Genomic DNA, 57671 nt, shown 5'->3' with positions numbered 1-57671 from the left:
GGTGGGTGCCGCGACATCCCCATCGCGCCGTTACATGAGGTGAGTTGTGAGCACCCCCACGCCAACCGATCCGAATGCGCCTCGTGAGCCGGGAACTCCTGATCCGATGCGGGATCCTAGGAATCCTGATCGCCCGAATCCTGAGCTGCCGGGCAACGACAATCCCGACTTGCCACCCGTTGATCCAGAGAGAGGACCTCCAATCCCGGATCATCCAGACAAAGACAGCGCAAGTTGAACACGATTCCGAAGCGCTTGCCAACTGATGCCTAGAAGGTCGAACAATGTCTGAATCCAAGAAGTCTGCTGCCAAATCACCTACCGCAACAACGTCCAGAACGCCTACCCAAAGGCAGGCTACGAAGCGTGGCGAGGATGGAGACGCCCAGCGGACGGCGACGAGGCAGCGCAATCTTCAGAGTCTGGCAAAAAAGCTCGATGCCGTCGCCGGCAAGCCAGAAAAGCCTGCGCCGGTCCAGGCAGGAACGCGCAAGCAACCAGCTCGTATGCCCGCCCAGAGCATCCGCAAGCCAGGTGCCGAAAGCGAGCTTGATCTGGCCCCACGCTACATGGCGCCCGACTATGAGGGCAGCGGCAAGTTGCGGGGTCTGCGGGCGATCATCACCGGTGCTGACTCGGGCATAGGGAGAGCAGTAGCGGTTCTTTTTGCGCGAGAGGGCGCCGATGTCGCCGTCTTGTATCTCAGCGAGCATGACGATGCGAAGCTCACCTGCAGCAAGGTAGAGAAGGAGGGCACGCGAAGCCTTGCGATCAGCGGTGACGTGCGTGATCCTTCCTTCTGCAACAAGGCAGTGAAGAAAGTCGTCAAGACGTTCGGTGGCGTTGACATCCTCGTCAACAATGCCGCGTTCCAGCTGCATTGCCATCGCCTGGAAGATCTCCTGGATGAACATCTGCAGGAAACGCTGCAGACCAACATCGCCGGCTACATCCAGATGGCGCGGGCGGTGCTGCCGTACCTGGAGGAAGGTGGCAGCATCATCAATACCGGCTCGGAAACCGGTATCTTCGGCAGCCCATCGCTGATCGACTACTCCACGACAAAGGGTGCGATCCATGCCTTCACGAAGGCGCTGGCGACTCAGCTTCTGCCGCGCGGAATCCGTGTGAACTGCGTTGCGCCAGGCCCGGTGTGGACGCCACTCAACCCCGCGGACAAGGCAGCGGATGATGTTGCTCAATTCGGCGCTGACAGTGACATGAAGCGACCCGCCCAGCCTGAGGAGCTGTCACCGGCATACGTGTTCCTGGCCTCTCCGATCACCGCGAGTTATATCAATGGCATCGTTCTGCCCGTAATGGGCGGGCCGCATGGCTGAACCATGCAGTTGCAGCTTGTCGATGATATCGATTCCGCTGGGAAATCTGAGCCAACGCAGCTGCACTGCGTGGCCCAGCCCTTCGCGCACAACCGGGAGCACCGACGCTCATGCAGATTCAGCAGTACGAAGAGCAGCTTCGAGTTGCCATGCTGCAAAGCGATGTAGCTGCACTGGACGAACTGATTGACGATGATCTGCTGTTCGTCGGACCTGGAGGCGGAATCCACACGAAGGAAGATGATCTCCAGCTGCATCGTTCGGGTGCGCCGCGGATGTCCCAAGCCGACTGGTTGGCTGTCGAGGTGCGCAATCATGGTGCGGCCTGCATCACTGTCCTGACTGCGCAGCTTTCTGGCACATTCCCGGCCGAACTCTTCTCAGGGATGTTCCGCTATTTCCGCACGTGGGCTGAACGTGAGGGCGCCTGGCGTGTGGAACCGGGAAGCGTGTCGGTGATTGCTGCAGAAGACCTTCAACACGTGACCCCTGATGGTCCATATCCTGTGTTGGTCAAGGATGATTCTCGGTGCAGCGCACACGTGGATTCGCCCGGAATCGAATATTTAAGTATGGCGGATCGCCCTGCCGCCATTTCAGCAACGGAGAGGGATCGTCCGCATGCATTGCTATAGTTCCCCAGGGAGGCGTGTGAAGCCTGTCGTTGCACTCTGTCACAGCAGTATTCGGCCCGCTTGATGTCCAATAGCGTCAATGTTTGACGCTTGGAGTGCGGCATGTTGCACGAACTATGGAGGGCCCCTTACGTCGATCTCGATCACTATCTGGGGCGCTGGTACGAGATCTTCAGAAAGCCATCGGGGCCGGATGACAGTAGACTGAGGGATGTGTCTGTGGAGTACAGTCAGGGCAGCGACGGTCGGCTTGATCTGGTCAGCAGCCTTGCTGAGGGACCGTCTGGCAGTCATACGTTTCGCGGAACAGCGGAGATCCTTGATGGCGCCAACTCGCGTTGGGAAATCTCCTACCCAAACATGCCGCACGGGTTTCCATTTCTGGTCGGTGACGTCTACATAATCAAGGTAGACGTCGACTACAGAACAGCGATGATTGGGGGCCCAAATCGGCGTGGATTGGCGCTGCTGCATAGAGCCCCCGTTTTGGATTCAGCAGAGATTGCCCAGTCGCTGAGAATCGCTGTAGCCCAGGGGTTTGACACATCCGACCTGGTTTGGCCGATCCACTCCGGCCGTTAGGGTTCTCGCTAGTCTGCCCAAACTTTATGCGTCATAGACTCTGGGTTGGCGCTGGTGCTCACGCTCCAACTACGTGCGATCTGGTCAGTAATGTGTTCCAGCGTTTCACAGCTCAGTACGCCGACGCAATGCCAGACCAGCCAAATTGGCGCTGCGGCAACCTGCCGCTTCAACGAGAGAACGTCATGACCAATCAGCGCGACCAGAACCAGAACCAAAACCAACAACAGAATTTTGGGCAGCAGAGTCCAGGCAATAATCAGAAACAGCCGGGACAGCATGATCAAGATCAGCAGAAGAAGAAGGCACCCGGTCAAGGTAACGATGAGGAGGAATAAGTTGCCTCAGTCTGTGCTAGTGCTTGAGCCCGGCCGGTATCGCCGGGCTCTTTATTACGAGCGCAACGCGAAACTGGTGGAGCGATACATCTATGAAATACAAGCAGTGGGTTCCGAAGCGAATCTCATTTCCCGTGAAAGAATACAACTACCCAGATGTCTGGGGCTCAACAGCTCCTTCACCTCTATCCTCGGAGAGAACATTGCCGTTCGCTCCACGTGCCTGCCGATGTCTGGTCAATTGACAGCGTGGAGAACGCGTGAAGCGAACAGGCTGCATCGCGACGCTAATTTCCGCGTCTTGCCGCACTATCTGTTTCCCAGCTTGCACGCTCATGTGGTCAGACGGGCACCTCCTTGTGACTGGCCACATGAGGTGCCGGTTGGACCAACCTTGATTCTGCTTTGCAAAGAGCAGTAACGGAGAAGAAAGCGGGATCTGTCGCGGCGGTATCAGCACTATTTCTGCCTAACTGCTTCGCTGCTTCGTCGGGAACAACCCCTCCACAGCGCGTGTGCCACGGGTATCCACGGCAAGCGACGCACGGATCAGCGCCAATCCCTTCTCCTTGCGGTCGCGGCTGATCGCTCCCACTGCGTCATTGGGCACCCAAAGATCGAACTCGCGCATGTTCGCATCCAGTGCTGTAGCAAAGATGCACGAATCCAATGAAATGCCGGTCAGCACCAAGCGGCGCACGCCAAGTTTGGTCAGCAGCACGCTCAATGGCGTGCACAGGAAGGCCGAGTGCTTTGGTTTGAGGACATAGTAGTGGCTTTCCCCCGGCGCCAGCGCCAGGGCGATCTTCGCCGAAGAGCCGCCAGCCAGGTTGCACTGCGCCAGCAGGTCGCGGAACTCCCCCTGCCAGTGCGCGAAGTTATCGTTGATGTAGATCACCGGTTCGGCGGCGGCGTCAAACCGGCGTCGCAGGCGGGCAATGGCCGGCACGCAGGCGAATGCCGATTTGGCCAAGGCCACGCCACCGTCGAAATCGAAGAGATTCATCATATCGATGATCAGAAGCGCGGCTTTGTCATCGTCCGCACTGCGGGTTCGTTGCTTGCGTCGTTTCATCTTTCAAGTATCTCCCATCGTCGTCATCACGCCGTCAATCTCCACCACGTTTTTTTTTCTTGTGAGCGGGGTTGGCACCAGCTCCGACGGAGGAGGGCAGCGGGCCATCCATGATCAACGCTGCATACATCAATGTCGTAAGCGGATGAGGGTATGCAGAGGCTGAGATGCGAGGCGTTAACCGTCGCAGAGAGAAGCTTACCCACGAGCAAACCTGCTCCGGTCGAGGATAAGCCAATGCGCAGAGCAAACATGAGCGGATTCGCAATGATGCTGGTGATACCCATGTGCTTCACCGCCGCTGCGGCGAGCGCGGAGAACCCACCAACCGCACGCGACAAAGCACAGGTTGAACACGCAACCCCTACCGATTCACAGCAGCCGGGCAGTGACACGTGGATAACTACCAAGGTGAAAGCCGACCTACTGAGTACCAGCAATGTGCCGGGAATGGAGATCAAGGTTGAAACCGTCAATGGGGTAGTGATGCTGAGCGGCATGGTCAGCAGTTCAGCGGAAAAAGAGCGCGCGGTCGCGACGACCCGCGGTATTGAAGGGGTAAAGCGGGTCGATGCAAGTGGACTTACCGTGTCGGCCCGCAAGTAAGCGGAAAGAAAGCCTGTCTACGCAAGACAACAGCACGGACACCTTGGTTTTCCGCGGCGCCCAAGAAAAATCCCCTCGGTGAGGGGCTTTTCTTCTCAGCCGACTGTGAGAGCCCAAGGTATCTCAGAGCCAGTGAATTTGTAACGAAAGCCATCGCGATCGACCTGTCGAGCGAGGTTGCCATCAGCGTCAACGAGCACGTTGATCTGGATTGCCTGGGCCTCTCGATGACCCCGAGAGCCGATAATGCTGGATGCTGTCTCCATTGAATCAAAAGTAACTGGACGTCGCTCTTGTCCAGGACCTTCCAAGTAGAGCTTCAGACCTTTCACGTTGGGATTCTCCTATGGATCCCCGTTGCCCCCGCACTTCCGTTCTAGGCGTTCTGTCGTTACGAGAATGTTTGATATTCCCGAGACCCTCTACGTGGATGCGGTCTAAATGTGATCGAGTTGGCGTTAAGACATCCGTTTGCGGGTGATCACCACTGCGCTGCGGCGAACACAAACATTGAACGCGCTGGCCGCGGCTCGCCAGACACCCGGGTCAATTCGTATACCAAGCGATCTGCGGCTTGTTGGTGTCACTTTTTCTGTGAGCGTACTGCTCCTTGAGTTTCTCTTAACATTGCCATCGCTATAAAAGCCGGCGCTGGGGCAGGGGAACACAAACGGGAGACTTCGAAGTGCAGGGCATCAAACTCTATCTTGGAGGGCCAGGTCAGGAACGGCGTTCGGTCAGAGTCATCTCGACAGAGCACAGAAGCCTGAGGGTGGTTAGAGAGATTCCAGTCCGCTGAGCGGCTACCAGCGTCGACGTGGACGTCGAGATGAGCACGCTGGTGGATGAGGAAGGAAACATAGCCCGGCAGATTGACCGAGAAGGCTTCAGGTACCGGTTTGAAGGCTCTGAGATGAAGTGGTCACTGGTGGTGGGCTGAAACAAAAGGGCCCCTTGATATGGGGCCCAGCTTCCGTGGGAACTCCATCAAGGAGTGAGCACGACTTTGCGGCAGTTGTCCTGGCGCTCGTTGAACAACTCATAGCCGCGTGCAGCATCTGCAAGCTTCAACCGATGAGAAATGATCACTTCTGGATTCAGTCGATCATTGCCTATCGCCTCAAGGAGTTCTGGCATCAAGCCCTGCACATGGGTTTGGCCCATCTTGAAGGTAAGTCCTTTGTCGAAAGCATCGCCAATCAGGAACCCGTGGATGAAACCGGCGTAGACCCCCGGGACGCTGACTGTTCCCCCGCGGCGGGTTGCGGCGATGCATTGACGCAGCACCTTCCCGCTCGAGCCTTCCAGCTTCAACGTGGTGAGCACGGTTTCGGTTGTGCTGCCTTTGGCTTCAAAACCCACTGCGTCAATGCTGGCGTCCACACCGCGTCCATGGGTTGCCTCAATGATGACCGCGGCTGGGTCATCGTCGTAATCGAAGTTGATTGGAAGAACACCGTACATATCGCGCGCGAACTCCAAACGATAGGGGTTGTGGTCAACCATGTAGATGGTTTCCGCACCCAGCATCCGTGCGCAGGCCGCGGCCATGCAGCCGACGGGGCCGGCCCCAAAGATCGCCAGCGTCGAGCCTGGCTTGATACCTGCGTTCAGAACGGCCTGGTAGCCAGTCGGCAGAATATCGGAGAGAAACAGCACCTGCTCATCGCTCAACACATCAGGTATCACCAGCGGGCCGACGTTGGCTTTCGGCACGCGCACCAGCTCCGCCTGTCCGCCGGCTATGCCACCGTACATATGGCTGTAACCGAACAAGGCTGCAGGTGGCCTCAGCTCTTTTCTGTTGATCGTCGCGCCGGGACCGCTATTGGTCGTTTCGCATGCCGCGTACTCATTCAGCAGGCAATGAAAACACTGGCCGCACGCAATGACGAAGGGCACCACCACCCTGTCGCCCGGCTTCACTTTCTGAACCTGGGGGCCGACGTCCTCGACAATTCCCATGAATTCGTGCCCGAGGATATCGCCATCCTTCATCCCGGGGATCTTGCCGCGGAAAATGTGCAGATCTGACCCGCAGATGGCGGTGGCGGTGACACGCAGAATGATGTCGTCAGACGCCACTATCTCGGGGTCCGGCACCGTATCCACGCTTACCTTGTTCGCGCCCTGATAAGTGAGTGCTTTCATGATCATCTCGATTGCCGTGTGTAAACGGAAACTGCGCTTGGTCCAGTCAATCCGTCGTGAGTGGAATTGCCATCCGGCTCACATGTGTTTCACCACAGATGGCTATGTTTGAGTGCCGTCCAGATGAGTTGCTCTCATGGCCAGCCAAAAAAAACCATCGTTGCAAAATGCTCCTGAAAAATCCGCCGCGCGCTCGGACAGTGGCCCAAGGGGGGAGCACTCCCGCACGCCGGTGCGCGACATTGATGGGGTGCCTGCGCAGATAAATGAGTGGTCAGCCGCGCGTGGACACAATGCACAGAAGGTTGCTGAACATGGGCGCAGACGCGCGACGTCGCCACCTGAGGGAGAGCACTTTGCAGCGCCGTCGACCCTTGCCGGCGCGAGCACTGTCAGCGAAGCGAACACAAATGAGAAAACCGGGCTTGCCGCAGCGCCGGGGCAGGATTCTGGCAGCAGCCCGCTGTCGCGGGTACGCAACGATGCAATGGATCAACAGCTCACCACGAACCAGGGGGTGCCGATCTCCGACAACCAGAATAGCCTCAAGGCTGGAGAACGCGGACCAGCGCTGCTGAAGGACTTCATCCTTCGTGAGAAGATCACCCACTTCGACCACGAGCGCATTCCCGAACGTATCGTGCACGCGCGCGGCTCTGGTGCGCACGGCTACTTTGAAGCTTATGAGGACCTGTCTTCGCTGACCCGCGCTGCACCCTTTCAGGTGGCGGGAAAGCAGACGCCTGTGTTCGTACGCTTCTCAACCGTAGCCGGCGAGCGCGGTTCCAAGGACACGGCGCGCGATGTCCGAGGGTTCGCCGTCAAGTTCTACACCGAAGATGGAAATTGGGACCTGGTGGGGAACAACATGCCGGTGTTCTTCATCCAGGACGCAATCAAGTTTCCCGATCTTGTACACGCGGTGAAGCCCGAGCCACACCACGCGATGCCGCAAGCAGCATCCGCCCACGATACGTACTGGGACTTCGTATCGCTCATGCCGGAATCAACGCATATGCTGATGTGGCAGATGTCGGATCGAGCCATTCCGCGCAGCTACCGGATGATGCAGGGCTTCGGTGTCCATACTTTCAGGCTGGTGAATGCGCGCGGCAAGTCCGTTTTCTGTAAGTTCCATTGGACACCAAAGCTTGGAACCCATTCGTTGGTCTGGGATGAAGCGGTGAAGATCTCGGGTGCAGACCCGGACTTCCATCGCCGCGACCTGTGGGAGGCAATCGAAGCTGGCGAGTATCCGGAATACGAACTGGGTGTTCAGGTCTTCACCGAAGAAGAAGCGGACGGCTTCAGCTTCGACGTACTGGACGCCACTAAGATCGTGCCGGAGGAGTTGGTGCCCGTGCGGCCGATCGGACGCATGGTGCTGGACCGAAACCCGGACAATTTCTTCGCAGAAACCGAGCAGGTCGCGTTCTGTACAGCGCATGTCATTCCGGGCATAGATTTCAGCAACGATCCGCTGCTGGCCGGACGCATTCATTCGTATGTGGATACGCAGATAAGCAGGTTGGGCGGTCCAAACTTCCATGAGATTCCCGTCAATGCGCCCCTGGTACCGGTGCACAACAACCAGCGGGATGGCATGCACCGCCAGGCAGTGCATCGCGGCAGGGTGTCCTACGAACCGAACTCGCTGGCCGGGGGCTGCCCATTCCAGGCCGGAACCGCAGGTTTTGTGTCTTTCGCTGAGCCGACTGCAGGCGACGAGGTCCGCGCCAAACCTGAGAAGTTCGCTGAGCACTTCGCCCAGGCCACGCTGTTCTATGAAAGCCAAACCGAGGCGGAGCAACGCCATATTGCCGAGGCATTCCGCTTCGAGTTGAGCAAGGTCACGGTCCCGGCGGTTCGCGAACGCGTAGTCTCCATGCTGCGAAACGCATCCGAGACGCTGGCAAAGCAGGTGGCGAAGGGGCTGGGTATGCGGCTCCCGGCACGCATGCCGCGTGCATTCAAAGGCAAGGTGCAAGCCGAGGTAGTCAACTCTCCGGCGTTGTCGTTACTGGCAAGGCCGGGTGAGCGCGGCGTCCGCACGCGCCGCATTGCAATCCTGGTGGCCGATGGAAGCCGGCAGGCCGACATCACGGCGTTGGCTGGAGCACTTGTCGCGCAGGGCGCCATGGTGCGTCTGGTGGGGCCGCATCTTGGGCTGCTGGACAGTGAGGAGGGTGGTGTGATCGATGCCGATGCGTCGCTTGAAAACGAACCTGGGGTGTTGTTCGATGCACTGGTCGTTGTGTCCGGAGCCGATGCGGTGAATGCGCTAGCGCGAGACGTGCGGGCCTTGGAACATGTGCGCGACGCCTATCGGCATGGCAAACCGTTGCTTTTCATTGGTGGTGCCAGGGCCGTGCTGGATGCCGCAGGACTTGTGTTGCTAGATCACGATCCCCTGTTGCTCTTGGCCGATGCGGCAGACGATGCAGTGATTACGGCCTTTGTCTCGGCCATTGCAGCGCACCGCAATCCGGCCCGCGAGCCCTCTTTGGTTACGCCATGAGCCGAATGGAAAGCCGCCATCATCTGTCCTGTGAATCTGATGCGCACTTTCCTCACACGTGTGCGCTTCCTCCATATGCAACAGGCGGGACCATGGAGCGGTACGCGGCATCCCGCTTGCGGCGATGGAGAAACGTCATGGGCCAGAACCCACGCGAGAACGAACAGAACCGTACCGATCAGAACCAGAATGATCAGAACCGGAACAACCAGAACCGCGATGATCAGAACCAGAACGAGCAAAACCGCAACGATCAGAATCAGGATCAGAAGCGCAACGAACAAAACCAGAACGAGCAGAATCGAGATCAGGAACAGAAGCGCTGATTGACGACAAAACAAAAGAAGGCCCCGCATCGCGGGGCCTTCCTTTTTAAGACTTCAAGCCTGGACGAGTCAGCCTTGCTTCTTCCTGGGCGGCGGCGGACGTTCGTAGTCCTCGGGCTTGGCGGTGTGTTCCGCATCAGGGATGTCGCGGTCTTTCCACAGCGCCTTGTCGTTACGCAGTTTGTCAGGCGTGTGGGCCTTGTCTTGGTCGCTCGCATTGCCGGTTGGATTGAACGGAAGCTTGGCCATCTCGTTGCTCCTTCGGAAGTATCAGGTCAAACCCTCTCAGGGTGAGGGAGCTGGTGCCCGGCCGTCATCGGTCGAGGTCACGCTTCCGTCCTTTTTCAATGCGCGCGCCAGAGCAAGATGTCGCGCCACATGCTCTCGTGTCTGCTGTAGATGTGCCTTGGCCTGCGGGCCGGCAGCGCTGGGGATCAGCTTCTCGTCCAGCATTGCCAATGCTTCGGCATGTCCGTCGATCATCGCGTCCTCGTATGCTTTTCGATAGGCATCCCCGTTGTTGGCAGCCATTTGCTGCAGCTGGGCCTGGCCCTTGGCTGCCTGATCCTTCGCTTCGGCGCTGTTCGCGTCAGGATTCAATGCGTTGGTCTGCTCCTTGTTGCGGGTGTGTTCGTCTATCATCAGCTGCGCATAGTCCGCCACGTCGCCGGTAACTTTTTTCTCCTGCGCCTGTCGGCCAGCGGCGATCTCGTGATCATTGATGGCATTCAATACGCCAAGCGCAGAACGCTCATCGGCACTTTGGTTGCGCATTTCGCCCGCGGCGCCGGAATCGCCCGGCGCCACGATGCCAGCCGGAGATTCGGTCCGCGGCGTTGTGGGGTCCGGTGACACAACACCGGGAGTCGTTGCCGCTGCAGTGTCGGAGTCGGCTGGAACACCTGGTTCATCCCGGCAGCCGGCCAGCGATAGGGCGCTCGCCAAGGCGAGCGCAGTCATCAGGATACGGTTGTTCATTGGTAGCTCCTTTGCTTGAGTGCCAGCGCGGAGGCGTTGGTGCACACGCAATGGATTGGTACGGCATTCAACCCATGACGTGTCGCCATCTTTTCGCAGGTAATGTTGCGTATCGGTAGATCCGCGTGAGCAGTTGATGACCCGTCATATCTTTGCGCTGTCTCATACCGATGCGCTGCATCCGGGGGCAGACGCTCACGGTGCGTATGTCGCGCCGAGCTCAAGGAGTGCCGTCGGAGGCGGGTTCTTCTTTCGCCGCTGCAAGGGAAATCAGAAGGCGCGACCGTAGCTTCGCCCAGTTGGCGCCCCACCGCATGCCTGCGTTGGCGGAGCCTACCGCAACGATCGGCTGTTCTCGCTCTGGATCCTGCAAGAACACATGCACGATCCAGCCTCGGTTCCGCTTGCATATCTCAAGTACTTTGACCGAGTTCAAGCACAGAAATTTTCTTTCCGGCTCTTCCACCCAACGAAACTGCGGCGGAAGCCGGCTCGGCAAGGCCCTGCTCATGTAGACCTCCATGCCATCACTCCGACCGTCCCGTACGCCTGCGCAGCCCGCGGGCGTCTGCGATGGAGCGATTCTCTCGCCCAGGTTGTTTCGATCTTCACCTTGCAACGCTCGTCGTGACGCGCGCTTGCGCGAGATTTGTTGCGAAGAGTGGCAGTTGCTGATTGTCGGAGTGGGGGATGCCTTCGTAGTGAGGGAAGGAACTCCATTAACGACGTTAGGGACAGAAAGAACGTAGCAGGAGTGTTCTTCACTGGACTTGAGCAGACCCTAGGCCAGCAGGCGTTACGTGCTCGTCAGCTCCACTGCCAAGGCGTTGATTCCTGCCACACATTGCACTGGAAACAATAGCTCCGCTGTGGACCATGAGCAGACTAAGGCTGCTTTCACGCGGGGGGAACGTCTGCCAGTTGATAGTCGGTTCAGATTCAAAGAGCATATCGTCATGCGCAGTTATCTCGCCGGGCGGCGGATTCTGGTGGTGGAAGATGAGTACCTCTTGGGTGATTGCCTGCGTGAGCTGCTCGAATGCGAAGGGGCACAGGTACTGGGGCCGGTCGGCAACCTTGAGGACGCGGACGCTCTGCTGGACAGCTGTGCGCTGCCCGATGCCGCCATCCTGGATATCAATCTAGGCGGGCAGAAAGTCTACCCACTGGCTGATCGCCTGAGCAAAGGGCATGTGCCATTGATGTTCGCTTCCGGCTACGACCGGGAGTTGGTGCCGCCGCGCTACGCCGACAGCCTGCAATGCACCAAACCGTTTGGCGTGGAGCAGGTGAGGGCAATGCTGACGGCACTTCTGGACACTGATGGCAATGTCCATTGACGTCGAAAGCGGCGATGCAAGTGCTGGCCTTCCACCGGTTGTATCGGCCGACCTTGCTGGCTGGGTATGGCAGATAGAGGATGATTCCATCATCTGGGCGGATCGTCGGTTCAACATCTGCGGCTATCGTCCCAGCGTCATTGCACCGACAATGCAGGCTTTAATTGCCCGCGTTCATGAACTGGACCATGAAGCGCTGCGGACCGTGCTGCTGCGAGCCGACGACGAGTACGACGAATTCAGCTGTCGGTTCCGCTATTGGTTGCCAGACGGCCAGCAGCGCTGCCTGCTCCTGAAGCGTTTTTTCCATTCGCAGCCCGCTAATGAACCGCAGCGGGTTGTCGGCACCATTCACGACATCACGGATCACATCGACACAAGCCGCGCCCTGCAGGAAAGCACTGCACGTTTCGCCCAGTTCAGCAATGCATCCTCCGATGTGCTGTGGATCCGTAACGCCGAGACGGTGGATCTGGAGTACCTGAGCCATGCTTTTGAACGTCTCTATGGGTTCGAATGCGGTGCAATGCTTGCCAATCCAACGCTGGAAAGCTGGACCAACCTCATTCTTCCCGAAGACTGACACAAAGTTCACGACGCGCTTGAACGTGTGTGTGCAGGTCAGCGGATGGTGATCGAGTACCGCATTCGCAGGGGGGACGGTGCAGTGCGCTGGATGCGAAATACCAAGTTTCCGCTGCTTGATCCAGAAGGTCATGTGGTGCGCATCGGTGGTATCGGTCATGACTGCACCGAAGAGATAGAGGCCGCCGGACGTGCCCAGGTGCTGATGGCCGAGCTGCAACACCGCACCCGTAACCTGATGGCGTTCATTCGCGCCGTGGCTGATCGCACGCTCAGAGAGTGTGGGACGCTGGACGAGTTCCGTCAGTCTTACGGCAATCGGATAGAAGCTATCGCGCGTGTTCAGTCGCTGCTTTCCGGCCTTGACGATGGTGGCAAGGTCGCCTTTGACAGACTCCTCCACCAGGAATTGCAGGCACACGGCGCCCAGCGCGGTTCCGTGGTACTGGAAGGGCCTACGGGGGTGGGGCTGCGCTCGGCCACGCTGCAGACGTTCGCTTTGGCGCTTCACGAATTGGCAACCAATGCCGCCAAGTACGGTGCGCTGGGTTCGGATGCTGGCAAACTCACGGTGCGGTGGCACGTGCACCGCTGGGAAGATGGTACGCCCGCGTTGAAGATGACCTGGACCGAAGAGTTCTACGACGAGGTCGAGTTGCTTGCCGAACGCGAGGGCAGTTATGGGCGAGAGCTCATCGAACGGGCGCTGCCTTATCAGCTCAAGGCGAGAACATCCTACCAGCTGACCAGAAAAGGCGTCGAATGCGTGGTGGAAGTGCCGTTGCCAAAACCTGGGATGCTGCAGCCTGGATGAATCCACTGCTGGTGTTTGCGGTCCGGGTCTCGTGCCCGCAATGCATCCGCGCGCGCCAGCGCATGACCGCCAAACTCGAGCAGGTGCTCACCCTTCGGTTGCACCAACGCTGCATCAGCCAAACGAGGGCTTGGCGGTCATAAGGTAGAAAACGACCAGGAACGAGATCAGGGCCGGTACGCCCAGCGCTGCCCAGGCTCCCATGTAACGGTCATAGGATAGCGGCAGCTGCTGCCCGGACGCTGCCGCAGCCAGCGCTACATCACGCAGCTTCATCTGCAACCAGACCACGGTAAGCCAGCAGAGTGCGGCAATGGCGAACAACACCAGCGACCAGTAAAGCCAGGGGGTTGTCAGGGCAACGCCCATGCGATGAGCCAGATACAGCCCGGAAAGCGGCTGGAAGACAATTGTGGTTGCGGTGAACAACCAGTCTGCGATCACCACCAGACGTGCGACTGGGGCAACCACCCGAGCGTCGCGCTGGCGGCTGATGAACAACAGGTAGAACGCAGTACCCACACCGGTGCCAAAAAGCAGCGTCGAGGAAAGAATGTGCAGGTACTTAACGAACACGATGTCCATGCGGACTCTCCAGCCAGAGCAGCAAAGTGGTCAATGCCAGCATAGGCAGGTTCTTGATCATGGGGCCGTAGGGGTGCGCCCAGAACTCTGGCAGCCAAAGGCTGATGATCAGGCTGTAGACCAATATCAACCCGATCTGCAGCAGGTATACACCACGTCGCCAGCGACGTATCCACATGGCCAGCGCCAGCGCCGCGTCGAGCAGTGCGGCCGCGTACAACGCCAGCGGTGCCAGTGGCAACGGGACCTGCGCGCGCACCAGCAACTCGATGCTGGCGGCCTGAGGGTAGGCGAACGCGGACACCCACGCGGTCGCCAGCCAGGTCAGTGACACGCTCAGGCGCAGCAACGGCAACATGTTGGACAGCACCGCCAGCTGATACGCCTGCTGACGACGTGCGGGTTCGACGAAATGTTCCGGTCGGCGCAATGGTCTACCCAATAGGTCTGCCCAGGGTGCCGCATCGGCTGTATTCGGATGTGCAAGCATCCTCAGTGCGTCCGCATTGATGCTGTTTCCTGGCCACTTCTGCAGGCACCGTGCCAGCAGCAGTGCAACGCGCATGGGAACACGCGACATATGCAGGGGCTTCTCCGGTTCTGGAGAAAGCAGTCGCAGATAGGCGCTCATGCTCAATGCAAGCGGACCGACAGCAGCAATGACCGGGGGCGGATCTGGGTGCTTCAGAAGCGCGACCACGCCATCGACCAGATCGTCCAGATGAATAGGCTGCACGTCGGCGGTTGCTGCTGGCCAGGGCAACCACGGCAGCACCGCCAAACGGTGAAACAGCTGACTGCTCCTGCCCAACGGGGCATACACCAGCGAGGGCCTCACCACCACCGAAGTCCCCGCAAAAGCCTTCGCACAGCGATCACCACGGGCCTTGCTTCGCCAATAGCGCGTTTCCGCATGGAGATCCGCACCTAGTGCCGAGATCTGTATGATGCGGCTGACCCCAGCCCGTGCTGCAAGTTCAAACAGAATGCACGGGCCTTTCACATGGATCTCGTCGAAACTCTGCCTGCTGGTTTCATCGAAGATGCCGACAGCATTCACCACGACATCAACGTCGGCCAACGACTCGGCAAACGACGCTTCCGGGCGGCGGGTGAAATCAAACTGGACGAAACGCGTGCCCGGCTGATGGCGTGAAGCTTCGGCTTCGTCCCTCACTCCCAGGATGACCTCATGGCCATATCGTTCAAGCCGCTCCGCCAGTGCTTTGCCGATCAACCCGGTCCCACCGGTGAGCAGGACACGCAACGGAGCGCCCTGAAGGTGCTGCTCACGCGTGCGTTCTGCTCCGGCAGTTGCGCCAGCATGGTGTCCAGCCTCCTGGTGTCGTGGTTCAGCCACTGCCGCAGCAATGCCGCGGCTGCCGGTACCAATGCCACCAGCCAATGGATCTGGCCGCGACAGGCGCACCGTCGTACTGGTTGGAGTGTTCGCCACACCGTTACTGGCTATCTGATCCATCATGCGTCCTCGGTGTTCTGGGCAACGGCGTATGAAACGCTCCGCTGCGGTCGACGGTCACCCCAGCCAGTTGTCGCCCTGGCTGCGGCAACAGCTGTCACAGCGTATCTGGTCGATTACAACGTGGTTCCTTCGCGGTTGACGCCGGGCTTCGAGCGCCGGCTTCAACCCATGGACATGTTTTGCATCTACGCAGCGTTCGGTGTGGGCTTGGCGTTGCCATGGCTGCTGCCCCGCGACCGCCCGAAACTGAGTCATAGGCACTAGGAAGGTGTCTGCTTTCTGGCAAGCCCGTTCAGCGCCGGGCCCTCCAGGAGTTCACCGGTAGGACCGAAACGGCTGCCATGGCATGGGCAATCCCAACTGTTGGCATCACCGTTCCATTGCACGATGCACTTCAGGTGCGGGCAGACTGGCGACATGGCGTGCAGCATGCCGGTTTCATCGCGGTACAACGCACAGCGGCCCTCTCCCTTGCCCACGACACGCCCACTGCCTGGGGCGATCTCCGATCCATCGTCTACTTCCGCCTTCAAGCGGTCTCCAAGCAGGTGTTTGATGACCGTGGCATTGGTCCTGGCCCAGCCACCGGCAGACTTGAGCGGGGTGATCCGTAGCGGGCTGAGCAGGTGCGCCAGATCATCAGGCTGTCGGCCTTCGATGCCCTGAACGATCAGCTCGGCCGCGAGCGCGCCCCAAGTCAGTCCATCGGCCTGGAAGCCGGTTGCAACCCACACATTCTCGTGGGCGCTGCTGCCTATGTAGGGCAGGCCATCGGCAGGTTTGAACTGCTGGGCGGACCAGCTTGCAGCGACCGGTCCATTCACTACGAAACGCTCCTGGGCATACTTGAGCAGGCGGCCAGCAGGGTCCTGCGTGGGCGACCATTCACCGGTACGGTGCTTCTCGCCGACGACCACCAACAGCGGTGCCTGCTGTTCCGGGACGGACCGCAGCGACCGGCCGCTGTCGGTCACCCAGTGAATACCGATGGGTAGCGGTGTCTGGACTGGGACGGCGATTCCATATTCGCGGTACACCTCCATTTCTGCCTGCAGCAGGTTGAAACCGGCTGGTGAATGGGTGGCCAGTACAATGTGATTGGCATGCACCTTGCCTGTCGCGGTTCTCACGCAGCTCGCAGCAGCGTCGATGTCGATTACCTGCGTTTGCTCGAACAACGCAGCATGTCGGGACAAGAGGCCAAGCAGCGCCCGGCACAGCCGGTAAGGATCCAGCTGCGCCTGTCCTTCGACGCTGAAAGAATCGGTCAAGGGGAAGGGGAGCTGTCCCGGCGAGGGATGCGGACTCAAGCCGGCAACGCGATAAGCAGCCAGCTCGCGCGCGTAACGCTGCCGTTCGGCCGGCGCATTGCTCTCGATACTCCACTGCAGTGGGGTGCGTACGAACCCACAGTCGATCCCGTACTCCGTCACCAATGCGTCCACCCCGGCAATGGCATGCATTCGGGAGGCGGTCACTTCACGCAGGACGTCTTCGCCCCACTTGGCAAGGAGGGTCGCCATCTCGGACGTTGACCCATACAGGTTACCGGTCGAAGCGCCAGTGTTCTTCTGCCCAGCCAATCCTGCTTCAAGCACCACGACACGATAACCCGCGTTGCACAGTCGCCATGCCGTCAACAGACCGGTGATGCCGGCGCCGACAACGACCACGTCGGAAGTGATATCGCCGAGCAAAACCCGTGAATCGTCGATGGAAGGATAGGAGGCCATCCAAATGCTGGTCATGGTCGACTCGAAGCTTGAGCTTTCGCCAATACTCGCCGTGATGCCATTCGCAGACCGTGGATTTGTGTGAACACTTGGTGGTGACACGGAGCCACAGGAGTGCTGGAGTTCACGTCTCCTCACACTTCTTTATCGGCAGAGTGGCTACATCCTGCAACCTTCAGTTGCAGCGGTACTTGGCTATACCGCAGACAGCGGACCGGCCTTCGATGCCTTACAGCATTTTGGAAAGGAGAGCTAAATGGAAAGCAGTCGGGCCGCTCCCGAGTTTTTTGCCCGTTTATTCCGCTCGAACGCACCGCCGCGTGAGTTGAGCCTAGGGGATGTTGCTGGCTGCGTTGTAACGCAGAACGACCTGTTGTGGGTGGATTTGCTGGCACCGAACGTACAGACGTTGGATGAACTGTGGCGTTCCTGCAAGCTGCCGGAGCTAGCGCGACTATTGCTCGAATCAGGTAGTAGGCCACTTGTGGAGCGCGAAGGGAAGCACTTCTGGGCGCGTACCGTCACGGTCACGCCAGCGCAGGGCGATGAGCTGGTAAGCGGTGCTGTACTTGTCTGCGTGGCGGGCGCCAATCAAGTGATCACCTATCACACCGAAGAGATTGAGTTCCTGGCCGCGCTGCGGGAAAGCGCCCACGGTGCGGTTATTGGCGGGCTGTCGTCTGAGAGCTTCGTGGCAACATTGCTTGACCACCAGCTATCCGGATATTTCCAGGCGGTCAGTGACTTCGAATGCGCGGTCGAGCACTTGGAATCAGACATGTCCACCAACGACATCGAAGCCAATATCGTCGAGCTGCAACGGCTGCGGCGCTGGGCGTCCAGATTGCGCCGGATGTTGGCCCCGCACCGTTCGGTTTTCGGTGCGTTGTCGCGCCCGGATTTCCGGCCTTCGGAAAGTAGAGAGGCAGAGCGTCACTTCGGCGCGCTGGATACGCGCTTCGAGCGGGCCATGGACATGATAGAGAACGCGCGTGAGTTGGTTATCGGTAGCTTCGAGCTGTTCAGTGGTCAAGTCGCGTTGCGCACCAATGGGGCGATGCGAGTGCTTACGTTCGTGACCGTGATAGCTGGGGTGCTGGCTACGTTCGTCGGCGCCTTGGGCATGAACTTTGAGGCCAGCCTATTCCAGACACGTGATGCAGGGTTTTGGTCGATTGTTGGTGGGCTCTTGCTCTTCTCCGGAGCAATGACATGGCTCGGTTGGCGACGTCGATGGTTCTAGGGTGTAACGGGTAAGAGCGATACAAGAGACGGAGCAAAGCAATGGGCAAGCAGGCACAGATGGGGTTCTTCAGGCGCAACGGGCTTTCGCTGGTACTTCTACTGTTGTTTCTCGCGTTCCTGGCGGGGCAGGTGTTGACTGGCTTCCGCGCCAGCAATGAGGAGCGTGCGGAGCAGGGGTTGGCAGCGGAAACGATGACTGCCTACCTCGGCAGTGGTCATTTCATTTCGGCAACCTTCGAAAACTGGGAGAGCGAATTCCTGCAGATGGGGATGTATGTGCTACTTACTGTTGGCTTACGACAGCGTGGGTCTGCAGAGTCGCGACCGTTGGACCCGGCTGACGAGGACGACGATATAGAAGCTGGCCCTACGCCCTGGCCCGTCAAGGCAGGGGGAATCTGGCGATGTCTCTATGCAAACTCGCTGGCACTGGCTTACCTGATGCTGTTCTTGCTCGCATTCGCCGGCCACGCATATGGAAGCTGGTTGCACGAAAATGAACAGCGTGGCGCAGAAGGAGAGCAGCTACTTTCGTTGGCGCAGCATCTGGGGGGCGCGCAGTTCTGGTTCGAGTCCATGCAGAATTGGCAGAGCGAGTTCCTGGCCGTACTGTCGATTGTAGTTCTGAGCATCTTCCTGCGGCAGGACAAATCCCCTGAATCCAAACCGCTTGCCGCACCGCACTCTCAGACGGGCACCTGAGTGCCGGCTCGTGTCAATTGCGCAATCAAGCCGCGGCGTTAGTCTCCAGCCACGCAACCAAGGCCTCCAAGGGCATAGGCCGGGCGATGTAGTAGCCTTGAACACAATCAACGCCATGCGTACTCAGCCACTCGAGCTCGGAAACGTTCTCGACGCCTTCGGCAACAATACTGAGTCCCAAACCATGCCCCAACGCGACCAGTGCATTGCAAATGGACGCATTGCGCGGGTCGTTGTGTACGTTCTGTACGAAGCTCCTGTCGATCTTGAGGTGATCCAGCGGTAGGTCCCGCAGATAGCTCATGCTAGAGAAACCGGTGCCAAAGTCGTCTATCGAAACGCAGACACCATCCTTGCGGAGCTCCTCCATCGTGGCCTGCGCCATTTCCGGACGCTGCAGCATGGCGCTTTCGGTCAGCTCCACATGCAGTGCGCCTCGAGGCAGTTGGTACCGTTTATGGGCGTCGCGCAGCATGCTTGACACCGCGCCTGCCATGAACTGCACTGCGGAGACATTGATGGCGATTGCGATATCGTGGCCATACGAAGCAAGCGACCTGCTCGCGCGTGCCGCTGCATCAACAACCCATTCGCCAAGAGGAGCTATAAGACCGGATTCCTCGCACAGTGGAATGAAGGTAGCCGGCGAAACATAGCCGTCCTTGGTGCGCCAACGCAGCAGGGCCTCGGCTACGATGATGTTTCCGTCGGATATGCGTTTTATGGGTTGGAAGAAGAGCTCGAACTCCTCGCGTGCTAACGCGGTACGTAGCCTGTGTACGGTGTCCAGTCTCTCCGCAACGCGCTCGGTCATGCGCGTCGAGTAATGCATGGTCGGCAAGTTTTGCACCCGTGCCTCGAAAGCCGCCAATACAGCGTGACCGGCTACTTGTTCAGCTCGTTCGTTTAGTTGCTGGAACGCAATGCCGATCCAGCCCTCCATGCGATGCACGCCGGTGTCAGATTCGATGGAATCGGTAAAGGTTGCGACTAACGCGTCTACTAGGTCGCTCCAATTCTCGCCCTGCGTTACCGCCAGCACGAAAGCATCTGATGGCGCATAAGCCAAGTGGCCGTAGCCTTCAGATATCTGTTGCAGGCGATGGGCCACGCTGTGGATAAGGGCGTCGCGGGTCCTTCGCCCGAAGGTAGATGACATTAGCTCCAAATCACGCAGCTGGATGTGGATTATGGCGTAGGGCCTGCTACAGCCATTCCCGCTGTGGTCTGCATCTACACGTTCCAGCAGCGTACGCAGGTGCAGCAGTCCTGTACTTTCTTCGTGTGAGGCCCGCCATTTTAGGTCTGCTTCATAGGCAACGCGCTCACTTACATCTTCAGCCAGCACCAGCCGCGCATCACGTCCATTAAAGCGAATACTACTGCTGTGGACGCGAACGTGTATACGACGGCGATCGCGAGTCATGTGTAGCCAGATAGGCGTAGCGTCACGAGGTTCGGACGGATCATCGACTGAGTCCTGCACCGCAGCTGCCTCCCCGGATGGCCGAATCTGGAGAATAGTCATTTCTAGAAATTCGGCGCTCGTGTATCCGTAGCGCTGGACCGCTGCCGCATTCACTGCCAGAAAACGCAGCGACTGAACGTCGAAAACCCAGAAAGGAAGCGGATTGCGCTCAAAGAGCTCGCGGAACTGTGATTCGGCTCGCTCTAATTCATTCTGCTGCAGTCGGCGCTCCGTTATGTCCACGATGGTGCCAGTCATGCACTGCTGCGCCTCCTTGTCCAGAACAGGTGCCCCTCGCGCGCTGATCCAACGCTGCTGTCCATCAGGAAGCACGATTCGGTACTCAGCCCGGAAGGGACTTCCATTTTCCAGCGCTTGTGCAAACGTTCGTTCCACCCACGGCCGGTCATCCTGATGCATGCGGTGAAAGAAATCCGTCAGCGGGATCAGACCTTCTTTGCGCGGAAAGCCGAACAATTCAGCTGCATGCGCTGAGGCCTGAACTTGGTCGCTGGCTATATCCATCGCCCATACTCCTGCGCGTGATGCTTCTTGGGCCTTGCCGAGCCAATCAGCATGGCGTTGCAGTGCAACATGGACGTCGCGACGAGCCGCCTCAGAGACAGCCATCCTCCGCATCAGATAGAGCATGCCCACCCAGTACAACAGCAAGAGTGATGTCAGGAACGCGGTATAGTTTCCCCATGGCTTAGTCGCCTCTTTCTTGGAGAGGGCGGCGACGACGACAAACGGATACCCGTTAGATGACGCTAGGTTGACCAGGTGGGTACCGTTATCGATGGCGTGTAGCTGCGACGGCCCGCCCGCCGCATCATCGAGTAGGTGCTCAGTGTTTGCACCTCGGTGAGCGAGGACCACCCCGGCGCTCGTCATGATTGTGATGCCGCCGCCCCTGCCAACATCGACGTCTTCTAGCATTGCGCGTAGCTCTGAAGTTCGCAGCCCCGCCACCAGCCAGTTGCCTTGCGGAGTGCGAAGTACTAGCTGTACCACCGGCTGCGAACGCGCTTGGTTTAAAAGTGCACCTATACCCAGCCGGCCTGGCGGAAGTGACGATCGCAATATAGACGGAAAACCTGTCGGCGCGTTCACACCTCTGTGAAGCGGATGTCCGTCTTCGTCAAACAGATCGATGTCCTGGAGCTCACTGTTGCGAGAAATGACACCGCGTATGGTTGCGGGTAGATCCCAGAGGGGCGGTTCAGCCGCATAGCTGTCTGCCTCCGCTGCCATACCGTTCAGGGCTCTTTCGAGGTTACGTATCTCGTAGCGGAGTACGCGGTCCACGCCTTGAGCCACTGCCGCACTTTGAGTCTGTGCCGCTTGCAGACGCGCCGAGCGGTCGAAGAGGATTGTTGATATCAAGCCTGCGCTGAGCGCCAGACCGAGCACGGTTCCTATCCATCGAACGATCCGCGTGGACCCAGGCTTTGTTCTTGGAGCTACTGTCATCAATCCCTCCGATCCATCTGCTGAGTCGACGCACGCCCATGCGCAGAGTGCGCCGCTGCGAAGGATACCGTTGCAGCCATGCAGTGGGTTGGTCGGCAATCACATTTCAATTTACCGTCTAATGCAACCTGCATCCTGCCGAAATTCGGCGCCCGCGGGGCTAGAAAAAAGCCGGGACCCGGCTTCCGCCATAAACACACGTTCTACATGTGTTGACGCTCGCCTGAGTATTTGTACTGGACAAGAGATGTAGACGGAGTTGCTGTTAGCGAGCTATGCCTCACCTACCAAGGCGTCCACTGCGGCGGCGCGCCCTCTTTGAATCAATCCTTCTAACTCGCCAAAGAGCGTTCACCTCTCGACCACGATCTTTCACTGATGGGGAATGAAGCCTAGACCTAGGTTCCACCGCGTCGGTCGGCATAGGCAACGAATATGGACAGTGAGAGAGAGTACGTTGATTGGGAGTTAGAGGAGTTGGAGCGACTCGCCACAATACAGAGACGGCGTCCGCCCGCTGCGCAGGACTTTGCCCCGCTATTGGCCAGAGCGGCCTTACTTCTTGATGGATTGGAGGGTTCTATTAAGGATTACGTGCAGCAGAGACTGGGCCATCTGTGCATGGCTACAGCATCCACGTCGTTCCTCAAGGCGACATGCACTCTTAGCCACGTGTTCACGAAGGTTTGAGTTGCCTTCGCATCTCGCGACCACCTCACAACGCCGAATCAGGAGAATCGTCGCTGCGGCATACAGCCGCCAAGGAGAACGATCATGGGTAACCAGAATCAGAACCAGCAGAACCAGCAGAATCAGCAGAATCAGCAGAATCAGCAGAATCAGCAGAATCAGCAAAATCAGAACCGCAACGACCAGGAGCGCAATGATCAGGAGCGCAACGATCAGGAGCGCAACGATCAGGAGCGCAACGAACGTCGTGAGCGCTAATGCTTAGCGTTAGTTTGGGCCCCCGAAAGGGGGCCCTTTTCATTTGTAAATACGAGGACTCTTATGTCATCCGCCAGCGTTGAAGATCTCTATCTCCACGTCACACTCACTTCGCTGGTCGCAGACGGGCCACGTGTTGCTTGGGTGGCCACGTGTGTTCAACGAGCTCAGGATAATTCCAGTACCTGCGTTTGGACGTGGAGCCAAGAAGACGGCGTGGAGCGGGTTGCCGAAGACGGGAGTTCACCCCAAGTCAGCCCCGATGGGCGACAGGTTGCCTTCATCGCTATGAGAGATCAGCCTGAGATATGCGTTTGGCATGGGCGTGGTGGTCAGCTCCAGCGTGTTTCTACTGCGAAGGAAGAGGTGACCTCCATTCTGCAATGGGGGGCGGCTGGGAAACAGCTCCTGGTCATCAGTAAACCCCGTGCCGGCGTTGGGGGTGACGAGCCTTATCGAGTTGGTGAACTCCCCTACAAGCAAGACGGCACCGGTGTGGTTGTTGAGCATGAGGCAAGTCTTGGATGGCTCAATATTGATGATGGCACGGTAGAGTCGATCGACGCCCAGGGACTGGAAGTGCTGGAGGCGCGCTGGTGTGCGACAGCGGGTAGGTTAGCTTTCGTTACTCGAAGTCGAGGCCATCAACGACACTGTATGCAGCTGTGGATAAAGGAAGGCAATGAGGATCCGTTTCGCACGGCGGAGGACCATGTCTCGTTCTCTGGCCTGCAATGGTCTCCTGACGGCCAGCGCCTGGCCTTTTCAGGGTCCAAAATCGAGGGAGATTCTATCGGTCTGCTTTGCCTGTGGGAATTTCAGGGGGGGGGGAGTTGAAACGCAAGAGAACGTTGAGCTAGCTATTCCGAGTGCAATCGCATGGGACGGAACGGGCCGGCTAATCGTGAACCAGGCTCATCGCGGCCTTCAGCGGATAATTGGTATCGGACTCAACGGGGATATCGAGCTGATAGTGGCTGAACCGATGAGCCACTGCTTAGCCATGGCGGCCGGAGCGGCGAACCTGGCGGCTGTGGTTTGCTCGCCAGTTGCTGGCCCAGAGATATTCATAGCCGACAAGCAGGGCAGATCGTTGACTCAGGTGAGCGACTTCAACGCATGGAGAAAGGACAGGCCTGAGCTCCGTTGTTTAGAACGGTGGTTCCGGGTGGCTGATAGAAACGGTGGCTTCGAGGATGTCCAGGGATGGGTTCTTAGTGCTCCCGGCGAAGGTCCCCGCCCGTTGTTGTTGGACATGCATGGCGGGCCCCATAGCATTGCCTCCTTTGAGTTCGAACGCTTGATTCACTGGCCTGTACTGGCAGAGAAGGGCTGGGCCATTTTGGCGCTCAATGCGGTGGGCTCGAACAGTTACGGCTTGGAGTTCGCGCATCGCCTCTGTGGCCATTGGGGAGAGCTCGACTATCCCCAGTGGGAGGAAGTGAGGAGAAAGCTGCGCGTGGAAGGCATTGCATCTGACATCGCGGCCTGCTTTGGCCACTCGTACGGCGGCTTCTTGTCGGCTTGGGCGCTAGGCCACGATGCAGGTTTGTCGTGTGGCGTAGTGTCTGGTGGGGTCATAAATCTTATTTCGCACACCGGAACGTCAGACACCGGCTACTACGTTGGACCCTATGCGATGGGCGGGGAACTCAGTGAATGCGCCCAGCGCTATTGGGGACTATCGCCACTGGCTGCTGCCAACGGTATCCATGCTCCGACACTGATACTGCAGGGCGATGCCGACGAGCGGTGCCCACGTGGCCAAGGCGAAGAGCTTCTTGCAGAGCTACTTCGTAGAGGTGGCGTCAAGGCTGAGATGCTCGTATTCCCAAGTGGTTCACATCATCTCTCCTCTACCGGCCGCCCAAGCCACCGAGTGCGCTACTACTCTGCGTTGGTCGACTGGCTCGAAGATGCTAGAACTGCCGTGAACAACGCTACTCGGGCGGGCCAATAGGCCCGCCCGGCAAGTTTCACTCCTGTGCGGCGGCCTTATTGCCGCCTTGCTTTGCCAGCAACGTCAGCTTCTCGTCAGTGGCTTTTTCCTCGTCTAACGTTTCGAGGAGGAGCGGAAGGGCATCTTTATAGCCGAGCTGTTTCGCCAGGGCGGCGATTGTGCCGTAAGACGCGATTTCATAGTGCTCTACCTTCTGGGCACCACCAATGAGGGCGGCATCTCGTACCGGGCCTTCCTCAATGCTGTCGATGGCGTCCTTTCCTTCCTCCACAAGGCCTTCCATCGCTGCGCATTTAATGCGCTTCAGGCGAATACCGAGAAGCTCGACTACTTGGTCGATACGCTCGATCTGCCCTTGCGTCTCTTCCAGATGGGTTTCAAACGCGGCGGCCAAGTCTGGACTGAAAGCAGCGCGAGCTAGACGGGGCAGGGCCTTGGTCAGCTGCTTCTCTGCACTGTAGATATCGGACAGTTCGTGGATGAAAAGGTCTTCTGCAGTCTTGATAGGCATATGCCTTCTCCTTCATCGGGAGGGGTAAATTTAGTGGGCTCCCAGTGGGCTGGCGTGAAAGAATGCTCATTAGATGTGAATTTCTGTGGGGCCATTTGCTATATCTGTACAAGGGGACCACAGCAATAAGCGCGCCTGCGTATTTGAGGTGAAAGAATGCTCTGTAGCCGTCACAGCGCATTTCGGACAGGTGAAAGCTAATGGCGGAGTGGCCCTACGGAGAGAGCACCTGTGCAAGCGGAACTGTGGCGAGCGCCCTACGTAGATTTGGATCTATATATCGGGCGCTGGTACGAAATCTGCCGTAAACCGCTGAGTGCTGATGACAAAGGCCTCCGAGATGTGCTTGTGGACCAATCACGCGGTGCGGATGGCTCAATTGATTTGCTGAGTTCCTTCGATCATCCAGTGCTGGGGAATCGAACCTTTCACGGGGTAGCCACGCCGCAAGATTCTTCAGGTTCACTTCTAGAAATTTCCTATCCGGAGACATTGCATTGGGTGCCTTTCCTTTCCGGAAGGGTATCCGTGGTCAAGGTTGACGTTGATTACCGGACCGCCTTGATTGGCGAGCCGCTACGCCAAGGCCTGGTGCTTCTGCATCGAAGTCCAGTAATGGAGCCATCGGACGCGCGCAAGTGGCTGCGAATTGCTGAGTGCCAGGGCTTTGACACAGGGAACCTCGTGTGGCCGATCCATTCGGGGTGTGAAGGGCCGCTATGAATGCTACAGGTCCAGCCTACGGCAGCGCCAAGCTGACTCCTCTCGATGAGGCGTCGCCGCTTTGGACGGTAGGTCATTCCACACGCACTTGGGAGGCTTTTCGGGAAGTCCTAAGAGTCCACGAGATCACCACCGTGGTTGACGTCAGGCGGTTCCCTGGCTCCCGCAAGTTTCCTTGGTTCGGTAGCGACGCGATGAGCACACAATTGCCCCTAGACGGCATTGGCTACCACTGGGTTCCTCAGCTAGGGGGACGACGATCAGTGCAGCCAGAGTCGCCGAATGGCGCGTGGAAAAGCGCTTCGTTTCAGGGGTACGCGGATCACATGGCCAGCGCAGAGTTTGCGGACGGACTTGAACAAGCGCTGACTGCAGCAGCGGAAAGCCGTACAGCGTTGATGTGTGCAGAGCTGCTGTGGTGGCGCTGCCATCGGCGATTGATTTCGGACCTCTTGGTACACCGGGGTCACCAGGTGCTGCATATCCAGACCGAACGAGTGGCAGAACCGCACCAGCTCAATCTAATGGCCCAAGCGGCAGGCGAGGGCCTCATATATCCGCCTTTGCAACTCGGTTTGCTTTAGGCCTTCAGAGCAAGCCCGCCTCTCTCCGCTCGGACTTCACACAAATGCTTGACTGAGCTGAGGGCGGTGGTCATGAGCCGCCCCCTCTACTGGGGAGCGGAACCGGACCCGGTACGCCGGGATTTCTATCTATACAGCAGCGACCAAATGACGGGGGAGCGCTGGAATTGGTATCGTAAACCCTCTACGTCCACCTGCGTTGCTATCTGCTCAAACTTTGAAGCACGTCGGAAGCGGGGGACGAACCTTACTGCATCCCTGAAGCGCTTTTAAGCCGTGGGATGGGAAAGTACAGTCCTCAGCAGCTGCGGGTTGCCGCCCTCCTCAGAAGTAGCTGCGCATGACGGGTGAGCAACGCTCACCACTGCCCACCAGTCGGTTCCCGCTGGTGGGCTTTTTTTATTGATTAATCGCGACGTGGTTCGGCTATACGAAAAGTGGTCGGCGGGTGGCATCGGCCTGTCGCACCGAGTCTCGCAGCATCTCCTTGGCCATTTTGATGCACGAATCACCAGTGCGCTTTTGCGCTCCAACCTGCAGCTCTTGATAAACTTGCTACAAGCCGGTCTTCTTTCCATGGGCTTTGTAGGCGGCGTGATGGTTGCGGGGGCCTTCATAGTTAGGATGCCCTAACGGAACGTGCTTCCTGCGCAGAACGAGTTTTCGCCGTGTACCGGATTCGAAGTTGGTTTGGTTTTTCTGATGTGAGTAACTGAGTGAGTAACGATTACGGCGTCCTGCTTTAAAGTCTTTTGGATTCAGGCAGATGGGATCGCTTTTCGATTGATGGTGGGCCCACCAAAAGAATCAGTGGCTTGCAGAGATGCAGGCCATTTTTCGTTTCCGCGATTCCGAATCGGTGCCTGCACGGTACCTGCTTCGATCGGGCACCGGATTGTTCTAGACCTTATGCCGACCAACTTTTCGGGGAACACCGGCTAAGCTGGGCTTTCGTAACGGAGGCTGTTGGCAATGTCGATATGCACGGTTCCAGGTCGTCGCTGCTTCATCGCGCAGTCCGCCACGTTGGGGATTCTTGCGACGTTGCCTTCAATCCGAGCATTGGCTGCGTCGTGTAAAAGCACCGCCAGCAGTTCCTGGGTCCCTGACGATACCTTCCTCGGCGAACTGCCGCGGATCATGCAGGCCTTTGCGGTCCCTGGCGTGGGCATCGCCGTGGTTGAAGGTGGTGCCCTGGCATGGAGTCGAGGCTTTGGCTTGGCTGATGTACAGACTGGCAGAGCTGTCGATGCGCGCACGGTGTTTGAGGACGCCTCGCTCAGCAAACCGGTGTTTGCCTATCTGGTGATGCAGCTGGTGGGGCAGGGGCGGATCGAGCTGGATATACCGCTTGTTCGCTATCGGCGCCCTGATTACCTTGGCGATCATCCATGGGTGGCGCTCATCACCGCGCGCGACGTATTGCGGCATACGACGGGGCTGCCCGATTGGCGCAAATCGCCCGCGACCGAGAAACTGGTGCCGATGGTGAAGCCCGGCACACGCATCAATTATTCCGGCGAGGCATTCGTCTGGTTGCAGCTGGTCGTTGAAGCGATCACCGGGCAGAGCCTGGACGAATCGATGCAGGCCTCTCTGTTCGGTCCTGCCGGGATGAAAGACAGCAGCTATACCTGGAATGCGGATCTGGCCGCGCGCTCCGTGTTTGGTCATCGCGCACACGATCGTGTCGATGGGGGCGTGCCGCCGCAGGTGCTGCGCGAACAATGGAGTGCAGCCCAGCGCGTCGCCGAGCGCTGGGGCAAGCCGCTGTCTGCATGGAAGTATGAAGACGCCGAGCGCGCGTTACCGGAAGTGCAGGCCTTGTCGCCGCCAGGCTTGGTGACCTGGGCGGGTGACATCCTCGCCAATGCCGCCGCCAGCCTGCGCACGACCGTGCAGGACTATGCGACCTTCCTGAGCTTGATGATGGCGGGCCGGCAAGCTGCGGCATGGGAGATCAGTGAGAGTGCGCGACAAGCCATGCTGGCACCGCAGATCAGCTTGCCGGGGCGATGGACCGAGAAAGGTTTGGGTTGGAATACCGAACAGACCCGTGATGGGCCGATGTTCTACCACTCCGGCAGCAACAGCGGCATCTTCAAGAACTTCGCCATTGGCGATGCGCAGCGGGGGCGGGGCATCGTGGTGTTGACCAATGGCGGCAGCGGTTCATTCGTGCACCAGCGGGTGGTGCGTGCTGCGACCGGATACGATCTGCTTTCGTACGATCTTTGATTGAGTGCGGGTATCCGTTGCCCATGCATCCGCAGCATTGTTTCCATTTGTGATGGACTCGCTGCCAGTGGACTTGGGCCGCGCGTGTTGTCGTTGCCGCACGGCCGTTCACTGCTCGAAAACGCCATCGCCGGCCTGCTCGGCAATGGGTCGGACCTCCTGCACCAGGCTCAGCAAGGTCTTTCCCGGCTCCTCATTCATCACTTCATGCGCGGACTGTTCAAACCAGATCAGTTTCTTCTGCGGCGCATCCACGCTGGCGAACCATTCGGCTGCCAGTTCGGAGGACACGTTGTAATCGTGCCGGCCCAGGAACAGGAACAACGGTGTCTTGAGCTGGCGGGTGCTGCTCATGTCGAGGGTCAGCACATCCGCGAGCAGATGCTGCATGGAAAAATCGTTGCCCTTCCAGGCCGCGGCTATATCTGCGTCGGCATATTCGGGTGACAACGCAAAGGCTGCGGCCTCGGCATCGCCGCCGCGACGGTTGTGGACCATGCCGCCGTAGTGGTTCAACCAATGTCGCTGTTTGAACAGTGCATCCAATGCAACCGGGGTATTGCCCTGGGCATATGGCGCTATTGCCTGCAGGTCAGCGATGGCCTGAGCGTTGTGGTCTTGTTGCGCCTGTTGCATCGTCCATGCCCAGCCGCGCCGCTCGCTCTCGGGCGCGTTGGATATCTGGCCCATGCCGATATAGGCATGCAGCCATTGCGGGCGTTGTTTGGCCACTTCCAGGCCCAAATAGCTGCCCCAGGATTGGCCGAGCACGAAAATCTTCTGCTTGCCGAATTCGTGGCGCAGCCACGCCACCATTTCCAGTGAATCGGCAACCATGCGTTCGCGGGTCATGGTGGGGGCCAACTGCACTGGATCGTTGCTCGCAAAGGTCTTGCCCGCACCGCGCTGGTCCCACTGCACGACGGTGAAGTACTCCTCCCAGCCGCGCTGGAAGTACCAGCTGGTGGGCATGGCGACCCAACCCGGCCCACCATGCAGCATCAGCAGAACCGGGTTGCGCGCATCGTTGCCGCGGATCGATACCCATTGATCGATCCCGCCGATGCGGACCATCTCCAGGCGCTCGATGCCGTTGTCGGCTACCACGCGGCGCATGTCTGCCACGATGGCGGTGGCCTGCGCCCGGTTACGTGGCGCGGGAGCTTCAGGCACGGCGGCGATTGCGCCAGGGCAGGCGCCAGCAACAATGCAGAGTAGAAACAGCGGCAGCAACTTCATTGGCTTCCCAGCTTCGGTGTCAATTGCAGGAATGAAGCATGCCATGTGCGCTCCGCAACGACATCTCGGACAGGTTTGCAGCATTGGCCGCAGCTGTCGCATATCTTTACCGTGGTCGCAGGCCACTCACCTCAGTCCTGCGAATCGGATTCGATCTCCAATACCGCACCCAGTCTCTCGGCCAGGGCCTGCGCTGCGTCCAGTACCCGCGCCAGGCTCTCATCATTGATGGTTTCCACCTGGATCAGATGCGAGCCCGGGCCTTCGTTGTCGCTGAGGCCCGCCGAGCTGCTGTCTTCGTCGTCGGCATCGAATGCGGGTTCGGTGATGTCCTCGGCTGAATCCACATCGTCCATGCCCTTGAGCATGTCGAGCAAGGCCTGGGTAACACCTTCGTCGGCGGTAAGGCGGAGTTCGAGGTTTGCCATGTGCAGCTCCTTTGGGGGGGGGGAATGTGTTATTCGCCGTCAGCCTGGAAGCCAACCTTTCTATGGCTGCCATCGCAGAAGGGCTTGTTGTTGGAATGGCCGCAGCGGCACAACCAGGTCTCGGTGACCCGGTCGATGGTGCGGCCGGTGCCGCTGACGACTTCAAGGTTGCCGATGACGTGCAGCGGGCCGTTTTTGGTCGGGTTGACCTGCAGCGGGCCATCACGTTGCGGCAAGGTTTCGGACTTCTTTTCCGCCGGTTCGCCGCTGGCGGTAAAGCCACAGTCGACATGGCGGTGGTCGCAGAAGGGCTTGTTGTGTGACTCGCCGCAACGGCACAGGGTTGCGCGCATGCCTTCGTCGCTGCCGGCGATCAACAGCGGTGCGTTGAAGGCGAGCGGGCCGTTCTCGCGCACATGCACCAGGTTCACCACCGGTGCGGGTTCGGCGTGGCTGCCGTCGTTGTATTCGTAGCGGATGGCGCCGGATGGGCAGTTGCGCGCGATCAGCGCCACTTCCTCCGGAGGCACGGCGTCGGGGTGGATCCATTCGCCCACCACATTGGGCACGAAAACGTCCGGGTGGCGGAGCACGCAGTTGCGTGAGTGGATGCAGCGTTCACCATCGAAATGGATGGTGACGGTCTTGCCGCGTACGGTTTCGGTTGCCATGGGCTGCCTCCGCTTCGGAAAGCGCAGTGTCGCGCGGAAGACGTTAAGGCGGGGCGTATACAGCTATGTTTTTTGTAGGAGCGGCGTGAGCCGCGTAGCCGGGGGGCAAGGAGATTGCCATTGGACCTTGGCTTGAGAGGGTACGAGCTTCGCGGCTTACGCCGCTCCCACAAGTCTGTTTGTTATTTGCGTACGGCCAGCACGCCATCCAGGGCCAGCTCCGCCTTGAAGCCGGCTTTCTGCAGGCGTGTGGCGACTTCGCGGGGTACATCGCGGCCACTGGTGAGCTTGTTCGGCGCGCCGGTGTAATGGAACAGGCGGCCGCCTTTGCGCAGCACGCGCGCCAGTTGATCGTAGAACACCTGCGAGTACAGCTCGCCGGCAATGCCGAAGCGCGGCGGGTCGTGTAGCACGGCGTCCATCGAGGCATCGGCGATGCTTTCGATTTCCTTGGAGACATCGCCCTGCTTGAGCTGCAGGCGGCCGCCTGCGGCGGCGCTGTCAGGGTCCGGCGACCACGGGTTGAGGGTACGCAGCCACAGCACCTCCGGGCTCTTCTCGAAAGAGCGGATGCCGGCCACGCCTTCGTCCAGGCAGGAGGCGGCGAAATAGCCCATGCCGCCGCAGGTGTCCAGGATCTGCTTGCCGCGCGGCTCCACCAGTGCCACCTTGCGGCGGGCGTCGTCCAGTGGCGAGATCTGCGCGCTGACCAGCATCTTGATGCCGTCGATCTCGAACGTGGGGATTCCCCAGTCGGTAGGTACCAATTTGTACAGGCCGCTGCCGAAGCGCGAGGCAGCGCTGAACTCCTCGCCATCCCAGTAGTAGATGGTGCGGTCCTTGAGCTTGGCCGGCCACAGGTAGTGCTGGCCGCGGAACTGAAAGCTGTCGCTGCCAATGCCAACGGTTTGCTGGCTGCGGCCCAGGTCGAGCGAGGTGCTGATTTCGCTGCTGCCCTTCTTCAGGGCGCTGTGCAGCTGCTCGAGCAAAGGGCGGGTGAGCAGGGGGCCGGTGTAGTGGGGCATGGGGGCTGCAGGTGGTGCGAGGGTGGGAATGCTACCGCAGCTGGGTTTTGGGGGTTGAGTTGTGCGCGAAGAGCACCCCTCCCCAGCCCTCCCCTTTGCTCCGCAAAAGGGAGGGGGCCAAAAGCTCCCTCCCTTTGCCGAAGGCAAGGGGAGGGCCGGGGAGGGGTAGCCTTGGACGTTTGCGCCTTGCTGGAAATCCAACTCCACCCGCGCCGGTCAACGATCAACAGGCATAATTCGCGCCCCTCCCCTCGATTGCGCCTGCGCTGCCGCCCCTGCGGGCCAGCACCGGCGATCCGCCCGTATGTCCTTTCTGCATTCTGAACTGGCGCAGTGGCGCGCCAATCCCCTGCGCGAAATGCTGGCCGGTGCCGTGGCCACCTTTGCCTTGATCCCGGAAGTCATCGCGTTCTCGTTCGTGGCCGGGGTGGACCCGCAGGTCGGCCTGTTCGCCTCCTTCGTGCTGAGCATCGTGATCGCGGTGTTCGGTGGCCGGCCGGCGATGATCACCGCCGCCGCCGGTTCGGTGGCACTGGTGGCGGCGCCCTTGGTCAGTGCGCATGGCCTGCCGTATCTGTTCGCAGCCGGCCTGCTGGCCGGCGTGATCCAGATCGTGTTTGGGGTGCTCCGCCTGGGGGTGTTGATGCGCTTTGTCAGCAGCTCGGTGCGTACCGGCTTCGTCAATGCGCTGGCCATCCTGATCTTCTCCGCGCAGTTGCCGCAGTTGAACGGCGCCACCACCGCCACCTGGGCGATGCTGGCGCTGGGCCTGCTGGTGATCTACGGGTTGCCGCGCCTGCCCCTGCCCGGCGTGCGCGCGATTCCCTCGCCGCTGATCTGCATCTTCGTGTTGAGCCTGCTGGCGTGGTGGCTGAAGTTGGAGCTGCCCACCGTAGATGATCTTGGCAAGTTGCCACAGGCCTTGCCGCAGTGGATGGGCCTGCCCGCGCTGCCGTTTGACCTGGATACCTTGCGGATCATCGCCATGCCGGCGCTGGCCATCGCGATGGTCGGCCTGCTGGAATCGATGATGACCGCGCGGGTAGTGGACGAACTCACCGACACGCCCAGTTCCAAGAACCGCGAATGCACCGGCCTTGGCGTGGCCAATATCGCCGCCAGCCTGTTCGGCGGCATTGCCGGCTGCGGCATGATCGGGCAGACCGTGGGCAACGTGAAATACGGCGGCCGTGGCCGACTCTCCACCTTGTTTGCAGGCGTGTTCCTGCTGGTGCTGATGGTGCTGCTGAAGCCCTGGGTAGGGCAGGTGCCGGTGATCGCACTGGTGGCGATCATGGTGATGGTCAGCGTGTCCACCTTCGACTGGCGCAGCCTGGGCGCGCTGGTGCGGCATCCGCGCCTGTCCGGCGTGGTGATGCTGGCGACGGTGGCGGTGACCTTGGGCACGCACAATCTGGCCGCCGGTGTTGGCATCGGCGTGCTGTTGAGTGGGGTGTTCTTCGCGCTGAAGGTGGCGCGGTTGCTGCAGGTGGAGCCGCATGAACAGGCCGACGGCAGCCTGCGCTATGTGGTGCGCGGGCAGGTGTTCTTTGCCTCTGCGGATGCCTTCATCGATGCCTTCGATCCGCGTGTGGCCGAGGGGCGTGCGGTGGTGATTGATCTGTCCGGCGCGCAGTTGTGGGACATCACCGCCGTGGCTGCGTTGGAGAAGGTGGTCAGCCGTTATCGCCATCACGGCGTGAAGCCGCGCGTGCTGGGCCTGGATCGTCAGGGCCGGGCATTGCTGCGGCGGGTGTTGCGCGAGGGCGAGCTGGCAGTGGAAGACCCGGCGTTGTAGGAGCGGCGTGAGCCGCGAAGCCGGTGGAGGTGCCGATCGCCGGGGAAGCTGCAATTGCTGGCATTGCTTCGGCCGATGGTCCGGTAGTTTCGCGGCTTACGCCGCTCCCACAAGGGAGGGCGCACTGGTGTTGTTGTAGGAGCGGCATCAGCCGCGAAGCTGATGTAGGTGCCGATCGCCGGGGAAGCTGCAATTGCAGGCTTTGCTTCTGCGGATGGTCCGGTAGCTTCGCGGCTTACGCCGCTCCCACAAGGGAGTGGCGCGCCGATGCTGTTGTAGGAGCGGCGTCAGCCGCGAAGCTGATGCAGCAACCGATTGCCGGACAATCTGCAATTGTAGGCTTTGCTTCTGTGGACGGTCCGGTAGCTTCGCGGCTTACGCCGCTCCTACAAGGGCGCTTACATCACGTCCCAGGCGTAGCCGCCGCGCTCCAGCACCGAGGCGGCCAGTGATTCGACGATCTCGTCCTCGTTGCGCTCCAGTCCACGCACATTGCGCGCCATGCGCCGGCGTGCCTGGCGGGCGAACAGACGGGCGATCTTCACCGCGTCATCGGCGGCCGGGTGCTTGGCCTGCAGCAGGCTGTCCACCCGCGACAGCACGCACAGGCCGACGAACAGGTCGATGGCGATATCGGCCACGCGCTTCTGCGCATGCTGCTGGTCGGCGATCTTCTTGCCGTGCTTGCGCAGCAGCCGGTCCGAGGCCTTGGACAGCTCCACCGTATACTTCTCGCACAGCCGTGCCAGCGGCCGCAGCGCATCATCGAGCGGCGCGCGGATGCGGCCGGTGCCGTAGCCGGTGGCCTCGCGCATGCGGCGGCCGGCATAGTCGCTGAGCACGCCGAAGCCCTTGATCGGGTCGTTGAAGATGCCACCCACCGCGCTCTGCAGTTCACTCAGCGTCGCGCCTACGCCCTTCAGGCCGTTCAGCGCCACATACAGGCGCAGGATCTCGTTGGTGCCTTCGAAGATCGACAGGATGCGGGTATCGCGGGTCATCTGTTCGTACGGCAGCTCGCGCATGAAGCCGTTGCCGGCGGCGATCTGCAGCGCTTCATAACAGCTGCGCTGCACGGCCTCGCTGGCGAATACCTTGCTCATCGCCGCTTCCACCGAATAGTCGCTGCGGCCGCTGTCGATCAGATGCGCGACCATCCACACCGTGCTTTCGGCAGCAAAGCAGTCAGCGGTCATCTGCGCGATCTTCTCGCGCACCAGGCCGAACTCGGCAATGGCCTGGCCGAACTGCTTGCGCTCGCTGGCCTGTGCACAGGCCATGCGGATCAGCGCGCGCATGCCGCCCACCGCGCCGCCGCCCAGGCCGGTGCGGCCGCTGTTGAGGATGTTCATCGCCACCTTGAAGCCCTTGCCGACCGGGCCCAACACATTGGCGGCCGGCACCCGCACCTCGTTGAAGGCGACGGTGGTGGTGGATGAGGCGCGGATGCCCATCTTGTCTTCGTGCGGGCCATGGCTGACGCCGTCCCAGCCGGCTTCGACGATGAAGGCGGTGACCTTGCCCTCCGCCGTGTCGGTGCGCGCGAACACCGTGTAGAAGTCGGCGATGCCGCCGTTGGTGATCCAGATCTTCTCGCCGCTCAGCGTCCAGCTGCCGTCATCGTTGCGGTGGGCCTTGGTGCGGATGGCGGCGGCGTCGGAGCCGGCACCGGCTTCGGTCAGGCAGAAGGCGGCGATCATCTCGCCACTGGCCAACCTGGGCAGGTAGCGCCGCTTCTGCTCGTCGTTGCCGAACAGCAGCAGGCCCTTCATGCCGATAGAACTGTGCGCGCCGATGGTCAGCGACACCGAGCTGTCGTGGCTGCTGGTCTGGCCCAGCACGCGCGCATAGGCACCGTTGGACAGCTCCAGCCCACCGAATTCCTCGGGGATGATCAGCCCGAACAGGCCCATGTCACGCAGCGCCTGGATGAACTCCGTTGGCTGCTCGGCATCGCGGTCGTACTGGCGCAGGTCGGCGGTCTTGTCGGCCAGGAACTGGTCGATGGCATCGGTCATCGCGCCCAGCATCTCGCGGTCACGCTCGCGGATCTGTGGGTAGGGGAACAACACCTCTTCGGCGATATGGCCAAAGAACAGCTGCTTGGCGATGCTTTCATCCAGATTCTGTGCTGCAACGGTATTCACGAACGGCTCCTTGTGCTGCGAACGATGACGGCGTCTGGCCGATGATGGCCCAGTCTTGCCACAGGTTCACCTATTCGTGGGACACAATTGTTGAACTCGGTGTGCCCTTGTTGGTCTCTGCATGCTGGGGTTGTACTTCGCCAAGGCCGGTTGATGCCTTCCGGGCCATGTTTCCGATGGAGCTGCATGCGTTCTGACCATTCTGCCGAGCCGCTGTGGACCCGCGTGACCGCTGCCGTGGTTGCATTGGCGTTCATGCTCGGCGTAACGCGCCTGATGCTGCAGGTGCCCGCCTTGAACACGGGCGGCGAGCAGACGCGTGTGCAGCTGCGGTGGCTCTCGCCGGATGCCTCCAGGCAGGATCTGGCCGTGCCGCAGCCGACGATCACAGTCGCGCCCGGAACGCCCATGGATTCCAAGCGGGCATCCAGTACTTCACCCGCATCCGAAACCGTGGCTCCGGTTCTTCCGGCTGCACCAGCTGCCACCGCGGCAGCCCCGCAGACCGCCTGGTCGCAGCGGCTATACGGCAAGGACGGCACGCTCGCCATCCCGGATGCCACGGATACGCGCCAGAAGAGCGCAGCTGAGCGTGTGTTCGAGCATCGTGACGAGCTGGCCACGCAGGTGGGAGAACGCGCGACTGCCAACCTGTTTTCGCGCGAACGTGCGGGAACGCGGCAGAAACGCTCCGAGCGCCTGCTCTATGGCGAGGACATCCAGGCTGCTGAAGCGCGACGACCGCCGGATATCGCCTTCAATCCGCGACTGCATGAGCGGCCCTCCGATCTGGGCAGTGAAGCAACGGGCGATGCTTACAAGGCGGCACCGATCCGCTACGAGAAGGCGCCGGACATGAAGGGCGAGGCCAGCCGCCGCATCCGCGTGGCGATAGGCGCGCTGGAGCAGCGCTACCCGCGCTGCAATGCCGATCAACGCCGGCGCTGGCTGGGCATCGCGCAGCAGCACCTGGAGGCGCTGCTGCGGGTGGAGTATCGCTACAACAATGGCGCAGACCCGGTGGAGGCCGAGCACAGCCTGCCCAGCGCCGCAGACAGTGCCTATGACCTGGCCCGGCGCGCCCTGTGGGATGCCGAGCGGCGCATGAAAATGTGCACTTGAGCGGCGGTCATCGCAGGCCAGTTGCAGGACCTGCCCTCGACATCGAAACTGCGTGTCGACCGCGTTGCGGGCCATCGCTCGGACAAACCGGGACAAATCAGGACAACATTGCTAAGTTATTGTCTTTTAATGGCTTTTTACGGCTTCTGCATGCCTAGAATCGGGCGTCTTCCCATTCTGGTATCGCGATGAAGTCGATTGGTCTGTTGTTCTCCGCAGTGGTGCTGGCTTCCACGTTTGCTTGCCAGGCTGCACCCACGCCGTCCGTTGCCACGGGTGTGGGCGTTGCTCCCGGTCATAGCCATGCGCTGCCCAAGCACGCCCTGGTCGGCTATCTGCACAACTTCGACAACGGCCAGGGCCTGTTGCCGGTCGGCAAGGTCGACGACAGCTGGGACGTGATCGTGCTGGCGTTTGCCGATGACATGGGCGAGGGCAAGGTGGCGTTCAATCCGGACCCTGCCCTGGATCGCGCGCAGTTGATTGCCGACATCGCCGCCAAGCGTGCGCAGGGCAAGATCGTGGTGCTGTCCTTTGGTGGCGAGCTGGGCACGGTGACCTTGAACACACAGCGTGACGAGGACAACTTCGTGCGCACCACCGCCGAAGCGATCAATACCTTCGGCTTTGATGGCATCGACGTGGATCTGGAGAAGATCGCCGGCGTGGTGCACGGTGCGCCGGTTACCCCGCACCTGATCTCGGCGGTGAAGCGCCTGCACGGCATGTACCCGAACCTGTATGTGTCGATGGCACCGGAGCACCCGTATGTGCAGGGCGGCTTTGTGTCGATGGAAGGCATCTGGGGTGCTTACCTGCCGCTGATCGACGGCCTGCGTGAGGAGCTGGACCTGCTGCATGTGCAGCTCTACAACAACGGTGGCCTGCCGACGCCGTACCGCGCCGAGAAGTATCCGGGTGGCAGCGTCGACATGATGGTGGGCTCGGCGAAGATGCTGATCGAAGGCTTTGATCTGGCCGGCGGCAAGGGGCGTTTCGAGGGCCTGCGTGCCGACCAGGTAGCGTTGGCCTTGCCGTCGGGGCTGCGTGCTGCCGGCAATGGGTATGCGACGCCGGCGGACATCAATCGCGCTTTTGATTGCCTTACCACGGCCACGCAGTGCGATGAGGTGAAGCCCAGCCAGCCGCATCCGAATTTCCGCGGGGTGATGACCTGGTCGATCAACTGGGATGTATCCGATGCGCGCGCGTTCTCCGCACCGGTGGGGGAACATCTGCGGGCTGCGCAGGCGCGCTGAGCGGGTAGCGGCTAGTTGCATTCCGAGCAGGCCACTGCTTGATGCATTCTGAGCAGGTAACTGATTGATGCATTCCCTTCCCCCGCCTGCGGGGGAAGAGCCTGTCCCCGCGAAGGCGGGGATGCCCGCAGGGCGGATGGGGGCGCTTTTGCTTCCTGTCTTGCTTGAAGCTTGGAAGGCGCTTTTCTCAAGTATTGCTATGCAGTTTCAGGGCTGCGCAGCTGTTGATGGGTTGCCCGCTTTGTCAGGGGCAGAAGCAAAAGCTGCCCTCATCCGGTGCTTCGCACCACCTTCTCCCGTGAACGGGAGAAGGGAATGGCCAGAGCCAGAGCCAAAGCGGCCGCAGGCATGCCGCTTGCCGCGCTCACTCCACCCAGAAATGCACCAAGGTCACGAGCTCATCGCTGCGGAACCCGGGGTAGAGCTGCTGCATCACCCGCAACAGGCCAGCAGGGGTGCGACAAGCCGGGTCATGCTCATCGCGCAGATCCGCTTCCTCCAGTGCCTCAAAGCCGCGCAGTTCGGTCTGCAGTGGCAGTGGTCCCAGCTGGTGGCCATCCGCCAGTTCGATGCAGGCCTGCGCCACCCCATGCCAGCGGGCACCGCGCCGTACGCTGGTGTTGCGACCGGTATGGAAACGGGGGTTGTCGAAGCCTAGCAGGGGCGCGGTCATGGGCGTGGGGCAGGGTGGGAAAGCGTCCATTCATTCTGGGCGCGATTGGCGCATTTTTCATCACCTGCCGTTCAAGCAGGCAGGCTCAGCATCATCACCCTTCTTCTGACCGGATCCGGCCATGCCACGCGCGGCTGCGCTTGCGCTGTTGCTGCTGTTGTACGGGCTGTGTGCGCCGTTGCAGGCGCGCACGGTGTACCGCTGTGTGCAGAAGGGCACTGTCAGCATGGCCACCGCACCGGAACCCGGCTCCAGCTGCAAGGCCATCGTGATCGATGACAACGCTGTGCAGACCCCCAACCTGTGGGGCAACTTCGGCGTGTTCAGCGGCACCCTGTACGAGCGTGAGCAGGACGGCAGCAAGGTCTACTCCACCCGCAACCTGCCCGGGTCCACGCCCTACCTGCGCTTCACCGTGGCCACGCCGCCGGGTGAGCCCGCGCACGCAGGCCTGGGCAGGGTCGGCACGCCACAGTTGAATCGGCATGCGCCGCAGTTCCGCGCCGCCGCCAAGGCAACCGGCGTGGACGACGCCTGGTTGCGTGCGGTGGCGCATGCCGAAAGTGCCTTCGATGAAAAAGCGGTGTCGCCCAAGGGCGCGCAGGGCGTGATGCAGCTGATGCCGGAGACCGCCAGCGAGTACGGGGTGAGCGATCCGCTGTCACCGGCGCAGTCGATCAACGGCGGCGCACGCTATATGAAGTCCCTGCTGCGCCGTTACAACGGCGACCGCACGCTGGCGGCGGCGGCCTACAACGCAGGTATCGGCGTGGTCGCGCGCTACGGCGGCGTACCGCCCTATGCGGAAACGCGGCAGTACGTGGACAAGGTGCTGGCCCTGTACAGCCGCTACCGCGAAGCGATGGGCACCGGGCCGGAGCGGCCTGCGTTGTAATTGGCTTGGCGGGTTGAACCAGCCTACCGCTCCCCAGCCCTCCCTTGCTGCGCAAGAGAGGGAGCCGCGCGCGGCGTTGGCTTTCGTCCCCTCCCTTTGCCGCAGGCAAGGGGAGGGCTGGGGAGAGGTGCCCTTGCCCTGGCTTTATCGCCCCTGCCTCAATCAAGCCCGACCTCTGGCCCAGACAAACGCAGCTGCCGCCAGCCAACGTGGTGCATAAGCTCCCGCACCACCACCAGCGCGGCGACAAAATCTGCCCGTTCCGGAATGCCTTGGCTCTTTGCCGGCATCCCCGCCGCTACCTGTGCCAGTTGCTGGAATGCGCGCTCGATTTCCTCGATATCCAGCTCAAGCACTGCCTGCTGCGGATAGCCCAGCACCCCTGGCAACGGTGCCAACACCGCATCGGCGCATTCCAATACCTCCAGCGTCTCCTGGCGCAGCGCCGGGATCCACGGCATCAAGGCGTCCTCGGTGCTGGCAATGGCCTGCTCCATGGCCGACCCGGAAGGCGGGAACTGGCGCAGACCCGCGTCCAGCAGCGATGACAGCGACAGTGGCAGGCTGATGTCGGTGCTATGCCCGGCACGCAGGCGGATCAGTTCTTCTTGCAGATACAGTTGCATACGTTTCTCCACCATGCAGGGCTTTCGGCGGTTTCGCCGCGGGCCGTGAGCGTCTATCGTGCCGGGTCCGCAGTTGGTTGGGTGTACATGGATCGCAAACATTGGGTGATTGCCGTCATCGCCGTTACCGGTGCCGCGCTGGGCGCCAGTTTCCTGTGGGCGCCGCAAGCGCCCGCACCGGCTGCTGCGCCGCCGACGCCACTGGGGTGGCAGGCGCAGATCGCCTTGCTGGGCGGCGACGGCGTGGCTGGCAACAGTGCCGGCAAGGCCGCACAAACCCGTTTCAGTGATCCCTGGGGGCTGGCGATGGGGGGCGGTGTGCTGTTCGTCGCCGATGCCGGTGACAACAACCGCATCCTGTATCGCGGCCTGGACGGCGCCTTCCAGCTGCTGGCCGGTGGCATGGAAGGCTTCGCCGATGGGCAGGGCAGCGCGGCCAGATTCAATACTCCATCGGGCATCGCCCTGGATGCGCAGGGCAATCTGTACGTGGCCGATACCGGTAACCACGCCATCCGCAGGATCACCACGCAAGGCCAGGTCACTACCCTGGCCGGTGACGGTACGCCAGGCTTCGCGGACGGGAGCGGCGCGCAGGCACGTTTCAATGGACCGATGGGTGTTGCGGTAGGCGCGGACGGTCGTGTCTATGTCGCCGATACCTGGAATGACCGCATCCGTGTCATCGCTGCCGATGGCACGGTCAGCACCCTGGCCGGCGGCGCCCTGCCGGGTTGGGAGGACGGGCAGGGGGCGCTGGCGCGCTTCGATACGCCCACTGACCTCAAGTTCGACAGCCACGGCAACCTCTGGGTTGCCGATCTGCAGAACAACGCGCTGCGTACGGTCAGCCCTGCCGGCATGGTCAGCACCCGCATTGGCATTCCCAATGGCGATCGTGTGCTGTGGGGGCCAATGGCCTTGGCCATCACCCATGATGACGTGGTCTATGTGGGGGAGCGTTTGAGTGGTCGCGTGGTGCAGCTGTCAGCGCAGGGCCACCTCGTTGCCGTGGCGGGTAACGATGCACAGCGCTTCGCACGCCCGGCCGGATTGGTGCTGGCGCCCGATGGCAGCTTGTTGCTGAGTGATGCCGACGCCTATCGCCTCCATCATCTGCTGCCGCGGACTGCGACAACCACGGACGTACCGCCGCAACTCGGGCCGTCGCCGGACAATCCCTTGCCTGGCAACCAGGGCCGCTGGCCGCTGGCGCCGCAGCGGGGCTGGCACGAAGTCACCGGTACCCTGGGCGAGGTGCGCGGCAACTTCAGTGGCGAGAGCCGACACCACCTGCACAGTGGTTTTGATGTGCGCGGCGACGTTGGCCAGATCGTGCTGGCCATCGCCAGCGCCAAGGTCAGCAGCCCGGCTTCCACCTGGACATTGGGCGGCCAGGCCGAAGGCCTGTCGCTGGACAAGCTCGACTACATCCACATGAAGGTCGGCCGCGATGCCGGCAATCGCGCGCTGGACCCTGCCCGCATGCAGCTGGTCTATGACGACAGCGGCAAGCTGGACAGGGTGCGGGTACGTCGCGGTACCCGTTTCCAGCCCGGCGACGCGCTGGGCAGCATCAACAACCAGGCGCATGTGCATCTCGCGGTGGGGCCATCGGGCTATGAGCGCAACGCGGTGCGGCTGGGCTTCTCCAACTATGCCGACCACGTCGCACCGAAGATCGACGACATCGCCCTGCTCGACAGCAACAACCAGCGCCTGAGCGAGAAGGTAGATGGGCGTCTGCGCGTGTCACGCGATGCTGGCGGCCTGCAACTGGTGGTGGAAGCCTGGGACCAGGTCGACAACAACCTGCCGCGGCGCCGGCTTGGCTTGTACAGCCTGGGCTTCCAGATACTTGGTGCCGACGGTCGCGCCCTGGCCGGTTACGAACAGCCGCGCACCAACATCATCTTCAATCGCATGCCGCCGCAGCGTGAGGCGGTGAAGCTGGCCTACGCCGCCGATAGCGGCATCACCGTGCATGGCAGCAGCAGCACCCGCTTCCGCTATGTGCTGACCAATACGGTGCGTGACGGTTTGTTGGCTGGGGGCGCGCTGGATCCCGCCGTGCTCGCGCCCGGCGACTACACCATCCGCGTCAGCGCCCGGGATTTCAGCGGCAATGAAGCTGTCGCGGGGCGCGAGCTTCCGTTGCGCGTGTTCTAGCCGTGCATAAAAAAACCCCGGCGCTGGGCCGGGGTTTCAAGTACATCATTCAAGAGAGATTGCGTTGTTGCTCAGCACCTGATCAGAAGTCGTAGGACGCGGTCAGGCGCACCGAACGCGGCGCGGTGTAGTAGGTGCCCATGCCGTAGGTGTTGGATACGGTGTACGGGTTGGCCTCGAAACGGGCATCGGACTGGACCTGCTTCAGTTCGTTCAGCACGTTGAACACATCCAGGCCCAGGGCCAGCTTGTGATCAGCGAAGGACGGACGGTAGATCACACCCAGATCCAGCTGCTTGGTCCACGGCTGACGGCCTGCATCACCCGGGCGCGACGGCTTGCCATCGCAGTAGTGGTACGAAGCGCCATAGCCGGCAACCGGCTCGCTGTGGTCGGTGCCGTAGAAGCCCAGACAGGTCTTGGGCATGCCCGACATGATGCGCAGGGTGGCCGATGCGGTCCATTCGTCGTTGAACTGGTATGCACCGAAGCCCTTCAGCTGGTGGCGACGATCGTTGGCCATGTAGCCACCGGCGTACTCCATCAGTGCGGCTGCGTCCCAATCCTGGGTCTTGGACACGTCATCCTGGCCGATATCCGACTTCACCTGGCCTTCGGTATTGCCGAAGTTGCGCGACCAGGTGTAATCCACGCGGCCGTACCACTTGTCGGTCATCGGGTGCTCAAGGAACAGATCCACTGCAACATAGTCACGCTTGGCCTTGGTGCTGCCGTAACCCCAGTCCTGACCATTCATGGTGAAGGAGGTATAGCCCGAGCCATCCACATGCTTGGCCAGGAAGGTATTGGTCTTGCCCGGATTGAAGATCACGCAGCCCGGGATCTGGAGGCCACTGGTGTCGACATTCATCGACTGGAGCTTGGCTTCCATCAGGTCCGGGTCGCAGATGTCGTCGATCGCGGTCTGCAGGCGACGGTAGGTGACCTTGGCGCCGGTGTTCCAGGACTGGCCGAGGGTCTTTTCAAAACCAAGGATCAGTTCATCCTGGTACTGCGACTTCAGATCGGTCGGCGCGACGCCAGCCGGGTCCGGGGTCAGGCCGTACTCGCCGTTGGAGGAAACCGGGCCCGGGCCCAGCGCGGTCAGGCCGGTCGGCACGCCATTGGCATCGATGCCGGTATAGGTGAAGTACTCGCGGGTGAAGGTGGAAGCCGAGGCACCACGGATGGCCACACTGTTCGGCAGGGCCAGGTAGTAACGGCCCAGGTTGGCGAACACCTTCAGCGAGGAATCACCGAACACGTCCCAGCTGGCGCCCAGACGCGGGGCCCACTGGTCGCCGCTCTTCACGTAGGCAACGGCCGCACTGTTGAAGTTGGTGAACTTGTCGTTGCGCACGCCAATGCTCAGCAACAGGTTCGGGGTGACCTGCCAGTTGTCTTCAATGAAGTAGGCCTTCTGCTCGACCGACATGCTGGTGGTGGTGGCGAAGACGTACTTGTAGGCAAAGTAGCCATCACCGCCCGGCGGGGTGATGTTGAAACCCGGGCTCGGCGACTTGTTCGGGTCGATGCTGGAGTAATACCACGCATAGCCGGGGCCGGTGATTTCCTGGCCTTCGTTCTTCGCGCTGTAGTACATGTTGTCGATACCGGCACGCAGCTGGTGATCGCCCAGACGGTATTCCAGATCCACGCGCAGACCACGGGTGGTGCTGCCTGCGTTGTCGGCCTTGGTGTCGCGGCTGGCCTGGTCGTTGCGGATCGGCTTGCCGCCGGTGATCTTCGGATCCTGCAGGCTCACGCCGCTCAGGTACGGGTTGTCCGATTCGCCGGGGTTGTACTGCAGGTTGCTCTGCGTGCTGCGGCCCCAGACGGCGCTCAGGGTCAAGTCATCGGTCAGGTAGCCGGTGTACTTGAAGATGTCGTAGTCGTCCTTGATCTTGGTCGTGTCGGAGAACGAACCGGTACGCCCGCCTTCGTTCAGGGTTTCATAGTCGAAGGCGGTGTAGTAGCCGCTGGTGCGGTCGGTGTTCTGGATACGGGTGTATTCCAGGGTGTGGTCGTCGGTGATGTTCCAGTCGATCTTGCCGTAGAACTTCGGCGTATCGATGGTGTAGTTGTTGCGGGCCTGGGCGGCGGAGGCGGCGCTGTTGGTGGACACGCCGTCCTTCTTGTCCGTCTCGGCGGCCAGGTGCACGAACAGGCGATCTTCGATCAGCGGACCGCTGACATAGCCACTGACCGTCGTACGGGTGGCGGTGTCGTTGTTGCGGTAGCGGTAGAGCGTGCCCGGGAGCTTCGCGCTGGAGTAGCGGTAGCCCGGGCCCAGCGTGTTGTTCGGATACCAGATGTCACGCGGCGAGGCGGCGAGCGAATCCGGTGCCCAGGTGGTCTGGAAGCCGAAGTGCCACTCGTTGGTACCACGCTTGCCGAGCTGGTTGATCACGCCGCCGGTGGAGCGGCCGTAACGCGCACTGTAGCCGCCGGTATAGGTTTCCTGCTGGTCGATGGAGCCGTACGGCAGGCTGACGCCACCGATGTTGCTCAGCGGGTTGGAGGTGTTGAAGCCGTTGAGGTAGTACGCGTTCTCGGTGACGCTGGAACCACCGAACGACAGCACCGAGCGCGAACCATTGGTGAAGAAGCCACTGCCGCTCACCACGCCCGGGGCGAGCAGGGCGATGGCTTCGGCCGAGCGACCCAGCGGCAGCACGTCCAGCTGCTCGGACGTGATGACGGACTTGGAGACCGTATTGCTGACGTCGATCTTCGGCATGCTGGCGGCGGTGACCGTCACCGCATCCAACGTGGTGGCACCTTCGCCGCCGAACGAGACCTCGGTACCGGCACCGACGCGCAGCAGCACGTTCTCGCGCTTGTCGATGACCTGGCCATCGCGCTCAAGGCGGATGGAGTACTTGCCGACCGGCAGCGAGCCGAGGTTGTAGCGGCCGTTGGTGTCAACCGTGACACTGCGCTTGAGGCCGGATTCGTTCTGGACGGTGATCGTGGCGCCGGCGGCCGACGGGGCGTTGCCGAACAGGGAGCCGGTGGTGCTCTGGGCAGCGGCGGCGCCGATGACCGAGGTGAGGACGATAGCCAGCGCGGTGCGCTTGAGCCGGGTGACTTGGGAGCTGCGGGTCATCAAATTTCCTTGGTTCATTGATATGCAGACTGTTGTTGCAACCGCGCTGCAGTGAAATGTAGGTTTCATTACAGCTGAACGAAATATTAATTTCACTGCTAACGGTTTTACAATATCAGCTGAAACCAAAATTAAGTCGTTGAAATTGTTATCTAAAATTCAGCTGCGTGAGATTTTGCCCTCATTCATTTTCAAGGCTCTCACTTGTTCGCACGTTCCGTACGCTGCCGTCTGGTTTTGTTTCAGGCCAAGAAAAAGCCGACACAGGCGTCGGCTCCCAGCACGCGGTCACAGGCGTTGTGGGTGATGGGATTGGAGCGGCAGGCGGTGCCAGGCCCCCGCAGTCGACTGCGCAGGCCTGCGTGGCTGCCTGCTGGGAGGGGGAGGGGGGAGGCTACGCTCCGAGCCGCACCCGCTCTGCGTCCAGGTCATCCACCGGGCGCACTTCGATGCTGCCGTAAGCCGCCCAGGGAAACTGCTGGGCGATGCGCATCGCTTCATCGGCATCGGCGGCTTCGATCAGGTTGAAGCCGGCGAGAATCTCGCGGGTTTCGGCGAACGGGCCATCGATGATCCTGGTGAGCTCGTCGCGGCGACGCAGGGTCTGTGCGCTGGTCGGTGGCTGCAGGCGTTGTGACATCACCAGCGTGCCTGCGGCCTGGAGCGCGTCGGCATGGCGGAGGCAGCCGCGCATCAAGGTGTCGTACTCGCTGGCAGGCAACGTCTGCAGCAGGTGTGGGTCGATATAGATCAACAACATGAACTTCATGGGGCCGGTCTCACGCACATGGATGCGCATCATGTCGCATCAGGCCTGCTGCAGTGCCGCATGAACCGATTCATAAAAAGGCGACGCGCGCGTGTCGAGGTTGATGGCCGTGCTTCGTCGTACCTGTTGTGAAGCGGGCATGTGGCCTGCAACGGAGCAAGGCGATGAAAGTGATGGTGCTGGTGAAAGCGACTCCCGAGACCGAAGCCGGGGTCATGCCCACGCAGGCCGAGATTGCGGCGATGGGGGCCTTCAATGAAGAACTGGTCAAGGCCGGCATCATGCTGGCCGGCGACGGTTTGAAGCCCACCTCGCATGCGGCGCGGGTGCGTTTCGCGGCCGAGGGCCGCAGCGTCATCGATGGGCCTTTCGCCGAAACCCGCGAACTGGTGGCCGGCTTCTGGCTGTGGCAGGTGCGCTCGCTGGAGGAAGCGGTGGAGTGGCTCAAGCGCGCGCCGTTCACCCCCTCCAACGGTAGCGCGGTGGAAGTGGAGATCCGGCCGTTCTTCGAACCTGAAGATTTCGGTGAGGCCTTCACTCCGGAATTGCAGGCGCAGGAGCAGCGTCTACGCGAACAGATCGAACGCAACAACTGAAATCCAACCCCAAGCAGCAGGAGCAGGACGATGAAATTGATTCCGTTTTTGGGCTTCAATGGCCAGACCCACGAGGCGATGGCGTTCTACGCCAAGGCCCTGGGGGGCACGGTGGTGTCGGAAATGAAGTACGGCGACATGCCGCCGAGTCCGGACATGGATGCGGAAGGCTGTGGTGGGTTCATGCCGCAACCGGAGCAGATCGCGCATTGCCAGGTCGAGGCTGGCGGGGCAACGCTGATGGCCGCCGATGGCCCGCAAGGTGCCGGTGCCAGCGCCACCACCATCAATGTCGACGTGGACAGCATCGAGGAAGCCGAGCGCGTGTTCGCGGCCCTGGCCGAAGGTGGGCAGGTGCAGATGGCGCTGGCGGAAACCTTCTGGGCACACCGTTGGGGCATGTTGCTGGACCGCTACGGCAAGCCGTGGATGGTCAACTGCATGAAGCCGATGCCGGCGGAGGGTTGAGGCATGAGCAATCCGCAGATGATCTTCGTCAATCTCCCGGTGCGCGACCTGCAGGCGTCGAGGACGTTCTTCGACGCGCTGGGCTACAGCTTCAACCCGCAATTCAGCGATGACAATGCCGCCTGCATGGTGATCAGCGACAGCATCTTCGTGATGTTGCTGGTGGAGCCGTTCTTCAAGACGTTCACCACCAAACCGCTGAGCGACGCACGCAAGCAGACCGAGGTGATCACCTGCCTGTCTGCGGCCAGCAGGCCCGCGGTTGATGAACTGGTGGACAAGGCCTTGGCCGCCGGCGCCAGCGAGCCGATGCCGGCCCGTGACTACGGTTTCATGTACCAGCGCGGCTTCGCCGATCTTGACGGCCACCTGTGGGAAATCGCCCATATGGATGGCGAGCCGGGCCAATAACCAGGAGACGAACATGGCTTACGTGGACGGATATGTATTGCCGGTACCCAGCGCCAGGCTGGACGACTACAAGCGCATGGCGCGCAAGGCTGGCAAGGTGTGGAAAGAGCATGGCGCCCTCGCTTACGTCGAAGCGGTGGCGGAGGATGTGAAGCCGGGCAAGCGCACCTCGTTTCCGCAGGCGGTGAAGTTGAAGGAGGATGAGGTGGTGATATTCGCCTACGTGGTGTTTCGCTCGCGCGCTCACCGCGACAAGGTCAATGCCAAGGCGATGGCCGATCCACGTTTGGCCGGCATGGGGCCGAAGGACATGCCGTTCGATGGCAAGCGCATGTTCTGGGGCGGATTCACGCCGTTCGTGCAGTTGTGAGGCTGCCTCCCTCCCTTGCGCCGGAGGTGGAGGGGAGGGCTGGGGAGGGGTTGGCTTTTCGCATCACTGGAGCAGGCCCCTGCCGAGCATGGCTCGGCACTACCGCCGGTCCTGCATATGCGCTGCTTGCTTGCAGCAATCGCACCGCGATGCTGTGATCACGCCCTATGACCGATCCACACCTGCAACGACTGCTGGACACCCTTTGGCGCATGGAATCGCCGCGCCTGGTTGCACGCCTTGCGCGCATGCTGGGTGACCTCGACAGCGCCGAGGAACTGGCCCAGGACGCGCTGGTTGCGGCCCTGGAACATTGGCCAAAACAGGGAATTCCGGACAATCCTGCCGCCTGGCTGATGGCCACCGCGCAGCGGCGGGCCATCGATCGGCTGCGGCAACGGCGCCTGCATGCGCAGCGGCAGGCGCAGATCATCGACGAACAGCAGGACTACAGCATGGGCGCGGACCCGTCCGACCATCTGGACGACATCGGTGATGACCTGCTGCGGCTGGTGTTCGTCGCCTGCCATCCCGAATTGCCTGCCGATGCGCGGGTCGCGCTGACCCTGCGCCTGCTCTGTGGCTTGAGCACCACCGAGATCGCCCGTGCTTATCTGGTTCCAGAACCCACCATCGCCCAGCGCATCGTCCGCGCCAAGCGGCTGTTGGCCGAGCGCAAGGTGCCGTTCGAAGTGCCGCGCCTGCAGGAACTGTCCGCACGCTTGCAGTCGGTGCTGGATGTGGTCTATCTGGTTTTCAACGAGGGCTACGCGGCCAGTAGCGGTGAAGATTGGATGCGACCGGCGCTCTGCGAAGAGGCGTTGCGCTTGTGCCGCGTGTTGGCCGGGTTGATGCCCGATACGGTGCCTGTGCTCGGCCTGCTGGCGTTGATGGAGCTCCAGGCCTCGCGCCTGCGAGCGCGAACTGCGGCGGATGGTTCGGCGGTGCTGTTGCTGGAGCAGGATCGCAGCCGTTGGGATTGGTTGCAGATCGCACGCGGGCAGGCGCTGCTGGATCAGGCCCTGGCACTGGGTGGTGGTAATGACGCCTACGTGTTGCAGGCTGCCATCGCCGCCTGTCACGCGCGTGCGCGTCAGGCCGTGCAGACCGATTGGCAGGCCATCGCTGCCTGTTATGCGCGCTTGGTGGAGGTGATGCCCTCGCCGGTGGTGGAACTCAATCGCGTGGTCGCGGTGGCACAGGCCCAGGGCGTGGCCGCGGCATGGCCGCTGTTGCAGCAACTCATCGATGATCCACAGCTGCGCGCCTATGCACCGTTGCAGGCCGTGCGTGGTGAATTGCTCGCGCAGCGCGGACAGCTGCGCGAGGCCAAGGACGCCTTTCAACAGGCAGCAGCGATGACATCCAACCTGCGCGAGCGCAGTGCATTGTTGCAACGGGCGGAACGACTTTAGCGCGCATTGCCGACAGCGCCAGAGCCGCGACATGTCGCAGTTTCATGCGGCTGTTTTCCTGCTGCACCGCGGGCTGTGTCCACGCGTATTGCTGCCAGGCCAACAGAATATTCAGCAGGGCGCGCCACGCGCAAGGGCGTGGCGTGCGTCGAACTGTATCCAGTTTGGTGTGCGGCAAAGCCTCAACTTATGTTGATTGGCGATGCCGGTGTGCAACCTATATTTCCTGTGCTTCAAAAAGTGTTGGCCTTGCAACACGGCTGGCTTGCTTCGCTTCCTTCATGGGGTGCAGGATGAAAATGGAAAGGGTCTGCAACAGGATCGCCAAACGTACGCTGACGGCGGCGCTGGGCATCTGCATTGTTGGTGCGGTACACGCACAAAGTACGACCGGTGCAATATCGGGTTCGGTGCCAGCCGGCGCGCGGGTCACGATCACCAGCAACAGTGGCTTGAGTCGCAGCGTGATTGCCGATGACAAGGGACGGTACACCGTCAGCAGCCTGCCGGTGGGCCCCTATACCGTGGAGGTGGGCGAAGGGCGTCGCGATGTCGTGGTGACGGTAGGAGGAAACAGCAACGTTTCCTTTGCCGGTACCGGGGCGACGACCCTGGGTACGATCAATGTCACTGCATCGGCGGCCGACAGCATCGATGTACGCTCGGTGTCGACCAATACCGTGATGACGGCGCAGGAAATACAGCGTTTGCCGCTGGCGCGCACGGCGGAATCCATTGCCTTGTTGGCCCCGGGTGCGGTTGCGGGAAACCCGGTCTTCTTTGGTAGCGCCGTCTCCCTGGGAGGCGCCAGCGTCGCCGAGAACGCGTACTACATCAACGGGTTCTTTACCGGCAATCCAATGACCAACGTGGGGGGCTACACGCTGCCTTACGGCTCGATCGAGCAGCAGGAAACCTATACCGGTGGCTACAGCGCGAAGTACGGCCGATCCGATGGTGGCGTGCTCAACCAGATTGGCAAGAGCGGCAGCAATGACTTCCACTTTGGCGCGCAGGTCACTTGGACGCCAAGGGGCTTGCGTGCAGGTACACCGGACCGGCACCTGCCCAATGATGCGCTGCCCGAGGGATATGCGTACCAGGACGACACCCTGGTTGGACGCCTGTTCAGCCGTGGTGACAGGAATGAAAGCTGGGGCGAAACCTATAGTGCCTATGTCAGCGGTCCTTTGCTCAGGGATCGGCTGTTCGGCTTTGTATCGCTGGAGCAGGAGCGAACCGAAACCAAGGCATACCCGACTGTCCTGGGGGTCCCGCAGAGCCTGCACGACACCACCAAGAATCCCAAGCTCTACGCGAAGTTGAACTGGAACATCAACGACAGCAACCTGCTGGAACTGACCTACATGGCGCAGCGCAAGCGCTACCAGGGAGACTACTACGCGTACGACTTCGCCGAAGATGTGGAAGGCGAAGGCAATGGCTCCAGCCCGAACGAGGTGAAGGAGAACAACGAGTTTTCCATCATCAAGTACACCGGCTATCTCACCGATACGCTCACCCTCAATGCGATGTACGGTCATTCGCGGTTGCGCTACAGCAGCGTTCCAACGCTCACCGGCTTCGATCATGTCTCCAGCGCCAGTCTGCAGGATCCGGCGTACTGGCCGGCCGGTACGCCGGCCAGCGGCATCACCAATCCGCAGGCGGCCAGCAATGGTACGCCGGGCGCGGACGACTATGGCGACGGCCTGCGCCTGGAGCTGGAGTGGGTGTTGGGCAGGCACACCTTGACCGGCGGCATCGACAACCAGAAGTTCGAGGCCAAGAACGAAGGTGTCGACATGTTGATCGATCGCTGGATCTACCACAGCACCAATGCGCCGGATCGGGCGGTGAACGCGGCGCTGGACGTTGGTGCACCGGGCTCCCGCTACTTCGTCCGCAAATACATCTACAGCAATTCCACCAGCATGTCGCTGGAGCAGAAGGGCTGGTATCTGGAGGACAAATGGCAGGTAACCGACAATCTGCTGCTGTCGCTGGGCATTCGCAACGACCAGTTCACCAACAAGAACAACACCGGTGCAGCGTATGTGGATACCGGTGATCAATGGGCGCCGAGGCTGGGCTTCAGCTGGGACGTCTTCGGTGATGCCTCCTTCAAGTTGTTCGGCAACGCGGGCCGTTACTACCTGGCATTGCCGCAGGCAGTCGCAGTTCGCGGCGCTTCATCCTCAACCTTCACCAGCGAGTACTTCACCTATACCGGCATCGACGCCAATGGCGTGCCAACCGGGCTGGAGCCTATCCTGAATCTGGCTGGCACTGCAGCCGCCGGACCGGTGTCCTCCAACCACGAAACCGGCCAGCCGAAAGATGCCGGCAGCTTTGCGCCCACCGACTTGAAGTCCTCCTACCAGGATGAATTCATCGTCGGCTTCCAGGCCCGCTTGAACGAAAACTGGAGCTATGGCGCAAAGGCCACTTACCGTGACCTCAAGTCGGCGATGGACGATACCTGTGATTCGGCCGCCATGGCAGCCAAACTGGAGAAGATGGGTATTGACGCATCGACGGTCGCCATTCCCGGTTCGGAGGGACTCGATGGTGGCTGCTTCATTGTCAACGTGGGTGACAGCAACACATTCCGCTTCGCCAACAAGGACGGCAATGGTTACACCTCGTTCCGCATGACGCCACAGGACTGGGGCTGGACGGTGCCGATGAAGCGCACCTACAAGGCGATCGACCTCTTCCTGGAACACCCGTTCAACGGCAAATGGGAGGCTCGCATCGATTACACCCTGAGCAAGAGCGAAGGCAACATGGAAGGGCCGGCGAACTCGGATTCCGGCCAGGGTTCGGCATCGCATGACAATGGCGTATCGACCAGCGTGAACTGGGATGGGCCTGCTTTCATGTTCCACTCGATGGGGTATCTGCCCAATGACCGTCGGCACCAGATCAAGGCGCGTGGCAGTTATGCCATCACACCGGAATGGATGGTCAGCGCCAATGTGAGCATGCAGTCGGGCATGCCGATCACCTGCTGGGGGTTCCTCAATGACCAGGGCGGGGACCCGGCGGTGAATGAAACCGATCCGGTGGGCTACGGCGGTTCCTTCTACCACACCTGCTTTGGCAAGGCGTCTCCGCCGGGCCAGCGGTACACGCCCTGGACCAGTCGCCTGGATATGGGGGTCCGCTACAGGCCGGCGTTCGCCGATGGCAAGCTGGCGGTGTCGCTGGATGTATTCAATCTGTTCAACCAGCGCAAACCCACCGCAATTGATGGCGCAAGCGAAGGAGAGATCGCAACCGTCAGTAACACCTACAACCTGCCCTTGCGATTCGCCACGCCCCGTTATGTGACGATGAGCCTGGCCTACGACTGGTAAGCCGATCGGCAGGTGGAAGGACAGCGGTCCGGGTTCCGTGAGACGCCCGGGCTGTGTCTGCTGTCAACCCTGCAACAGGGCACTGCACACGGACGCGCGCAGCTGGCTACACTCCGGGAGTTGCCTTATCACTGGAGTACCGCGTGAAACGAGTCGTGATCAGCCTGTTGGCGATGTCCGTGTCCACCGCCCTGATGGCCGCCCCGCCCAAGTTCGACGGCGCCCGCATCTCGGCCGACGTCAAGGAGCTGTCCTCCGACGCCTATGAAGGCCGTTCGCCAGCGACCGCAGGCGAGGACAAGACCATCGCGTTCCTGAGCAGGCAGTTCGCCGCTGCCGGCATGCAGCCCGGCGGCGACCTGAAGGACGGCCAGCGCCTGTGGACCCAGGCGGTGCCGCTGCTCAAGGGCGACATCGTTGGCAAGCCGGCGTTGTCGCTGAGCAGCCAGGGCAAGCCACAGAACCTGACCCAGGGCCAGGAGATCGCCGTGCGCGCGGCCATGAACGGTGCCAGCGCGGTGGATATCAGCAATGCACCGCTGGTGTTCCTGGGCTATGGCGTCAAGGCGCCGGAGCGCAACTGGGACGACTTCAAGGGCGTGGACCTGAAGGGCAAGATCGCCGTGGTGCTGATCAACGACCCGGATTTCGAGACCGGTAGCGGTGACTTCGACGGCAAGGGCATGACCTATTACGGGCGCTGGACCTACAAGTACGAAGAGGGCGCGCGCCAGGGCGCCGCCGGCGTGCTGATCGTCCATGAGACCGCACCGGCCTCCTATGGTTGGGCGACGGTGGCCGGCTCCAATACCAACACCATGTTCGACGTGGTCCGGCAGAACCCGGCCGAGGCGCACCCGGCGCTGGAAGGCTGGATCCAGCGCGACCTGGCGGTGGAGCTGTTCAAGCGCGCCGGGCTGGATTTCGAAACGCTGAAGAAGCAGGCGCAGTCGCGCGATTTCCAGCCGGTAGAGCTGAAGGGCGAAACCTTCTCGGCCAACTACCAGGTCAAGACCGAGGTGATCACCTCGCACAACGTGGTCGCGCGCCTGGAAGGCAGTACCCATCCGGACGAGACCATCATCTATTCCGGCCATTGGGACCACATCGGCGTGGGTGAGCCGGATGCACGCGGCGACCGCATCTTCAACGGCGCAATGGACAATGCTTCCGGCACCGCTGCGCTGGTCGAGCTGGCGCGTGGGTTTGCCACCCAGCCCAAGCCGCAGCGCTCGGTGGTGTTCCTGGCGGTGACCGCCGAGGAAAAGGGCTTGCTGGGCTCGGAGTACTACGCCAGCAATCCGCTGTATCCGCTGGCCAAGACAGTGGCGGTGATCAATATGGACGGCATGTCGCCGTACAGCCCGTCGCGTGATTTCGGCATCTATGGCTCGGCCAAGGTGGAGCTGCTGGACCAGCTCAAGGACGTGGCCAAGGGTTGGGACATTCGCTACACCCCGGATACCAAGCCGGAAGCCGGCCTGTTCTTCCGCTCCGATCACTTCCCGTTCGCCAAGCGCGGCGTGCCGGCGCTGTCGTATGGCGCGGGGCAGGACTGGATCGACGGCGGCGTCGCCGCTGGCAAGAAGGCCTCCGACGAGTACACCGCCAAGCGCTATCACCAGCAGGGTGACGAATGGCAGGCCGATTGGACCTTCGCCGGCGCCGCGCGCGACCTGGAAGTGCTCTATACCTTGGGCGAGAAGCTGGCCAACTCACGTGACTGGCCGAACTGGAGCCCGGAAGAGAGTTTCCGCGCGACGCGCGATGCGAGTGCGGCAGAGCGCAAGTAAGGCTTGAAGGCTTGAAGGTTTGAAGGCTTGAGGCTTTGAAGGCTTTGAAGCCCCTCTCCCGCTCGCGGGGTGAGAGGTGCAGGGTGCGAACCACAGGTTCGCTGCTCATCGAACGCCCTTGCGCCAGCGCAAGGGCCGGGGCGCGGAGCGGGGGTTGGGGTGAGGGCAGCTTCTGCGCAGCGCAGCCGTGCCTTCGGGCGTCATCGGTAATGCCCCTGCCGAGCATGGCTCGGCACTACAAGCCCCTCTCCCACCGGGAGAGGGGTTGGGGTGAGGGCCGGGGGCCCACAGATACCTGCTGCCCCTCAGAATCCTCTCACAGCACCATCAAGGACGACCCATGACAAAGACCCGCGCTTGCCGCGCAATCCTGTGCCTGGCGGGCATGACCTCACCGTTGTGGGCGAACGCTGTGCCCTTGCCGACCAACTGGCAAATGCTGCCAACATCCCAGCAGGAGACAGAGAAAGGCCTGCCCTCGGCCTTGCAGGCGCCCCTGCTGGCAAAGAACCAACGCTCGCTGCCGCAGGTTGAGTTGCTGGTCGCTTTACCGTTCGATCAGGTGCTGCCGGTGGTGCAGGCCAGCCTGGCACCACTGGGCAAATTCAATGCGCCAGTACAGCGCACCCGCGTGGCCTACATGGATCACGGCTGGGGCAATGTGCTGATCGCGCGCCGCCCGGAATTGAAGGCCGAGTTCATCCGTCGCTACCGCATGCCTGCGTTGCAAGCGGCGGTGGAGCAGGGCGCCCTGCTGGCCGAGGAACTGCCGCTGCGCGAGCAGCGCCTGCAGCGCGATGCCACGGTCGATGCGATGAGCGACAAGCTGGCCGAACTGCAGGGCAGCTTCGCCAGCTGGCAGGCCAGTGCCGAGCAGAAGCACGGTGTGCTCGGGCGCGCCAAAAGCACGATCGAAGTGCGGGTGATGCAGGTCGACGAAGCGCTGGGCAAACCGGCCACGGCAATCAGCTTGAGCCGAACCGACGACTGGCCAAATCCGAACGGTGGCATCGTCGACCAGCTGCGCGAGTTCAATGTGATGGGCGGTGGGCCCTCGCCACGTCTGAGCCGCCGTCGCGTGCCGGAGGCGGTGTTCACGCCGGTGTACGACGCCGTGCGTACGCTGCCCGGTGCAGCCCTGCAGATCGGGGTCGGCGCCAGTGATTGGCAGCTGCCGGCGCAGGCAGACGCCCGCATCGTCGAACCGACCTTGACGGCACCGGGCGGCAACAAGGACGCGACCGCAGCGCAACGTCTGCTGCCCTTCGGCAGTGGCGACTACTACGACATGCGGCCATTGGCCGATGGCAGCGTACTGTTGCTCAGCAGTTATCCCGAGGCCTTGTGGCGTTGGGCGCCGGGAATGGGCGACAAGCCGGCGCGCCTGTGGCAGGCCAGCGCCGATGCGGGTCGCGCCGGCTTGAGCGTGGACCCGCAGGGTCGCACCGCCTGGCTGGCGATACAGCAGCAGATCGTGGAGTACAGCCTGGACCAGCAGCGTGCGCTCGCGCATCCGCTGCGTTGGGCGGCCGGTGTACGTCAACCGATCAGCGGCGGCTGGAAATGGACGCATGACATGCAGGGCAGGCCGGTGCCGTACGACCATGCCCTGGACGGTGGCGGTGCGATCCGCGATGTGCTGCGTGTACTGCAGCCGCAGGCGATGGCATCGGCCGATGGCGAGCCGTGGATCTATGCGCCGCGCTTCGATGCGCCCCGGCAAGGCGTGGTTGGCGGCTATCCGGGCAACGCGCTGGTCAAGCCGGTGCGCTGGGACGGACCGGGGCAGGGCTTCTGGATCGAAGACCCGGCAGGCTTGACCGAGCTGGATGGCACCACCGGGCGGGTCAAGCGCGTGCTGGCCTTGCCGCGCCGCTTCGGCAAGGTGGACGGCAACGATGACGCCGGCATGGCGCAGTGGGTGCCAGCGCCGCTGGGCTCGGCCAAAGGCGGATGGGTTGCGGTCGGCTTCGTGCTGATGGAAGGAAACCGGCGCGATCCGGGCATGCATGTGCTTGATCTGGCCAGCGGCAAGCCGCGGTATTCGTTGGCGTTGCCTGGGCTGAACGCATTGAATGCGGCAACCGCCTCCGCCGACGGTCGCCTGCTGGCCCTTGGCGGCAACGATGGCGGCACCCCGGTGCTGGCGGTGTGGAATCTCGAGTCGGGGCAGTCGCTGGCGTTGAATCCCAGCGGCTCTGCCTGCTGGGACCTGCGCCAGCTGCATTGGGCACCGCAGGGTGATGCGTTGATCGGCCTGTGCGGCGATGGCGTGGCGCGCTGGGCGCTGCCCGGCGAATGGCGGTCCAGGTAGTGCCGAGCCATGCTCGGCAGGGGCTCTACCGATAGATCCATGTAGTGCCGAGCCATGCTCGGCAGGGGCTC

Annotated in this window: 48 protein-coding genes and 1 pseudogene; 29 read left to right on the top strand and 20 right to left on the bottom strand. The window is 61.3% G+C overall.

What is annotated here, in order from left to right:
* Nucleotides 1–284: 284 nt before the first annotated feature.
* Together RT131_RS17390 and RT131_RS17385 are read left to right on the top strand one after the other, a co-directional pair.
* Nucleotides 285–1340 (top strand): SDR family oxidoreductase, encoded by a 1056-nt coding sequence (locus tag RT131_RS17390; protein WP_313174023.1) that lies wholly within the window; start codon nt 285–287, stop codon nt 1338–1340.
* A gap of 110 nt (nt 1341–1450) precedes the next feature.
* Entirely contained in the window at nt 1451–1975 is a 525-nt protein-coding gene (locus RT131_RS17385; protein WP_313174022.1) for a nuclear transport factor 2 family protein, read from the top strand.
* A 590-nt stretch (nt 1976–2565) separates the two neighbouring features.
* Here RT131_RS17385 and RT131_RS17380 read toward each other — a convergent pair.
* Together RT131_RS17380 and RT131_RS17375 are read right to left on the bottom strand one after the other, a co-directional pair.
* Entirely contained in the window at nt 2566–2838 is a 273-nt protein-coding gene (locus tag RT131_RS17380) for a hypothetical protein (RefSeq protein WP_313174021.1), read from the bottom strand.
* Nucleotides 2839–3364: 526 nt separating this feature from the next.
* On the bottom strand, nt 3365–3970 hold the full coding sequence (locus RT131_RS17375) for an isochorismatase family cysteine hydrolase (protein WP_313174020.1): 606 nt from the start codon (nt 3968–3970) through the stop codon (nt 3365–3367).
* A 252-nt stretch (nt 3971–4222) separates the two neighbouring features.
* Between RT131_RS17375 and RT131_RS17370 the strand changes: the two genes are divergently transcribed.
* Nucleotides 4223–4576, top strand: coding sequence for a BON domain-containing protein (locus RT131_RS17370; protein ID WP_313174019.1), 354 nt, complete (start codon nt 4223–4225; stop codon nt 4574–4576).
* A gap of 987 nt (nt 4577–5563) precedes the next feature.
* Here the strand turns inward: RT131_RS17370 and RT131_RS17365 are convergent.
* The gene (locus RT131_RS17365; RefSeq protein WP_313174018.1) at nt 5564–6727 is read right to left on the bottom strand and encodes a zinc-dependent alcohol dehydrogenase; all 1164 of its coding nucleotides are present in this window, start codon (nt 6725–6727) and stop codon (nt 5564–5566) included.
* Between the two features lie 136 nt (nt 6728–6863).
* On the opposite strand from RT131_RS17365, the gene RT131_RS17360 reads away from it, so the two are divergent.
* Nucleotides 6864–9245, top strand: coding sequence for a catalase (locus tag RT131_RS17360; protein WP_313174017.1), 2382 nt, complete (start codon nt 6864–6866; stop codon nt 9243–9245).
* A gap of 137 nt (nt 9246–9382) precedes the next feature.
* Complete coding sequence (locus RT131_RS17355) at nt 9383–9571, top strand: hypothetical protein (RefSeq protein ID WP_313174016.1); 189 nt, start codon at nt 9383–9385, stop codon at nt 9569–9571.
* A gap of 69 nt (nt 9572–9640) precedes the next feature.
* Here the strand turns inward: RT131_RS17355 and RT131_RS17350 are convergent, their stop codons facing one another.
* The 3 genes from RT131_RS17350 to RT131_RS17340 all read right to left on the bottom strand — a co-directional run bounded on the left by RT131_RS17350 (nt 9641) and on the right by RT131_RS17340 (nt 11060).
* Complete coding sequence (locus RT131_RS17350) at nt 9641–9820, bottom strand: hypothetical protein (RefSeq protein ID WP_313174015.1); 180 nt, start codon at nt 9818–9820, stop codon at nt 9641–9643.
* 36 nt (nt 9821–9856) lie between these two features.
* Nucleotides 9857–10549 carry a DUF4142 domain-containing protein gene (locus tag RT131_RS17345; protein WP_313174014.1) on the bottom strand — a complete coding sequence of 231 codons (693 nt, stop codon included), beginning with the start codon at nt 10547–10549 and terminating at the stop codon, nt 9857–9859.
* A gap of 220 nt (nt 10550–10769) precedes the next feature.
* Nucleotides 10770–11060: a hypothetical protein gene (locus tag RT131_RS17340; RefSeq protein WP_313174013.1), complete on the bottom strand. Its 291-nt coding sequence runs from the start codon at nt 11058–11060 to the stop codon at nt 10770–10772.
* 289 nt (nt 11061–11349) lie between these two features.
* Here RT131_RS17340 and RT131_RS17335 point away from each other — a divergent pair, with 289 nt between their 5' ends.
* The 4 genes and pseudogenes from RT131_RS17335 (at nt 11350) to RT131_RS17320 (ending at nt 13288) form a co-directional block, all read left to right on the top strand.
* Nucleotides 11350–11889 carry a hypothetical protein gene (locus tag RT131_RS17335; protein WP_313174012.1) on the top strand — a complete coding sequence of 180 codons (540 nt, stop codon included), beginning with the start codon at nt 11350–11352 and terminating at the stop codon, nt 11887–11889.
* Nucleotides 11879–12472 carry a PAS domain-containing protein gene (locus tag RT131_RS17330; protein WP_313174011.1) on the top strand — a complete coding sequence of 198 codons (594 nt, stop codon included), beginning with the start codon at nt 11879–11881 and terminating at the stop codon, nt 12470–12472. The genes RT131_RS17335 and RT131_RS17330 overlap by 11 nt, the downstream gene beginning before the upstream one ends.
* Before the next feature lie 15 nt (nt 12473–12487).
* A pseudogene (locus tag RT131_RS17325) lies at nt 12488–12637 on the top strand (PAS domain-containing protein); the annotation flags it as partial.
* A gap of 42 nt (nt 12638–12679) precedes the next feature.
* Nucleotides 12680–13288 carry a sensor histidine kinase gene (locus RT131_RS17320; protein ID WP_313174032.1) on the top strand — a complete coding sequence of 203 codons (609 nt, stop codon included), beginning with the start codon at nt 12680–12682 and terminating at the stop codon, nt 13286–13288.
* Between the two features lie 114 nt (nt 13289–13402).
* Here RT131_RS17320 and RT131_RS17315 read toward each other — a convergent pair whose 3' ends face one another.
* The 3 genes from RT131_RS17315 to RT131_RS17305 form a co-directional block, all read right to left on the bottom strand.
* Complete coding sequence (locus RT131_RS17315; RefSeq protein WP_313174010.1) at nt 13403–13873, bottom strand: DUF2269 domain-containing protein; 471 nt, start codon at nt 13871–13873, stop codon at nt 13403–13405.
* Complete coding sequence (locus RT131_RS17310) at nt 13854–15356, bottom strand: SDR family oxidoreductase (RefSeq protein ID WP_313174009.1); 1503 nt, start codon at nt 15354–15356, stop codon at nt 13854–13856. Before RT131_RS17310 ends, RT131_RS17315 begins: the two co-directional genes overlap by 20 nt.
* Nucleotides 15357–15616: 260 nt before the next feature.
* A complete protein-coding gene (locus RT131_RS17305) occupies nt 15617–17191 on the bottom strand; it encodes an FAD-dependent oxidoreductase (protein WP_313174008.1) in 1575 nt (524 codons plus the stop codon).
* 154 nt (nt 17192–17345) lie between these two features.
* Here RT131_RS17305 and RT131_RS17300 point away from each other — a divergent pair, with 154 nt between their 5' ends.
* The gene (locus RT131_RS17300) at nt 17346–18332 is read left to right on the top strand and encodes a CorA family divalent cation transporter (RefSeq protein ID WP_313174007.1); all 987 of its coding nucleotides are present in this window, start codon (nt 17346–17348) and stop codon (nt 18330–18332) included.
* Nucleotides 18333–18373: 41 nt separating this feature from the next.
* Nucleotides 18374–19036: a DUF6766 family protein gene (locus RT131_RS17295; RefSeq protein ID WP_313174006.1), complete on the top strand. Its 663-nt coding sequence runs from the start codon at nt 18374–18376 to the stop codon at nt 19034–19036.
* Nucleotides 19037–19061: 25 nt separating this feature from the next.
* Here RT131_RS17295 and RT131_RS17290 read toward each other — a convergent pair whose 3' ends face one another.
* Nucleotides 19062–21917 carry an EAL domain-containing protein gene (locus tag RT131_RS17290; protein ID WP_313174005.1) on the bottom strand — a complete coding sequence of 952 codons (2856 nt, stop codon included), beginning with the start codon at nt 21915–21917 and terminating at the stop codon, nt 19062–19064.
* 834 nt (nt 21918–22751) lie between these two features.
* Between RT131_RS17290 and RT131_RS17285 the strand changes: the two genes are divergently transcribed.
* From RT131_RS17285 to RT131_RS17275, 3 genes are all read left to right on the top strand, one after another.
* On the top strand, nt 22752–22925 hold the full coding sequence (locus RT131_RS17285) for a hypothetical protein (protein ID WP_313174004.1): 174 nt from the start codon (nt 22752–22754) through the stop codon (nt 22923–22925).
* Nucleotides 22926–23291: 366 nt separating this feature from the next.
* Entirely contained in the window at nt 23292–23762 is a 471-nt protein-coding gene (locus tag RT131_RS17280; protein WP_313174003.1) for a hypothetical protein, read from the top strand.
* 67 nt (nt 23763–23829) lie between these two features.
* Complete coding sequence (locus RT131_RS17275; protein ID WP_313174002.1) at nt 23830–24885, top strand: prolyl oligopeptidase family serine peptidase; 1056 nt, start codon at nt 23830–23832, stop codon at nt 24883–24885.
* A 16-nt stretch (nt 24886–24901) separates the two neighbouring features.
* Here the strand turns inward: RT131_RS17275 and RT131_RS17270 are convergent, their stop codons facing one another.
* Nucleotides 24902–25396, bottom strand: a complete 495-nt coding sequence (locus RT131_RS17270; protein ID WP_313174001.1) for a ferritin-like domain-containing protein — start codon at nt 25394–25396, stop codon at nt 24902–24904.
* Between the two features lie 719 nt (nt 25397–26115).
* On the opposite strand from RT131_RS17270, the gene RT131_RS17265 reads away from it, so the two are divergent.
* Both RT131_RS17265 and RT131_RS17260 read left to right on the top strand, forming a co-directional pair.
* Nucleotides 26116–26703 (top strand): DUF488 domain-containing protein, encoded by a 588-nt coding sequence (locus RT131_RS17265; protein ID WP_313174000.1) that lies wholly within the window; start codon nt 26116–26118, stop codon nt 26701–26703.
* 972 nt (nt 26704–27675) lie between these two features.
* A complete protein-coding gene (locus RT131_RS17260; protein ID WP_313173999.1) occupies nt 27676–28941 on the top strand; it encodes a serine hydrolase domain-containing protein in 1266 nt (421 codons plus the stop codon).
* 108 nt (nt 28942–29049) lie between these two features.
* Here the strand turns inward: RT131_RS17260 and RT131_RS17255 are convergent, their stop codons facing one another.
* From RT131_RS17255 to RT131_RS17240, 4 genes are all read right to left on the bottom strand, one after another.
* Nucleotides 29050–30114, bottom strand: coding sequence for an alpha/beta hydrolase (locus RT131_RS17255; protein WP_313173998.1), 1065 nt, complete (start codon nt 30112–30114; stop codon nt 29050–29052).
* Between the two features lie 197 nt (nt 30115–30311).
* Nucleotides 30312–30608: a hypothetical protein gene (locus tag RT131_RS17250; RefSeq protein ID WP_313173997.1), complete on the bottom strand. Its 297-nt coding sequence runs from the start codon at nt 30606–30608 to the stop codon at nt 30312–30314.
* A gap of 29 nt (nt 30609–30637) precedes the next feature.
* On the bottom strand, nt 30638–31279 hold the full coding sequence (locus RT131_RS17245; RefSeq protein ID WP_313173996.1) for a CDGSH iron-sulfur domain-containing protein: 642 nt from the start codon (nt 31277–31279) through the stop codon (nt 30638–30640).
* 182 nt (nt 31280–31461) lie between these two features.
* Nucleotides 31462–32304: an MnmC family methyltransferase gene (locus tag RT131_RS17240; protein ID WP_313173995.1), complete on the bottom strand. Its 843-nt coding sequence runs from the start codon at nt 32302–32304 to the stop codon at nt 31462–31464.
* A gap of 304 nt (nt 32305–32608) precedes the next feature.
* Between RT131_RS17240 and RT131_RS17235 the strand changes: the two genes are divergently transcribed.
* Complete coding sequence (locus RT131_RS17235; RefSeq protein WP_313173994.1) at nt 32609–34102, top strand: SulP family inorganic anion transporter; 1494 nt, start codon at nt 32609–32611, stop codon at nt 34100–34102.
* A gap of 398 nt (nt 34103–34500) precedes the next feature.
* Here RT131_RS17235 and RT131_RS17230 read toward each other — a convergent pair whose 3' ends face one another.
* Nucleotides 34501–36249 (bottom strand): acyl-CoA dehydrogenase family protein, encoded by a 1749-nt coding sequence (locus RT131_RS17230; protein ID WP_313173993.1) that lies wholly within the window; start codon nt 36247–36249, stop codon nt 34501–34503.
* 186 nt (nt 36250–36435) lie between these two features.
* Between RT131_RS17230 and RT131_RS17225 the strand changes: the two genes are divergently transcribed.
* A complete protein-coding gene (locus tag RT131_RS17225; protein WP_313173992.1) occupies nt 36436–37371 on the top strand; it encodes a hypothetical protein in 936 nt (311 codons plus the stop codon).
* Between the two features lie 188 nt (nt 37372–37559).
* Complete coding sequence (locus RT131_RS17220; protein ID WP_313173991.1) at nt 37560–38630, top strand: chitinase; 1071 nt, start codon at nt 37560–37562, stop codon at nt 38628–38630.
* Between the two features lie 364 nt (nt 38631–38994).
* On the opposite strand, the gene RT131_RS17215 is transcribed toward RT131_RS17220, so the two are convergent.
* Nucleotides 38995–39303, bottom strand: coding sequence for a hypothetical protein (locus RT131_RS17215; protein ID WP_313173990.1), 309 nt, complete (start codon nt 39301–39303; stop codon nt 38995–38997).
* Between the two features lie 121 nt (nt 39304–39424).
* On the opposite strand from RT131_RS17215, the gene RT131_RS17210 reads away from it, so the two are divergent.
* Complete coding sequence (locus tag RT131_RS17210; RefSeq protein ID WP_313173989.1) at nt 39425–40198, top strand: lytic transglycosylase domain-containing protein; 774 nt, start codon at nt 39425–39427, stop codon at nt 40196–40198.
* A 158-nt stretch (nt 40199–40356) separates the two neighbouring features.
* On the opposite strand, the gene RT131_RS17205 is transcribed toward RT131_RS17210, so the two are convergent.
* Complete coding sequence (locus RT131_RS17205; RefSeq protein WP_313173988.1) at nt 40357–40824, bottom strand: hypothetical protein; 468 nt, start codon at nt 40822–40824, stop codon at nt 40357–40359.
* An 87-nt stretch (nt 40825–40911) separates the two neighbouring features.
* Here RT131_RS17205 and RT131_RS17200 point away from each other — a divergent pair, with 87 nt between their 5' ends.
* On the top strand, nt 40912–42993 hold the full coding sequence (locus RT131_RS17200) for a gluconolaconase (protein WP_313173987.1): 2082 nt from the start codon (nt 40912–40914) through the stop codon (nt 42991–42993).
* A gap of 82 nt (nt 42994–43075) precedes the next feature.
* Here RT131_RS17200 and RT131_RS17195 read toward each other — a convergent pair whose 3' ends face one another.
* Both RT131_RS17195 and RT131_RS17190 read right to left on the bottom strand, forming a co-directional pair.
* Nucleotides 43076–46102 (bottom strand): TonB-dependent receptor, encoded by a 3027-nt coding sequence (locus RT131_RS17195; RefSeq protein WP_313173986.1) that lies wholly within the window; start codon nt 46100–46102, stop codon nt 43076–43078.
* Nucleotides 46103–46496: 394 nt separating this feature from the next.
* Nucleotides 46497–46871, bottom strand: a complete 375-nt coding sequence (locus RT131_RS17190; protein WP_313174031.1) for a YciI family protein — start codon at nt 46869–46871, stop codon at nt 46497–46499.
* A 164-nt stretch (nt 46872–47035) separates the two neighbouring features.
* Here RT131_RS17190 and RT131_RS17185 point away from each other — a divergent pair, with 164 nt between their 5' ends.
* From RT131_RS17185 to RT131_RS17150, 8 genes are all read left to right on the top strand, one after another.
* A complete protein-coding gene (locus tag RT131_RS17185) occupies nt 47036–47467 on the top strand; it encodes a YciI family protein (RefSeq protein WP_313173985.1) in 432 nt (143 codons plus the stop codon).
* A gap of 30 nt (nt 47468–47497) precedes the next feature.
* Nucleotides 47498–47935 carry a VOC family protein gene (locus tag RT131_RS17180; RefSeq protein WP_313173984.1) on the top strand — a complete coding sequence of 146 codons (438 nt, stop codon included), beginning with the start codon at nt 47498–47500 and terminating at the stop codon, nt 47933–47935.
* Nucleotides 47936–47938: 3 nt separating this feature from the next.
* Nucleotides 47939–48346 (top strand): VOC family protein, encoded by a 408-nt coding sequence (locus RT131_RS17175; protein ID WP_313173983.1) that lies wholly within the window; start codon nt 47939–47941, stop codon nt 48344–48346.
* 13 nt (nt 48347–48359) lie between these two features.
* Nucleotides 48360–48716 carry a DUF1428 domain-containing protein gene (locus RT131_RS17170; protein ID WP_313173982.1) on the top strand — a complete coding sequence of 119 codons (357 nt, stop codon included), beginning with the start codon at nt 48360–48362 and terminating at the stop codon, nt 48714–48716.
* Nucleotides 48717–48883: 167 nt separating this feature from the next.
* Complete coding sequence (locus RT131_RS17165; protein ID WP_313173981.1) at nt 48884–50131, top strand: sigma-70 family RNA polymerase sigma factor; 1248 nt, start codon at nt 48884–48886, stop codon at nt 50129–50131.
* A 293-nt stretch (nt 50132–50424) separates the two neighbouring features.
* On the top strand, nt 50425–53493 hold the full coding sequence (locus RT131_RS17160) for a TonB-dependent receptor (protein ID WP_313173980.1): 3069 nt from the start codon (nt 50425–50427) through the stop codon (nt 53491–53493).
* Nucleotides 53494–53636: 143 nt separating this feature from the next.
* Nucleotides 53637–55286, top strand: coding sequence for a M28 family metallopeptidase (locus RT131_RS17155; protein ID WP_313173979.1), 1650 nt, complete (start codon nt 53637–53639; stop codon nt 55284–55286).
* 340 nt (nt 55287–55626) lie between these two features.
* Nucleotides 55627–57600, top strand: coding sequence for a hypothetical protein (locus RT131_RS17150; protein ID WP_313173978.1), 1974 nt, complete (start codon nt 55627–55629; stop codon nt 57598–57600).
* Nucleotides 57601–57671: the final 71 nt, after the last annotated feature.

This window comes from Stenotrophomonas sp., assembly GCF_032066555.1.
GTDB lineage: Bacteria > Pseudomonadota > Gammaproteobacteria > Xanthomonadales > Xanthomonadaceae > Stenotrophomonas.
This window is presented reverse-complemented; position numbering and strand designations above follow the sequence as displayed.

What these genes read in the sequence shown, in the direction of transcription:
- RT131_RS17390 (WP_313174023.1), top strand. Translation starts at nt 285, where the DNA reads ATGTCTGAATCCAAGAAGTCTGCTGCCAAATCACCTACCGCAACAACG.
- RT131_RS17385 (WP_313174022.1), top strand. Translation starts at nt 1,451, where the DNA reads ATGCAGATTCAGCAGTACGAAGAGCAGCTTCGAGTTGCCATGCTGCAA.
- RT131_RS17380 (WP_313174021.1), bottom strand. Translation starts at nt 2,838, where the DNA reads ATGCTGTCCCGGCTGTTTCTGATTATTGCCTGGACTCTGCTGCCCAAA.
- RT131_RS17375 (WP_313174020.1), bottom strand. Translation starts at nt 3,970, where the DNA reads ATGAAACGACGCAAGCAACGAACCCGCAGTGCGGACGATGACAAAGCC.
- RT131_RS17370 (WP_313174019.1), top strand. Translation starts at nt 4,223, where the DNA reads ATGAGCGGATTCGCAATGATGCTGGTGATACCCATGTGCTTCACCGCC.
- RT131_RS17365 (WP_313174018.1), bottom strand. Translation starts at nt 6,727, where the DNA reads ATGAAAGCACTCACTTATCAGGGCGCGAACAAGGTAAGCGTGGATACG.
- RT131_RS17360 (WP_313174017.1), top strand. Translation starts at nt 6,864, where the DNA reads ATGGCCAGCCAAAAAAAACCATCGTTGCAAAATGCTCCTGAAAAATCC.
- RT131_RS17355 (WP_313174016.1), top strand. Translation starts at nt 9,383, where the DNA reads ATGGGCCAGAACCCACGCGAGAACGAACAGAACCGTACCGATCAGAAC.
- RT131_RS17350 (WP_313174015.1), bottom strand. Translation starts at nt 9,820, where the DNA reads ATGGCCAAGCTTCCGTTCAATCCAACCGGCAATGCGAGCGACCAAGAC.
- RT131_RS17345 (WP_313174014.1), bottom strand. Translation starts at nt 10,549, where the DNA reads ATGAACAACCGTATCCTGATGACTGCGCTCGCCTTGGCGAGCGCCCTA.
- RT131_RS17340 (WP_313174013.1), bottom strand. Translation starts at nt 11,060, where the DNA reads ATGAGCAGGGCCTTGCCGAGCCGGCTTCCGCCGCAGTTTCGTTGGGTG.
- RT131_RS17330 (WP_313174011.1), top strand. Translation starts at nt 11,879, where the DNA reads ATGTCCATTGACGTCGAAAGCGGCGATGCAAGTGCTGGCCTTCCACCG.
- RT131_RS17320 (WP_313174032.1), top strand. Translation starts at nt 12,680, where the DNA reads ATGGCCGAGCTGCAACACCGCACCCGTAACCTGATGGCGTTCATTCGC.
- RT131_RS17315 (WP_313174010.1), bottom strand. Translation starts at nt 13,873, where the DNA reads ATGGACATCGTGTTCGTTAAGTACCTGCACATTCTTTCCTCGACGCTG.
- RT131_RS17310 (WP_313174009.1), bottom strand. Translation starts at nt 15,356, where the DNA reads ATGATGGATCAGATAGCCAGTAACGGTGTGGCGAACACTCCAACCAGT.
- RT131_RS17300 (WP_313174007.1), top strand. Translation starts at nt 17,346, where the DNA reads ATGGAAAGCAGTCGGGCCGCTCCCGAGTTTTTTGCCCGTTTATTCCGC.
- RT131_RS17295 (WP_313174006.1), top strand. Translation starts at nt 18,374, where the DNA reads ATGGGCAAGCAGGCACAGATGGGGTTCTTCAGGCGCAACGGGCTTTCG.
- RT131_RS17285 (WP_313174004.1), top strand. Translation starts at nt 22,752, where the DNA reads ATGGGTAACCAGAATCAGAACCAGCAGAACCAGCAGAATCAGCAGAAT.
- RT131_RS17270 (WP_313174001.1), bottom strand. Translation starts at nt 25,396, where the DNA reads ATGCCTATCAAGACTGCAGAAGACCTTTTCATCCACGAACTGTCCGAT.
- RT131_RS17265 (WP_313174000.1), top strand. Translation starts at nt 26,116, where the DNA reads ATGAATGCTACAGGTCCAGCCTACGGCAGCGCCAAGCTGACTCCTCTC.
- RT131_RS17260 (WP_313173999.1), top strand. Translation starts at nt 27,676, where the DNA reads ATGTCGATATGCACGGTTCCAGGTCGTCGCTGCTTCATCGCGCAGTCC.
- RT131_RS17250 (WP_313173997.1), bottom strand. Translation starts at nt 30,608, where the DNA reads ATGGCAAACCTCGAACTCCGCCTTACCGCCGACGAAGGTGTTACCCAG.
- RT131_RS17245 (WP_313173996.1), bottom strand. Translation starts at nt 31,279, where the DNA reads ATGGCAACCGAAACCGTACGCGGCAAGACCGTCACCATCCATTTCGAT.
- RT131_RS17240 (WP_313173995.1), bottom strand. Translation starts at nt 32,304, where the DNA reads ATGCCCCACTACACCGGCCCCCTGCTCACCCGCCCTTTGCTCGAGCAG.
- RT131_RS17235 (WP_313173994.1), top strand. Translation starts at nt 32,609, where the DNA reads ATGTCCTTTCTGCATTCTGAACTGGCGCAGTGGCGCGCCAATCCCCTG.
- RT131_RS17225 (WP_313173992.1), top strand. Translation starts at nt 36,436, where the DNA reads ATGCGTTCTGACCATTCTGCCGAGCCGCTGTGGACCCGCGTGACCGCT.
- RT131_RS17220 (WP_313173991.1), top strand. Translation starts at nt 37,560, where the DNA reads ATGAAGTCGATTGGTCTGTTGTTCTCCGCAGTGGTGCTGGCTTCCACG.
- RT131_RS17215 (WP_313173990.1), bottom strand. Translation starts at nt 39,303, where the DNA reads ATGACCGCGCCCCTGCTAGGCTTCGACAACCCCCGTTTCCATACCGGT.
- RT131_RS17210 (WP_313173989.1), top strand. Translation starts at nt 39,425, where the DNA reads ATGCCACGCGCGGCTGCGCTTGCGCTGTTGCTGCTGTTGTACGGGCTG.
- RT131_RS17205 (WP_313173988.1), bottom strand. Translation starts at nt 40,824, where the DNA reads ATGCAACTGTATCTGCAAGAAGAACTGATCCGCCTGCGTGCCGGGCAT.
- RT131_RS17200 (WP_313173987.1), top strand. Translation starts at nt 40,912, where the DNA reads ATGGATCGCAAACATTGGGTGATTGCCGTCATCGCCGTTACCGGTGCC.
- RT131_RS17195 (WP_313173986.1), bottom strand. Translation starts at nt 46,102, where the DNA reads ATGACCCGCAGCTCCCAAGTCACCCGGCTCAAGCGCACCGCGCTGGCT.
- RT131_RS17190 (WP_313174031.1), bottom strand. Translation starts at nt 46,871, where the DNA reads ATGAAGTTCATGTTGTTGATCTATATCGACCCACACCTGCTGCAGACG.
- RT131_RS17185 (WP_313173985.1), top strand. Translation starts at nt 47,036, where the DNA reads ATGAAAGTGATGGTGCTGGTGAAAGCGACTCCCGAGACCGAAGCCGGG.
- RT131_RS17180 (WP_313173984.1), top strand. Translation starts at nt 47,498, where the DNA reads ATGAAATTGATTCCGTTTTTGGGCTTCAATGGCCAGACCCACGAGGCG.
- RT131_RS17175 (WP_313173983.1), top strand. Translation starts at nt 47,939, where the DNA reads ATGAGCAATCCGCAGATGATCTTCGTCAATCTCCCGGTGCGCGACCTG.
- RT131_RS17170 (WP_313173982.1), top strand. Translation starts at nt 48,360, where the DNA reads ATGGCTTACGTGGACGGATATGTATTGCCGGTACCCAGCGCCAGGCTG.
- RT131_RS17165 (WP_313173981.1), top strand. Translation starts at nt 48,884, where the DNA reads ATGACCGATCCACACCTGCAACGACTGCTGGACACCCTTTGGCGCATG.
- RT131_RS17160 (WP_313173980.1), top strand. Translation starts at nt 50,425, where the DNA reads ATGAAAATGGAAAGGGTCTGCAACAGGATCGCCAAACGTACGCTGACG.
- RT131_RS17150 (WP_313173978.1), top strand. Translation starts at nt 55,627, where the DNA reads ATGACAAAGACCCGCGCTTGCCGCGCAATCCTGTGCCTGGCGGGCATG.